The 41,242-nt window shown below is 33.9% G+C and carries 37 protein-coding genes; 24 read left to right on the top strand and 13 right to left on the bottom strand.

Annotated elements, in window-relative coordinates; translation table 11 throughout:
- On the bottom strand, positions 1-1,016 hold a 1,016-nt coding region (locus PF572_03155), incomplete at its 3' end, for an IS110 family transposase (protein MDA3840064.1).
- Positions 1,017-1,355: 339 nt separating this feature from the next.
- On the opposite strand from PF572_03155, the gene PF572_03150 reads away from it, so the two are divergent.
- The 17 genes from PF572_03150 to rpoC all read left to right on the top strand — a co-directional run bounded on the left by PF572_03150 (position 1,356) and on the right by rpoC (position 23,877).
- Positions 1,356-1,769 (top strand): transposase, encoded by a 414-nt coding sequence (locus PF572_03150; GenBank protein MDA3840063.1) that lies wholly within the window; start codon positions 1,356-1,358, stop codon positions 1,767-1,769.
- A 105-nt stretch (positions 1,770-1,874) separates the two neighbouring features.
- A complete protein-coding gene (locus PF572_03145) occupies positions 1,875-2,414 on the top strand; it encodes a nucleotidyltransferase domain-containing protein (GenBank protein MDA3840062.1) in 540 nt (179 codons plus the stop codon).
- 2 nt (positions 2,415-2,416) lie between these two features.
- Complete coding sequence (locus tag PF572_03140) at positions 2,417-2,839, top strand: hypothetical protein (GenBank protein ID MDA3840061.1); 423 nt, start codon at positions 2,417-2,419, stop codon at positions 2,837-2,839.
- Positions 2,840-3,240: 401 nt separating this feature from the next.
- The gene (locus PF572_03135; protein MDA3840060.1) at positions 3,241-3,915 is read left to right on the top strand and encodes a transposase; all 675 of its coding nucleotides are present in this window, start codon (positions 3,241-3,243) and stop codon (positions 3,913-3,915) included.
- Between the two features lie 108 nt (positions 3,916-4,023).
- Positions 4,024-4,842 carry a Bro-N domain-containing protein gene (locus PF572_03130; GenBank protein ID MDA3840059.1) on the top strand — a complete coding sequence of 273 codons (819 nt, stop codon included), beginning with the start codon at positions 4,024-4,026 and terminating at the stop codon, positions 4,840-4,842.
- Between the two features lie 205 nt (positions 4,843-5,047).
- On the top strand, positions 5,048-5,995 hold the full coding sequence (locus PF572_03125; GenBank protein ID MDA3840058.1) for an NGG1p interacting factor NIF3: 948 nt from the start codon (positions 5,048-5,050) through the stop codon (positions 5,993-5,995).
- Between the two features lie 279 nt (positions 5,996-6,274).
- Complete coding sequence (locus PF572_03120) at positions 6,275-8,161, top strand: ATP-binding protein (GenBank protein ID MDA3840057.1); 1,887 nt, start codon at positions 6,275-6,277, stop codon at positions 8,159-8,161.
- Between the two features lie 15 nt (positions 8,162-8,176).
- Complete coding sequence (locus PF572_03115; GenBank protein MDA3840056.1) at positions 8,177-9,025, top strand: response regulator; 849 nt, start codon at positions 8,177-8,179, stop codon at positions 9,023-9,025.
- Between the two features lie 295 nt (positions 9,026-9,320).
- A complete protein-coding gene (locus PF572_03110; protein MDA3840055.1) occupies positions 9,321-9,875 on the top strand; it encodes a hypothetical protein in 555 nt (184 codons plus the stop codon).
- 93 nt (positions 9,876-9,968) lie between these two features.
- Complete coding sequence (locus tag PF572_03105) at positions 9,969-10,931, top strand: hypothetical protein (GenBank protein MDA3840054.1); 963 nt, start codon at positions 9,969-9,971, stop codon at positions 10,929-10,931.
- A gap of 91 nt (positions 10,932-11,022) precedes the next feature.
- The gene (locus tag PF572_03100; GenBank protein MDA3840053.1) at positions 11,023-11,238 is read left to right on the top strand and encodes a hypothetical protein; all 216 of its coding nucleotides are present in this window, start codon (positions 11,023-11,025) and stop codon (positions 11,236-11,238) included.
- A 70-nt stretch (positions 11,239-11,308) separates the two neighbouring features.
- Positions 11,309-12,580, top strand: a complete 1,272-nt coding sequence (locus PF572_03095; protein MDA3840052.1) for a U32 family peptidase C-terminal domain-containing protein — start codon at positions 11,309-11,311, stop codon at positions 12,578-12,580.
- Between the two features lie 104 nt (positions 12,581-12,684).
- Positions 12,685-13,263: a Holliday junction branch migration protein RuvA gene (ruvA, locus tag PF572_03090; GenBank protein ID MDA3840051.1), complete on the top strand. Its 579-nt coding sequence runs from the start codon at positions 12,685-12,687 to the stop codon at positions 13,261-13,263.
- Between the two features lie 4 nt (positions 13,264-13,267).
- Entirely contained in the window at positions 13,268-14,245 is a 978-nt protein-coding gene (locus tag PF572_03085) for a peptidoglycan bridge formation glycyltransferase FemA/FemB family protein (protein MDA3840050.1), read from the top strand.
- A 191-nt stretch (positions 14,246-14,436) separates the two neighbouring features.
- On the top strand, positions 14,437-15,894 hold the full coding sequence (murE, locus tag PF572_03080) for a UDP-N-acetylmuramyl-tripeptide synthetase (protein MDA3840049.1): 1,458 nt from the start codon (positions 14,437-14,439) through the stop codon (positions 15,892-15,894).
- Positions 15,895-16,302: 408 nt separating this feature from the next.
- A complete protein-coding gene (locus PF572_03075; protein ID MDA3840048.1) occupies positions 16,303-19,821 on the top strand; it encodes a DNA-directed RNA polymerase subunit beta in 3,519 nt (1,172 codons plus the stop codon).
- Positions 19,822-19,947: 126 nt separating this feature from the next.
- Entirely contained in the window at positions 19,948-23,877 is a 3,930-nt protein-coding gene (rpoC, locus tag PF572_03070) for a DNA-directed RNA polymerase subunit beta' (protein ID MDA3840047.1), read from the top strand.
- 925 nt (positions 23,878-24,802) lie between these two features.
- Here rpoC and PF572_03065 read toward each other — a convergent pair.
- From PF572_03065 to PF572_03020, 10 genes are all read right to left on the bottom strand, one after another.
- Entirely contained in the window at positions 24,803-25,732 is a 930-nt protein-coding gene (locus PF572_03065) for a thiamine pyrophosphate-dependent enzyme (GenBank protein ID MDA3840046.1), read from the bottom strand.
- A gap of 164 nt (positions 25,733-25,896) precedes the next feature.
- Positions 25,897-26,130, bottom strand: a complete 234-nt coding sequence (locus PF572_03060) for a DUF2283 domain-containing protein (protein MDA3840045.1) — start codon at positions 26,128-26,130, stop codon at positions 25,897-25,899.
- Between the two features lie 134 nt (positions 26,131-26,264).
- Positions 26,265-26,477, bottom strand: a complete 213-nt coding sequence (locus tag PF572_03055) for a hypothetical protein (GenBank protein ID MDA3840044.1) — start codon at positions 26,475-26,477, stop codon at positions 26,265-26,267.
- A gap of 70 nt (positions 26,478-26,547) precedes the next feature.
- The gene (locus PF572_03050; protein ID MDA3840043.1) at positions 26,548-27,237 is read right to left on the bottom strand and encodes a pilin; all 690 of its coding nucleotides are present in this window, start codon (positions 27,235-27,237) and stop codon (positions 26,548-26,550) included.
- Positions 27,238-27,364: 127 nt separating this feature from the next.
- Positions 27,365-28,057 carry a pilin gene (locus tag PF572_03045; GenBank protein ID MDA3840042.1) on the bottom strand — a complete coding sequence of 231 codons (693 nt, stop codon included), beginning with the start codon at positions 28,055-28,057 and terminating at the stop codon, positions 27,365-27,367.
- A gap of 10 nt (positions 28,058-28,067) precedes the next feature.
- Positions 28,068-29,255, bottom strand: coding sequence for a pyruvate ferredoxin oxidoreductase (gene porA / locus PF572_03040; GenBank protein MDA3840041.1), 1,188 nt, complete (start codon positions 29,253-29,255; stop codon positions 28,068-28,070).
- A 27-nt stretch (positions 29,256-29,282) separates the two neighbouring features.
- Complete coding sequence (locus PF572_03035; protein ID MDA3840040.1) at positions 29,283-29,666, bottom strand: four helix bundle protein; 384 nt, start codon at positions 29,664-29,666, stop codon at positions 29,283-29,285.
- 35 nt (positions 29,667-29,701) lie between these two features.
- Positions 29,702-29,965 (bottom strand): 4Fe-4S binding protein, encoded by a 264-nt coding sequence (locus PF572_03030; protein MDA3840039.1) that lies wholly within the window; start codon positions 29,963-29,965, stop codon positions 29,702-29,704.
- A gap of 143 nt (positions 29,966-30,108) precedes the next feature.
- A complete protein-coding gene (locus PF572_03025; GenBank protein ID MDA3840038.1) occupies positions 30,109-30,651 on the bottom strand; it encodes a 2-oxoacid:acceptor oxidoreductase family protein in 543 nt (180 codons plus the stop codon).
- A 137-nt stretch (positions 30,652-30,788) separates the two neighbouring features.
- The gene (locus PF572_03020) at positions 30,789-31,526 is read right to left on the bottom strand and encodes a thioredoxin domain-containing protein (protein MDA3840037.1); all 738 of its coding nucleotides are present in this window, start codon (positions 31,524-31,526) and stop codon (positions 30,789-30,791) included.
- Positions 31,527-31,765: 239 nt separating this feature from the next.
- Between PF572_03020 and PF572_03015 the strand changes: the two genes are divergently transcribed.
- On the top strand, positions 31,766-32,530 hold the full coding sequence (locus PF572_03015) for an exodeoxyribonuclease III (GenBank protein ID MDA3840036.1): 765 nt from the start codon (positions 31,766-31,768) through the stop codon (positions 32,528-32,530).
- An 82-nt stretch (positions 32,531-32,612) separates the two neighbouring features.
- Here PF572_03015 and PF572_03010 read toward each other — a convergent pair whose 3' ends face one another.
- Positions 32,613-32,864, bottom strand: coding sequence for a hypothetical protein (locus PF572_03010; GenBank protein MDA3840035.1), 252 nt, complete (start codon positions 32,862-32,864; stop codon positions 32,613-32,615).
- Between the two features lie 198 nt (positions 32,865-33,062).
- Here PF572_03010 and PF572_03005 point away from each other — a divergent pair, with 198 nt between their 5' ends.
- The 3 genes from PF572_03005 (at position 33,063) to PF572_02995 (ending at position 37,419) form a co-directional block, all read left to right on the top strand.
- Positions 33,063-35,798 (top strand): class I tRNA ligase family protein, encoded by a 2,736-nt coding sequence (locus tag PF572_03005; GenBank protein MDA3840034.1) that lies wholly within the window; start codon positions 33,063-33,065, stop codon positions 35,796-35,798.
- 47 nt (positions 35,799-35,845) lie between these two features.
- Positions 35,846-36,187 carry a four helix bundle protein gene (locus tag PF572_03000; GenBank protein MDA3840033.1) on the top strand — a complete coding sequence of 114 codons (342 nt, stop codon included), beginning with the start codon at positions 35,846-35,848 and terminating at the stop codon, positions 36,185-36,187.
- Between the two features lie 77 nt (positions 36,188-36,264).
- Entirely contained in the window at positions 36,265-37,419 is a 1,155-nt protein-coding gene (locus tag PF572_02995; protein ID MDA3840032.1) for an MFS transporter, read from the top strand.
- A gap of 274 nt (positions 37,420-37,693) precedes the next feature.
- Here the strand turns inward: PF572_02995 and PF572_02990 are convergent, their stop codons facing one another.
- Positions 37,694-38,659, bottom strand: coding sequence for a thrombospondin type 3 repeat-containing protein (locus PF572_02990; protein ID MDA3840031.1), 966 nt, complete (start codon positions 38,657-38,659; stop codon positions 37,694-37,696).
- Positions 38,660-38,710: 51 nt separating this feature from the next.
- On the opposite strand from PF572_02990, the gene PF572_02985 reads away from it, so the two are divergent.
- The 3 genes from PF572_02985 to PF572_02975 form a co-directional block, all read left to right on the top strand.
- Positions 38,711-39,226, top strand: a complete 516-nt coding sequence (locus PF572_02985) for a hypothetical protein (GenBank protein ID MDA3840030.1) — start codon at positions 38,711-38,713, stop codon at positions 39,224-39,226.
- A 40-nt stretch (positions 39,227-39,266) separates the two neighbouring features.
- Positions 39,267-40,094 carry a 16S rRNA (adenine(1518)-N(6)/adenine(1519)-N(6))-dimethyltransferase RsmA gene (rsmA, locus tag PF572_02980; protein MDA3840029.1) on the top strand — a complete coding sequence of 276 codons (828 nt, stop codon included), beginning with the start codon at positions 39,267-39,269 and terminating at the stop codon, positions 40,092-40,094.
- A gap of 185 nt (positions 40,095-40,279) precedes the next feature.
- Positions 40,280-41,242: integrase core domain-containing protein (locus PF572_02975; GenBank protein MDA3840028.1), on the top strand; the 963-nt coding region annotated here is incomplete at its 3' end.

Here is a 41,242-nt window from a genome sequence, read left to right as displayed (position 1 = left end):
CTCCTGCCGATTTGAGCCAGGGCAATTGTTTTGATAGCTCTTCTGAGATCACTGTGCCCTCGGACACTTGATATATTCCTCTTCGTTTTCCCAGATTCATATTTTCTCGGAGCGATACCGGCATATTTAGCTAGTTGTCTTTCTGACTTAAATCTATCTATATCTTTCACATAAGCAATCAGTTTTGAAGCAGTGATAATTCCGCAACCAGGACAAGATATTAAATATTGATAATTATCCCTAGCCATAATTTTTAATTCCTCATCTATCTCTTTTGTCTGAGTAGAAATCATTTTTAATCTAGTGACTAATCTTTCAATATGTTTTTTTTCAATATCTGAAACACTTGGCAAATCATCTATGGATGTTTTCAATAACCATTCGGGTTTTTCGATTGTTGGTCTGGTTGTTTTTTTAAAATCACGAATACTTGGATACTTGGTCCAGAAATCAAGTGTTCTTTTTCCGAAGACATCTTTTTGATATATTGTCTTATAGCTAAGTCCCCAGGCTTCATATAATGCCCAATGTAGCTTGTTTTTCACTCTAGTTTGTTCATATATCAAATCTTCTCTTTCCTGGACTAGAACATTCACTCCCTTGGCAAATTCAGTATTTTTGGTTAAAGTGAAATCAGGTAGCTTGTCAGTTCTCTGAACCGAGACTATTGCTATCTCCATCGCATCCTGGGAATCTGATTTTTCAGGATGCGTTTGGTATCTACGGTTTCTCTTCACAAGCACGGGGTTCACAGTCTTAATTGGGATTCCTTGTTTATACAGGAAACGAGCGAGGGAAGAGCCATTACCACCTGAATCCTCCAAACCAACCATTGGTTCTAGAGAGTTGGCTTTGGATGTTCCCAATATATTTTGTAATGCTTTTTGAAAACCATTATTATTGTTTTCAAAAGTTAATTCACATAGCTTTTCGCAAGCAATATTGGTACCTACCAAAGTATGTGTCTCCTTGTGGGTATCAACACCGACAAAGAGAGTTGAAATTTTGTTTTGCATACCTTTTGAGATTAATTAATTAAATCATGTCGGCCCAAGCCTCGTAATTTAGTCTCAAATGACAATATATTTACATGAATGGTCACCGATATGAGAACAGGAAAAGGTAGCAATCTGACCAGGGCCTCAAAACGGCAAGGTCTAGTGCGCTTCACCTTCTCCTGTTCCTACTATATCTCAAAAAGATATTACTTTTATTAACATATCTACTTAAAAGTTAACATACGAGGTCTAGCTTTCATCCCTATGATCTCTCCATTCCGCTGGCGCTACAGTCGAGATGACAAGAGGAAGCTTTGCAGGTGTCCGACAGATGTATAGTTAATTTAAAAAATAAAAATGCCATCCAAAAGAATTAAATTTGAATCAGGGGAGTTCTTTCATATTTATAATCGCGGAACTGATAAGCGCGATATTTTTTCAGATGTTTATGACTATGAAAGGTTTGTTTTGAGTTTAAAAGAATTTAATAATATCGAGCCAGTATATAGTTTATATCTTAAAAGCATGAAAGACGCGCATTTTAGACGTCCGACGTCTAAGGCCTTAGACGTCGGACGTCTAAAAACTCCGTTAGTTGAAATTATCGCGTATAGTTTATTACCCAATCATTTTCACATATTAGTAAAACAAAAAGAGGATGGAGGTATTTCTGAGTTTATGAAAAGAATGGGTGGTGGATATACCAAATTTTATAACAGTAAACATGAAAGGTCAGGTGCTTGGCAGAAATGGGCATTTGAGAGGAATTAAATGTTTGGAATTAAAAAAGAATTAACAGGCGAAGAATTTAATTAGACTTGACATTTTGGTGTAATATTTTACACTAAAGAGTGTAATAGATGAATCATCAAATTTATGATAAATTTTAATTCAAAAATAACTAGGAAAGTATTGGCATATTTCTTCTTGAATGAAAAAAGCGAGATGTATCTAAATGAAATTGCTAGAAAATTTGATGTTGATAGAGCAAATCTTTCTAGAAAATTGACCGAATGGGTATCTTTGGGGATTGTTGTAAAAAATAAAAAAGGAAATTTGAGTTTATATAAGATAAATCAGAACTACCCAATGCTTAGTGAGATGAAAAAAATTATTGCAAAAAGTTTTGGAGTGGAGGATGCAATGAAAAAAGCCCTTTTGAAAATTAAAGGGCTAGAACAAGCTTTTATTTTTGGTTCTTATGCCAAGGGGTTCTTCGGACCGGAAAGTGACTTAGATCTTTTGTTGGTAGGTTCACACGATTTTTTGAAGACGCAGAAAATTATTTCGAAACTTCAAAAACAATTTGATCGAGAAATAAACACCATAGACATGACAAGAGAAGAATTTTTAAAAAGTAAGGATAGGGAATTAATTAAGAATATTTTTAAAGGAAAAAATATTAAACTAATATAGCCATGAACTTTTCAAGTGAATTTTTTCAAGAATTTGATTTTTCCAAAGAAACTATCAAGAAATATCTAGCTTCTGGCCATAAAGATTTGAGAATTGCCAGAGAGGCAAAAGAATCCGATGTTGTTTTTCAGTTTTCCTATAATGCTTTTATAGAGCTTGGTATTTCCATGATTGCTGTTAAGGGATATAAGATTAAAACAAGGATGGGTCATCATATTAGAATAATAAATAATCTAGCCATGATTCTGGAAGACGAGGATATTGACGGATATGGAAATAGCATGAGGAAGACGAGAAATACAGAGTTATATGACGGCGGAATTATTATTAGTGAGAAGCAATCGACAGCATATTTTAAATTTGTAGATAAAGTGTTCTTGAAATCGGAACAATTTTTTAATAAATATTTTGGAGGGATGCTCTAAATTAAGTTCCCCGCTGGCTCCGGGTTGTACCCGGAGTTAAATGCAAGCAGTCAATCAATGAGACTTCCGTGAAGGATTGATGAGAGTTTTTAAAATAACACGCAAAACACACCCCGTCGCTATCGCGCCACCCCTCTCGAGAGGGGAATAAAAAATAAGTAATTCAAAATTAGAAATTAAAAATTATTTCCCCGCTGGCTCCGGGTTGTACCCGGAGTTGTAATGCAAACCGTAAAAATAAGAATTAAATTTATATTATACACAAAACTCTGCACCTAGACTCCAGGTAAAATACAAAGACAACAAGATTGTAGCATTTCTGGATTCCCGCCTTCGCGGGAATGACTAATTGATTGTTTTTCAGGTGTCCGACACCTGCAGAGTTAATTTAAAAAATAAGAATGCCATCAAAAAGAATAAAATTTGAAACGGGAGAATATTACCATATTTATAATCGCGGAACTGATAAGCGCGATATTTTTTCAGATGTTTATGATTATGAAAGGTTTGTTTTGAGTTTAAAAGAATTTAATAATGTCGAGCCAGTATATAGTTTATATCTGAAAAACATGAAAGACGCGCATTTTAGACGTCCGACGTCTAAGGCCTTAGACGTCGGACGTCTAAAAACTCCGTTAATTGAGATTATCGCGTATAGTTTATTACCTAACCACTTCCACTTACTTGTAAAACAAAAAGAGGATGGAGGTATTTCTGAGTTTATGAAAAGAATGGGTGGTGGATATACCAAATTTTATAACAGTAAACATGAAAGGTCAGGTTCATTATTCCAAGGAAAATTCAAAGCAGTTCATGTGGACTCTCAAAACTATCTAGAATATTTATCAGCTTATATAAATGCCAATTCAGAAATTCATAAAATAGAAAAAGCTGAAAAATATCGCTGGAGTTCTTGTTCTTATTATTTAGGTGAAAAAGAATTAGAGATTCCAGTTAATAAACAAACCATCCTAAAAAACTTTCAATCAATTGACGAATATGAAAAATTTGTTCAAGATGTAGTTAGGAGCTCTACTGAGAGGAAAGATGATGTTAAAAAATATTATTTAGAATAAAATAAATAGGTGTTATTAGACGTTGGACGTCTAAGTTTTAGTACTTTACTTTCGTTTTTTGTTCGTGTATAATGTTAATATAACGAAACATTTTTAGTTTGATAGTCTATGAATAAAAATAAAATAGCAATTTTTAAGGGAAAAGAAGTTCGTAGAATTATTTATAATAATGAATGGTGGTTTGTTGTTGAAGATATCGTTTTGTCATTAATTGATTCAAAAGATCCTAAGCAGTATATACAAAAAATAAAACAGAGAGACTTGGAATTAGCTAAGGGGTGGGTACAAATTGTACATACCCTTGAAGTAAAAACTGAAGGAGGTAAACAAAAAATGAATTGTGCAAATACTGAAGGAATCTTCCGGATAATCCAATCTATTCCATCTCCAAAAGCAGAACCTTTTAAAAGATGGTTAGCCAGGGTTGGATACGAAAGAGTAAAAGAAATAGAAGACCCAGAATTGGCCACTAAAAGAACTAGAGCTCTATACAAAGCAAAAGGGTATTCTGATGACTGGATTGAAAAGAGAATGCGAGGAATTGCAATTCGTGAAGAACTCACAGACGAGTGGAAAAATAGGGGAGCAGAAAGAAATAAAGATTATGAAATTTTAACAGCGGAAATATCCAAAGCAACATTTGGAATAACACCATCTGAATACAGGAAACACAAGGGTTTGAAAAGAGAAAATTTGCGTGACCATATGGATGATTTTGAATTAATATTTTCAATGCTTGGTGAAAGGTCAACAACAGAAATTCATCGTAATGAAGATTCAAAGGGGGTGAGTAAATTAAAGTCAGATGCCAAGGCTGGTGGAGATATAGCGGGATCAGCTAGGAAGAAACTAGAAAAAAGACTCGGAAGGTCGATTGTGAAGAAAGATAATTTTTTAGAAAATAAAGAAGATAAAAAATTAAAATAGTTTATAAAGTATTTTTTGGTTTTTCTGTTCCGCTGGCTCCGGGTTGTACCCGGAGTTCCTAATGCAAGTTGTGAAAACAAAGATTGACTTAAAATTGTAAATTAACTTCTGCACTTAAACTCCAGGCAAAGCCGTGGAGTCAGCAGTAAGAAAAAATAAAATAAAAAACTTTTAACTTTATACTTTTAACTTTTAACTAATACATATGACAACAAAAGAAATTTACAATCTAGCTGTGAAGCTGGGCATTGAGAATGATTTAAGAGGAGAGGCTTATGTTAATAAAACATTGGCTAGGACGAAAAAGAAATATGAGAAAATGGACAAGGAGAAAAAAGAGTTTTTTGATGTGGAAAAATTAAACAATCCTTACTCTGACACTCGTGTTTTAGCTGACCACAAAAAAAAGAAAATTAAAAAGCTTTTGGTTGGGATTGACATGGAGACACCAGAACTTTTGCTTGCTGATAAATTAGGTGATATCGATTTGGTTATTGCACATCATCCAGAGGGTGTCGCTCTTTCTGATTTGTCTGATGTGATGTATTTGCAAGTAGATATTTTAGCGGGTTACGGTGTGCCGATAAATGTAGCCGAGGCTTTGATGAAGCAAAGAGTAAATGAAGTTAGTCGAGGGATATCTCCAGTTAATCACAACAGGGCAGTGGACTCAGCGAAGTTACTTAAGATGGACTATATGTGTACACATACGATTGCTGACAATCTTGGTGCTAATTTTTTGGTTAAACTTTTTGAAAAGAAAAAACCAGAATATGTTGATGAAATATTAAAGTTATTAAATGAGATTCCAGAATATAAAGAATCAAATAAACATTATGCTGGACCTCGTCTTTTTACTGGTGCTCCTGAAAATAGATGTGGCAAGATTGCTGTAACTGAATTTACTGGTGGAACAAGTGGTTCAAAAGAAATGTATGAAAAAATGTCTCAAGCAGGTGTGGGAACAATCATTTCGATGCATATGGGAGAAGACTATAGGAAAGAAGCAGAAAAATATCACATGAATGTTGTAATAGCAGGCCATATGGCCTCTGATTCTCTTGGGATGAATTTGTTTTTGGATGAAGTAGAGAAAAAGGGCGTTGAGGTTGTGACTACTTCTGGGTTGATACGGGTAAAGAGAGGGAAGTAGAGTATTTGTTTTAAATTTATTTATGATCTTTCGACTTCGTTAGCACTTCGCTCAAGATGACAAAGGAAGGATGTGGGTTGTTTATTCGACTACTCCGCCAGCTGGCGGATTCGCTTCCCGCAAATGACGGGACAGGCAAGATGACAAAAAAAGAAAATATTAAATTCTTATAGAAAAGGGTAACGTTACTGTAACGTTACCTTATTTCTTTTACACAATTTCCTAATTTTGGTATAATAATGATATAAAAAATATAACATTTAACACAGTCTTAGAATAATGAATGTTGAAATAAGGAGAAAATTAGATATTAACCTGTTTATAATAAAAGCCAGGTGGTTTTATATTATTGGCCTTTTTTTGCTTGCTTATTTTGCTTACAATAATGATAAACTAGTTAGTAGTTTTTCAATTTTATCTTTACTAGCAATATTTATCTTCTCACTTTTTGTAAATAAAATATTTTCTTCGTTTGCTAATAGAATTGAAAAAAAACCAGAAGTAATAAAGGTAAACATACTTAGTATAGTTCAGTTAGTAGTTGAAGTTGGAATTTTTGGTTACATCACCTATCTTATGGGTGATTTTGTTTTTATTCCTTTCCTTTTATTTTTCTTTTCAATCCTTTCAGCTTCTTTTATCTTTGGGATTGCTGGTTCTCTCGCTTTTTCTCTTTTTTCTGGATTTTTGATTATAATGATTTATTTTTTGCAAAGCCTCTCTTTTATCCCTGCTAAAGTAGACCTAGATTTATTCGATTTAAATGCCTTCGTTTCAAAGACGCTGTTGGTTTCATTTTTCTATTTAATGTTTTCTTTTTTGGCTGGTCTTGGTTCTCAAACTATTTTTTCAAAAGAAAAAGAATTGTCAGAAAAATCAGAAAAGCTTGATAGCGAAATAGAACTAAGAGCCAATAAAATGCAAGACTTTGATAAAACATCAAGCCTTCTTATGGATAGGGACAAGGAGCTTATTATAATGAATGATACAATTGATAAAAAATTAAAAGAACTTGAAGTAGCTCAAAAATCTCAAATCAGGGCATTTCGTGACTTGAAAGAAGCAGAGAAAAAAACGCAACTAGAAAAAGACAAAATTGAAGCTATTATCTCTAACTTTGTCGACCCAATTATGGTTCTTGATCCTGATGATAAAATAGTTTTGTTTAACCCATCTGCTGAGAATATTTTTGGTTTATCGAAAGATTCATTTGGGAAAAAGGTTTCTAAAAAAGGGAACTACTCAATGAAAAATATTAAAGAGTTAATTAAATATGAATACAGCGTAAAGATTGCAGAAGAGTTGAAGATTGATGACGATTCCATAGAAGAAATTGTTATTGATAATGGTGATGGAGAGCAAACTTATAAGGTGACAACTTCTGGAGTAATAGGTAAAAACAAAGAAAATCTTGGAACCATGAAGATATTTTATAACTTGACGCGTGAGAAGATGATTGATAAATTAAAGTCAGAATTTATATCTATTGCTGCCCATCAATTGCGTACGCCACTTTCTGCTATCAAGTGGTCAATTAAAATGATTTTGGATGGTGATGCCGGCGCTTTGAATGAGGAACAAGATGAGATTTTGACAAAAGGCTATGAAAGTAATGAGAGGATAATTATCTTGGTCAACGACATGTTAAATGTTTCTCGTATTGAAGAAGGTAGATTTGGTTATTCATTTGAAATGTCTAGTTTTTATGAGGTCTTTGATCAAGTCTCGACAAATCTAGCCCAAAGAATAAAAGAGGCTGACTTGAAGTTTAGTTTAAGCATCCCAGAAAAAGTTCCAAATATTTACATGGACAAAACAAAGATGACCATGGTTCTTCAAAATCTTTTAGAAAATGCTGTTAAATACACCCAGGCTCATGGTAAGCTTTCGCTGATATTAGAAGTAGAGGAGAAATTTATCAAAATTAAAGTAAAAGACAATGGGGTAGGTGTTCCAAAGGACGATCAAGAGAAGTTGTTTTCTAAATTTTTTAGAGCTTCAAATGTTGTCAGACTTCAAACAGAAGGGTCTGGACTTGGATTATTTATCGTTAAAAATGTAGTTGAAAAACATGGAGGTAAAATACTTTGTAATTCAGAAGAAGGGGTAGGAACGGAATTTATTGTGACATTGCCAATAACTAGTGAAATTAAAGATAATAATTAATTTATAATTAAATATATGGCAGAAAAAATTAAAATTCTTCTAATTGAGGATGAAGAAGCCTTGGTTGAAGTTCTTAGTACAAAACTCGATAAAGAGGGCTATGAGGTTAAAGTTGGATTCGATGGGGAGGAAGGTTATGACATGATAGCTGAATTTATGCCAGACATGATTTTGCTTGATATTGTAATGCCTAAAATGGATGGTTATGATGTGCTTGAAAAAATGAAAGAAAACAATATAAAAATTCCGGTAATTATTATTTCAAATTCTGGCCAACCAGTAGAGATTGAAAAAACAAAGCAATTGGGAGCTATTGACCATCTTATTAAAACGCAATTCAACCCTACGGACGTTATTACAATGATTCAAAGATATATTGATGGAAATAAAGAGATTGGACAAAACACTGGAGGAGGCGACAGTGAAACAGAAAAGATAGTTCCTGAAATTCAGTTACCAAAAATAGAAGATCCAAATGCCAACAAGCTAGGTATTAATGTTTTATTGGTTGAAGATGACAGTTTTCTTCGCGACATCTCCAGCAGGAAACTCACTAAAGAAGGATTCACTGTTTTTGAAGCAGTCGATGGAGAACAGGCAGTAATAGGTGCTTCTCAAGTAAATCCAGATATAATACTTCTTGATATAATTTTGCCAATATATGATGGTTTTCAAATTTTAGAGAAAATAAGAGCAAGTCCAGATCCAAAAGTAAGCAAAACTCCAATCATTATGCTTTCAAACCTAGGTCAGGACAATGATATCAAACGCGCAATGGATATGGGAGCTAATGACTATCTCGTCAAAGCCCATTTTACAACAGAAGAGATAGTTGGAAAGATTAAAAGCCACTTAGGGAAATAAGTTCACATAGCATGTAACACATAACATGTAACATAAAAAGGTATAGAATTAATTCTATACCTTTTTTATATGGGGAAATTTTAATTTTAAGAAGGCGAATATTAGATTTTTTATCTAGCTTATTATTGACAATAACGTAAAAAGATGATAAAAAGAGAATGATTTAAATATAGTGGTTCTTTTAATTAGTGAAAACTTAGCACGGATGGTCCGAAAAAAGTTTTAGACTGGCTCTAAAACTGCTAAGTTAACACATCTTTTGTCTTGCCGGTGGCGGTGAGAAAGGAGAAAGAAAATGAGTGAGAACGCAAAGCAAAACATAAGGCTCAATCTTGATGAAAACGGAATGATTGTTCTCGATCCTGGTCAGGAAATTGTGGTTAAAGGTCGGGGAGGTTGGCTTAATAGGCTTACTGGAACTCCTGATGGAGCTGATCTTTTGCATTACAATCCAGCCGACAATGGGATAAAAAAATTCTATGAGTATTCTACTCATGAAAATCCACATGGTGCCGGTATTGTTTTTCAGGAGCCAGATCTAGGGATTCCTCTTGACACCATTGGTGTTTCCGAAGAAGGGAAATTAATCGGGATGCTGGTTGTTAATGATTCCGGTGATGTGGTTGAGAGGTTTTCTATCACCAATGCAATGTTAAGGCTAAAAAAGGTAGTATTAGTTTCTTCCGAGGGGGAATTGTCGATCAATGGTGAGTTTAAGGGCTTTTTGTCTTTACTTTTTTCGCCAGATAAAAATCGTCTCTCAGGCTATGTGGGAATTTTTACTCCCAAAAAACCGGAAGTTGTGAAAGTAGCTGAGATGGAAAATTTGATTTTCTCAAGTTTTATGTAGTCGCTCCTTTATCTATTTTTTATGGCTGGTATGCAAGTACCAGCCTTTTTCTTGCCTAATAGTTTTTTTATTTATATAATAAGAATACAAAATATGAATGAAATTATAAATTTCTCTTCAGAAAAAAAAACCAACAAAGAGGGCGGAGCTTTAGATATTGTAACTAATCTAGAGTCTTTTTTAGCCGAAAATAAAATTGATGATATAAAAAAATTTCTTTCAGATCCGCTTTCGAGGGAGAGGCTTATTTATGACAGAGGGAGGAAAAATAAAAATCAATATTTATTCCTAGATTCTTTTAATTCTTTTTTGGAGGAATCTTCTGGATCAAATCTTGAGTCAATTGATGAACGAAGATTGCTAGAGATAATCCATCGGGAGAATATTCCTGAATCAGTATTGTCTGACTTGGTTTCTATCGCATATCACGCTCGAGACGAAAAACTTTTCTACAAACTTGTTGGAGTGGTTTTCGAAAACCAAGATATGCTAGAAGATAAAACTGTTTTGCATTATGTTAAACATCATCTTGCTTCCTGGAAAGGAGTAGTTGAGCAGAACAAAAAAGAAGCAATGTCTTTAAATGATGAAGTTGGAGAAGAGACTGATGATAGATCTTTGCAGGCAAAAGCTAAATATGGACGTATTTTTAATAGTGCCATAAAGATACCAGAGAAAGCAGTAATATTTAAAAAAGAAATAATACCAGAGCTTGAAGATGCTGGTAATAATAAAGATGCTATTCGAGCTAAGCAAGAGTTGGCACATTTGAATTTACAAAAAGCTCAGAATATCTGGAATAATTTATCAAAAAAAGACCAAAGTGAAATGATTGTTATAGATAAATTGGTGGAAGATGTTATTCAGACAAGTTTGGACACTTTTGGGACTCTTGAAAATCAAGCATACACAAACGCCGAAATTAGATCTTATGAATTGCTGGCAGATGCTTATGACTTTCGTTACAAGTACACCAATAATAAAAAAGATTATGAAGCATCAAAAATATATGAAAGTAAAGCTTCAAACAGAAAGGAAATATTAGGAATAAAATAATTTTAAATTAAAATGCAGATTCTTTCTTGGATGCTGTTTTTATTCGTTTAAAAGTTGATTTTTTAGCTTAAAAAAGCTAAAGTATTTGTATATGAATAATACAAAAAAAGAGAAATCTAGTTCAGATGATGATGCTACGAGACTAAGGGAGAGACTTTCTAATCCTGCATCAAGTCCAATTGATGATGTTGTTGGTATGATGCTTAAAAGTGACGCAAAATCATGTAAATTGGCCAGTGCTAGATTAAGTCAAATCGAAGAAAAAGACTCTTCGGCAAACTCAGGGCAGGCGGAAGGAAAAAAATAGTGATAAAAAATAGTTAGAATTATAAGACCTCCGATGTCTTTAAGGACATCTGAGGTCTAGAATATTGCAGATGAAGAAAATAAACAAAATTGAGCTACTCGCGCCGGCGGGGAATATTACAAAAATGAAAACGGCTTTTTTGTTTGGAGCAGATGCTGTTTATGCTGGAATTCCGGATTTTTCTTTGCGAGTTCGTATTAATGATTTTTCTCTTGATACTCTTAGAGAGGGACTTGAATATGCTCATTCCAAGGGAAAGAAAATGTATGTGACAGTTAATATTTTTGCACACAATGAACATGTTGAAAAACTTCCAAAATATATTCGTGAACTTAAAAAAATTGGAGTTGATGCTCTAATCGCATCGGACCCAGGTGTAATAGCTACTATAAAAAAAGTTTGGCCTAAAGCCGAAATTCATTTATCAACTCAGGCTAACTGTACTAACTGGCAATCAGCTAAATTTTGGTATGACCAAGGAATAAAAAGAGTTATATTAGGTAGAGAAGTGACACTTAAGGAGATTAAAGAAATTAAAAAGAGGGTGCCAAAAATTGAGTTAGAATATTTTGTTCACGGAGCTATGTGTATGGCCTATTCTGGGAGATGCTTTCTTTCAAAACATTTTGTAGACAAGTCCGCCAATCTAGGGGATTGTGTTCAGCCTTGTCGTTGGAACTTTTTTATTTCCGAGGAAAAGCGACCAGGGATGCCACTTGAAATAGTGGAAGAAGAGCATGGAACATATATTCTAAATTCGAAAGACTTGTGTTTAATAAAACATTTGGATAAATTAAAAGAAGCGGGAGTAGAAAGTTTCAAAATAGAAGGACGCGCTAAGAGTATTTATTACCTAGCAACTGTAGTTGGTGCATATAATAAGGCTATCAATATGCTGAATACTTCGACAAGCTCCACGCCAGAGGACGGGCAGGCAGCACGGGGGAAAAAGGAGATAAATAAACTATACAAAGAACTTTTTGATAAACTTGTTCACAGAGGATATACGACAGGATTTTTATTAGGCGAGAAAGCTGATGAGAATAGAGATAATTCTCATATCTTAGGTTCTTGGGAGTTTTGTGGAGAGGTTGTCGCCAGCAAAAAACATAAAACAAAGTACGAAACAGTTGTTAGGGTCCACAATTCTATGAAAATCGGATATTCTATTGAAATGCTGACTCCAGCCTATGAAATAGTAAAAATGAAAATCACTAAGTTGTTTGATATTAAAAAAGATGAATTTATTGAATCTGCTCATGGTGGACAGGGGACAGAGGTGATAATTGAAACAAAAGTGAAAATTCCACAAGGAAGTGTTGTGAGAAGGAAGTTGAATTAAATTTCTAATTTTGAATTTTGAATTTCGATTCAATTTCGAATGTTTAAAAATTAAGTAATTAGTTATTCAATCAAAATTCAAAATTAATAATTAAATATTCACACATGATTGCCTACTTAGAAGGAAAAATTTTAAACAAAGGAAAGGATTTTCTTATTATTAAAACAGGTGGCATTGGCTACAAGGTTTTTGTAAACACAGCCTTGATATCCGAGTTTGATATTGGACAAGAAGCAGAACTTTTTATTTACCACCACATTACCGAACAAAGTAGCCTTCTTTTCGGATTAAAAAATCCAGAAGAACAGGAATTCTTTGAAATGATTTTATCTGTTTCTGGTATTGGACCAAAAACAGCCCTTAATGTTCTGGCGGCTGCTAGTATTTATGAAATTAAAGATTCAATTTCACGAGGTGAGCCCGACTTATTAAATAAAGTTTCTGGTATTGGTCCAAAAACTGCAGAACGAGTAGTCCTTGAACTCAGAAATAAAATTGGTCATATAGAAATGTCAGCAAACTCAAAGAACGCTACTGGCGGCTTTGCTAGTGGTGATGAAATAGACGCTTTAATTAGTCTCGGCTACTCCATGACCCAGGCGAGAGATGCTTTAAGGAGTATTGATAAAGATATTAAAGATAGTGGAGAAAGAATTAAAGAAGCTTTAAAGAAAATAGGTTAAACCAATGAAAATAGTTAAGATTGAAAAAAAAGATTTAAATAAGCTTCTTGAAAAAGAAAAGCATTCTCAGTTTTTGCAATCTTGGGAATGGGGAGTATTTCAAGAAGATAGTGGAAATGAAATTTTTAGATTAGGTGTAGAGCTTGATGGCGTTTTTGTCGCTGTGGCCACACTTATTAAGAAATCGATTGGTCTAGGAAAGAATTATTTTTATTGTCCGAGAGGACCGATCATAAGTACACAACACACAACACACAACACACAACATGGAATAGAAGAGTTTTTATTTAATGAAATAAAAAATTTAGCTAAAAAAGAAGGATCAATATTTCTTCGGCTCGAGCCTTTAATAAATATTAATAATTCAACCCTAGACATTCGCAAGTCAATCGACCTTCAGCCAAAAAAAACTTTAATGTTGGATTTGTCTTTGTCCGAAGATGTCATTCTTAAAGGAATGCATCAAAAAACTCGCTACAACATTCGCCTTGCTCAAAAAAAGGGAGTTGAAATAGTTAAGGGGAGTGTTGACGACTTTGATAATTTTTGGAATCTCATGGGTAGCACCTCAGAAAGAGATGGTTTTAGGACTCACGGTAAAGAACACTACAGAAAACTTTTAAATCTTGATTTTGTTAAAATATATTTTGCAAAATATAATAATAAAATTGTAGCCACAGCCTTGTTTTCATTTTTTGGAGACACAGTTACATATATGCATGGTGCTTCTGCGAATGAACATAGAAACGTGATGGCGCCATTTCTTCTTCAGTGGGAGGCTGCTATGTTGGCCAAAGGTGAGGGATATAAATATTATGATTTTTATGGGATAGATGAAAAAAAATGGCCTGGAGTAACTCGTTTTAAGAAAGGGTTTGGTGGTTTTGAACTAGATTATCCAGGAACTCTAGACATGGTATTTAATTGGGTGTGGTATAATGTTTATCAAATAGCTAGAAAAGTGAGAAGGGGAATTAAATAGTTTCCAATTTACAGTTTTCAATTTTCAGTGAATTTACAATTAGCAATTTTCAAACAAGAATCTAAAAAATTTAATAAATATATTAAGAAATTGAAAATTTATTGAAAATTAATAATTAGAAATTGAAAATTATACAATACTATTTAAATAGACCCACTAGAAGTTAAATAAAATTTAATTAAAATAATAAAATGAAAACTATTAACCCATTATATATACTAAAAAAATTAATACCAAAACCTATTTTTAATGCTGTCCAACCAGCCTATCATTTTTTGTTTAGTTTTGTTTCCGCTCTGGTTTATGGGAAACCATCTGAAAAATTAATTGTCGTTGGTGTAACTGGCACGACTGGAAAAACCTCCAGTGTTTATTTAATGGCGAAGGTTCTGGAGGGAGCAGGTCTAAAAACTGGCTACACTTCTACAGCTATGTTTAACGACGGGAAAAAAGAGTGGTTGAATGATAAAAAGATGACAATGCTTGGAAGATTCTTTACGCAGAGAATGCTAGCGAGAATGGTGGCCAACAAATGTAAAGTAGCCATAGTGGAAACATCATCTGAGGGAATAAAGCAGTTTAGACATAAGTTTATTAATTATGATATTTTACTCGTGACAGGCCTCTATCCCGAGCATATTGAATCTCATGGAAGTTTTGAGGAATACAAAAAAGCGAAAGGAAAACTTTTTGCCCATCTTAAAACATGCAAACCTAAGTATATGGATGAAAACTACGATATAGTTAGAACAGATAGCGGTATTAAAAAAACAGAATTAGAAAAAGTTAAAAAAACAATTCTAGCCGACCTGGAAGATGAACACGTTGAATATTTCATGAGTTTTTGGGCCGAACAAAAAAGTGGGTATACTGGGGATGTAGAAAATATAAAACTCAGCAAAGAAATAAAAAAAGATATTAAAGTTTTTGAATATCGAGATGTTGAGATTGATAAAAATGGCACAAAATATATTGTTGAAGAAGAAAGCATTAGCCTGTCTTTGCTTGGAATAATGAGTGTAAAAAACTCTCTTAATGCTTTTCTATTGGCCAAGACCCTGAATTTAGATATTGAAAAAATAAAAAAATCATTAGCGGACATTGAGGGAATAGCTGGGAGGCTTGAGAAAATAGATGAAGGGCAAAATTTTACAGTTATTGTTGATTATGCTTTTGAACCAAGGGCTGTTGGAAAATTATATGAAACTGTAAAACTTATCCCTCACAATAAAATAATACATGTTTTGGGTTCAGCTGGGGGCGGGAGAGATGTTTCTCGTAGACCCATCCTTGGAAAGCTTGCTGGAGAAAATGCCGACATCATAATAGTTACAGATGAAGATCCCTACGATGATAACCCTGAAATAATAATAGACCAGGTTTTTGTTGGGGCAGAAAAGGCAGGGAAATTAGAAAATGATAGTTTATTTAAGATATTAGATAGAAGAGATGCAATAAAAAAAGCAATAAAACTAGCTCAAGAAAATGATATTCTATTGGTAACAGGGAAGGGAAGTGAGCAGGCAATAGTAAGAAAAAATGGAGAAAAAGAACCCTGGGACGATAGAGCTGTAATTAGAGGAATGTTGTCAGAAAATAAAGAAAGAACCGCTGTGGATAAAAATGGGATATCTTTTTTGGAAAATTAGTATTTTTACCTAATATTAAATAAATAAGTAGATATTGACTTTTTTGAAAAAATACTTGACATACAAGCTCATCTTTGTTATTATTTATTCACAAATCAAAAAAATATTTCAAAACAAAAACAGTAAGATGAAAACAATTTATTTGTTTTTTTCTTTTTTAAAATCCCCAAGCATTCTAAAAAAGTTTCATTTTTACTCCTCTAAAACGTGAAAAAATGTTTTTTTAGTAAAATTTAAAGTACTCATCCCGTCAAAGATTTATATCTTGACGGTACAAAATAACTCAAGCCAGTTTAAGGATTGAGATTTTTTGTTGTTAAAGAAAATTTAATATATTTCATAAGCTTAAAAGCCGGCAAAAACTTTGGTGGTGAAACTAAATAGTTTTTAGTTTATGAACAGTTTTTTATGTCAAAACAAGTACAAACAAGCAAAGAGACATTCATTGGGAACAGAAAGTATTTTAAAGAAAATTATAAACCCATTGAAGACGTTGATTTAATTGAGGTTCAAAAAAATTCATTTAATTGGTTTATTGAAGAAGGACTTGCTGATTTATTTGATGAAGTTTCTCCTATTACAGATTTTATTGGTAGAGATTTAGAATTATCATTTAATGAGTATTTTCTAGATGAACCGAAATTTACCGAGGTAGAATGTCGTGCTAAAAATTTAACTTTTGAAGCACCATTGAGAGTAAAAGTAAAACTTGAAAATAAAAGAACTAATGAGTCAAACACCCAGGAAATATTTTTGGGAGATTTTCCTTTGATGACAGAGAATGGAACTTTTATTGTTAATGGTATTGAAAGAGTTGTAGTGTCTCAGTTGATTAGAAGTTCAGGAGTTATATTTACTTCAGAATACAATAAAGGAAAAAAGACTTTTGGAGCTAAGGTTATTCCAAATAGAGGTGCTTGGCTAGAGATTGAAACGGATATAAATAAAGTAATTTGGGTTAGAATTGACAGAAAAAGAAAAGTTCCAGTAACTGCCCTTTTTAGAGCTTTTGGATTTGGTAGTGACGAAGAATTGATTGAATTGTTTAAGGATGTTGATAAGCCTTCAACAGAAGAAGAGCTTAATCATATCGATGCTACTATTGCAAAAGATATTTCAAAAAATGAAGCAGAAGGATTAAAAGAAGTATATAAAAGAATTAGACCAGGTGATTTAGCGACAACTGACAATGCTAGGCAGTTAATTCACTCTATGTTTTTTAGATTTGATAGATATGATTTTGATAGGGTTGGTCGATATAAGCTAAATAGAAAATTTGGGTTTGATATTCCAAACAATAAAGAAACAAGGATTCTAAGAAGAGAAGATCTGATAGCAACTATTAAAGAAGTAATTAATCTTAACTTGGGAACAGGTAAAGAAGATGATATTGATCACCTTGGCAATAGAAGAGTTAGAGCTATTGGTGAGCTTATTCAAAATAAATTTAGAGTTGGGTTAGCGAGAATGGAAAGAATTATTAAAGACAGAATGAGCACTCATGAAATTGCTACTTTAACTCCAAGCAAATTAGTCAATTCAAGACCACTTATTTCTGTGGTTAGAGAATTTTTTATGTCTTCTCAATTGTCTCAGTTCATGGACCAAACAAATCCGCTAGCTGAACTTGAGCACAAAAGAAGGCTTTCCGCTCTTGGTCCTGGAGGTTTAACCCGTGAGAGAGCTGGATTTGATGTTCGTGATGTGCACGCTACTCATTATGGTAGAATTTGTCCGATTGCGACTCCCGAAGGCCCAAATATTGGTCTTGTTGGACATCTTGCTAGCTATGCTATTCTAAACAAATATGGTTTTTTGGAAACTCCATTTAAAAAAGTTTTACATGACATTGCCAACGATCCAAAAATTACTGAAGGAAAAATAGCGCGTGAAGATATTTTAGAGATAAAAGGAAACGGTAAGGAAGGAAAAGTAATAGTAAAGAAAGGTGATACCATTACATCAAAGCAAGCAAATGAAATGGTTGGTAAATTAGGTGATAAGCTAGTTTCAATCGTGCCAGTTGTTACAGATGAGATTGTATTTATGGATGCCTTTGAAGAAGAAAAATATATTACAGCTACTTCAACAGTTCCAGTGGATGATGGTGGACACTTCTTGGTTACAAAATGCGAGGTTAGAAAGTTTGGACAACCCGGAACAGGCATCGTAACCAAGATTGATTATGTTGGGATTGCCGCTAATCAGATTATTTCAATTGCAACATCGCTTGTCCCTTTTATGGAACATAACGATGGACAAAGAGCTTTGATGGGAACAAACATGCAACGTCAAGCTGTTCCTCTTGTTATTGCTGATTCTCCTCTTGTTGGAACGGGTGCCGAGTCTCTAGCGGCTCGTGATTCTGGCCATATTGTAATAGCCAAAGAGGATGGAGAGATTTCAAAAGTAGATGGTTTAAATATTGAAGTAAGAAATAAAAAAGATAAGATTGAAAAACATAACCTAACAAAGTTCCTTCGTTCAAATGCTTCAACCTGTATCAATCAAAGACCAATAGTAAATGTAGGCGATAAGGTTATTAAAGGACAACCATTGTCAGATGGCCCAGCTATTGATAAGGGAGAACTTGCTCTAGGAAAAAATGTTCTTGTAGCATTTATGACATGGGAAGGGTTTAACTATGAGGATGCTATTATTCTTTCTGAGAAAATGGTTTCCAGAGATACTTATTCTTCTATCCACATTGAAAACTATACTATTGATGTTCGTGATACAAAATTAGGTCCAGAAGTTGTTACAAATGATATTCCAAATATTTCTGAAGAAAAACTTAAAGATCTAAGCGAAGAGGGTGTTATCAGAGTTGGAGCTGAGGTTTCTTCCGGTAACATTATGGTTGGTAAAATTACCCCTAAAGGTGAAACAGAACTATCAGCTGAAGAAAAATTACTTAGAGCTATTTTCGGAGAAAAAGCAAAAGACGTTAGGGATTCATCCTTGTATCTAGAACATGGTGAGCACGGAAAAGTTGTTGATATAAAAGTATTTTCTCGTGAAGATGGTGATAGATTGTCAGCTGGAGTTTTGAAATCAATACAAATCTCAGTTGCCAATTTAAGAAAGATTCAAGTTGGAGATAAGATGAGTGGAAGACATGGTAATAAAGGTGTAATTTCAAAAATTGTTGCAGTCGAAGACATGCCTTATCTAGAAGATGGTACTCCAGTTGATGTTATATTGTCACCGCTAGGTATTGTTTCTCGTATGAACCTTGGTCAAATTCTTGAAACTCATCTTGGATTTGCAGCTCACAAGCTTGGTTATAAAATAGCTACACCAGCGCTTGATGGAATTTCTGAAGAAGATATAAAATCTGAATTAAGAAAAGCGGGGCTACCTGAAGATGGTAAATCTGTTCTGTATGATGGAAAGAGCGGAGAGGTTTATGACCATAAGATAACAGTTGGTTACAAATATATGCTTAAACTAAATCATATGATTGAGGACAAGATTCACCAACGTTCAATTGGTCCTTACTCTTTGATTACTCAACAGCCTTTGGGTGGTAAGGCTCAATTTGGTGGACAAAGATTCGGAGAAATGGAAGTTTGGGCTCTACAAGCATACGGGACAGCTCATTTGTTACAAGAAATTCTAACAATCAAATCGGATGATGTTCCAGGAAGATCCAAGGCTTATGAGTCTATTATTAAAGGGGAACCAATCACAAAGATGAATGTTCCTGAGTCATTCAATGTTTTAGTAAGAGAACTTAAAGGGCTTGCTCTTGATGTTGAGTTACTCGGAGGAAGTGAAGTTCCAGAAGAGGAAACTTCGGAAAACTCTACTCCAGAGAGTGATCAGAAACCACAAGAGAAAGAGGAGACAGAAGTGAAGGAGGCCGAAGTAGAAGAGATATCTGTAAATAAAGATAAAGAAGAAACAAAAGATATCAAGAAATAATATTAATTAATAAATATACTTCACATATTCAAATACTCATGTGTGACTAAAGGGCAAATACGACAATATCCCGCTCACCACTTAGTGATTAGCGGGATGCCTCGCTCACACGCGAGTCAAAAAATTATGATAAATCCAATCAAAACAACAGACTTTGATGCTATCAAATTGAAGCTAGCGTCACCTGAGGATATCCTCGACTGGTCTCACGGTCAGATTTCAAAGCCTGAGACTATTAATTATAGAACACAAAAACCAGAAAAAGATGGACTCTTTTGCGAGAAGATTTTCGGTCCTTCAAAAGACTGGGAGTGTTATTGTGGAAAGTACAAAAAAATTCGGTATAAAGGAATAGTATGTGATAAGTGTGGTGTTGAAGTTACTAGAAGCATTGTTAGACGTGAAAGAATGGGACATATTAGTCTTCAGTCTCCAGCTACACATATTTGGTTCCTACGTGGTATTTCTTCAAAAATTGGTTTAATACTCGACCTTACCATGCAAGCCATGGAAAAAGTGGTTTATTTCGCTAGCTTTATAGTTACTGACGTTAATGAAGATTTGAAGAATGCTACTTTGGATCAGATTAAACAGGAATTCAAATCAAAGAAGAAATCTATCGATAGTGAGTTTAATAAACAGATTAGTGAAATTAAAGGAAAGAAAACCAAGCTTGTGGAAGCAGGAACTGAGAAGGTTGATGTAGAGAATGAGATAGAAAAAGAAATTATTTCTTTGGGCAAAATAAAAGATGAAAAGATGGAGAGTCTTAATGATGCTCTTGATCAAGCTCAGAAGGAATTGAAAGAATTAAAACCTCTTTTAATAATTTCTGAAAATTCTTATCAAAACTTAAGTTTGAAATACGGTCATATTTTTGAAGCAGGCATTGGCGCGGAAGCGATTAGAGAATTATTATCAAGAATTGATCTTAAAAAGACAGGGAAATTAGTATCCGATCAATTAGAGATATGCATTGACTCTAAAAGAGAGAAGTTAATGAGAAGACTGAAATTAATCAAGAGCCTTGAAGCAAACAATGTGAAGCCAGAATGGATGGTTCTGAAAGAGATTCCTGTAATTCCACCAGATTTGAGACCAATGGTTGCTCTTGATGGAGGAAGATTTGCTACATCTGATTTAAATGATTTATATAGAAGGGTAATTAATAGAAACAATCGTTTGAAACAATTGATAGACCTTAACGCACCAGAAGTTATTTGTAGAAACGAAAAAAGGATGTTGCAAGAGGCTGTTGATGCTTTGATTGATAATTCAAGCAGAGCAAGCAAAACTGTTACAGCTTCGACTGGACAAAAAAGACAGTTGAAATCTCTAGCAGACTCATTGAAAGGTAAGCAGGGTAGGTTTAGACAGAATTTACTTGGAAAAAGAATTGATTATTCTGGACGTTCTGTTATTGTAGTTAATCCTAAATTGAAATTAGACCAATGTGGTCTTCCAAAGATAATGGCTCTAGAATTATTTAAGCCTTATGTAATTTCAAAATTAATTAAAGAAGAAATAGTTCACAATGTTAGGTCAGCTTCTAGATATATTGATGCAGGACATAATGAGGTTTACGATATTTTGGAAAACATTACCAAAGATGCTTTTGTTCTCCTTAACCGTGCTCCCACCTTGCATAGGCTTGGAATCCAAGCTTTCAAGCCAACATTGATTGAAGGTAAAGCTATTCAGATTCACCCTCTAGTGTGTGCAGCATTTAATGCTGACTTTGATGGCGATCAAATGGCTGTTCATGTTCCACTTACCAAAGAAGCAAAAGACGAAGCTCGTGACATTATGCTTTCTACTCATAACTTATTAAAACCAGCGACTGGTGACCCTATTGTTGCTCCTGGTCAAGATATCGTTTGGGGAGCTTTTTACTTAACTCAAATTGACGAGACTGATGGAGATGATAAGAAGTACAAATATTTTGCGAATGAACTTGAAGTAAAACTAGCTTATCAAACTAGAAAAATTACCCTGCATGCTCCTATTAAAGTAAGAACAAAAGATAAGGGAATAATCATTGCTACAGCTGGTAGAGTGATGTACAACGAGATACTTCCTGAAAGATTACGTTTTGTTAACGAGGTTGTTGGAAAGGGTGGTCTTAGGGATGTTATCAAAAACTGTTTACGTTTTTACGGAGAAGAAAGAACTGTTAAATTGGTTGATGAATTAAAGAATATGGCTTTCGCAATTATTACAAAGAGTGGACTTTCTTGGGGGATGGACGATCTTCCTTACTTTGAAGAAAAAGACCATCTTATCAATGATGCTCAAGAAGAAGTTGAAAAAATTCAAGAACAGTTTGATGACGGACTTCTTACAAACTCTGAAAGATATTCAAAAGTTATTGAGATTTGGACAAATACAAAAGAAAAAGTTACAGCTATTTGTAAAAGAAACTTACCAACAGACGGCCCAGTGTATTCTATGATTGAATCTGGTGCTCGTGGTTCATGGGCTCAGCTAACGCAAATTCTAGGAATGAAAGGTCTTGTGACTTCACCTTCTGGAGATATTATTGAATTGCCAGTACGTGGAAACTTTAAAAGAGGTTTTGATGTATTGGAATACTTTATTTCTACTCATGGTGTACGTAAAGGTCTATCAGATACAGCGTTGCGTACTGCTAACGCTGGTTATCTGACCAGACGTTTAGTTGATGTAGCTCAAGATGTTATTATTTCTGAAGATGATTGTAAAGATACAGAAGGAGTTATATTGACCAAAAAAGAAAGTGATGAAATGAATTACGAGTTAAAGAAAAGAATTGTTGGTCGTTATCTAGCAGCTGATTTGGTTAATGCTAAGGGCAAGGTGCTTGTTAAAAAAGATGAACTTATTACAGAAGATATTATTGATGTTATTGCAGATGAAGATATTCAAGAAGCAAGGGTCAGATCAATTTTAAGTTGTAAGGTTGATAGAGGAGCATGTGCTAAATGTTATGGTTACGATCTTGGATATAACAAGCCAGTTAAGATTGGTGTGGCCGTTGGAACAATAGCCGCTCAATCTATTGGTGAGCCTGGAACACAGCTTACTATGAGAACTTTCCATACTGGTGGTGTTGCTGGTTCAGATGATATTACTCAAGGTTTACCTCGTGTTGAAGAAATTTTTGAGACAAGACCTCCTAAGAGAAAAGCCTTAATTGCCGATGTCGCTGGAACAATTTCTATTGAAGAGGCTTCAAGAACAATTGAAGATGAAAATGGAAAGGTAATTGTTTCAAGTGGACTAGGTAAAATTTTGAAAATTAACTACAAAGGAGAAGAAAATGATAAATTTTATTTCTCTGAGTTAATGGAAAAAAATAAAGAAGCTACTCCAAAGATTCTTGTTGAAGATGGAGAAAAAGCCAAGAAAGGTCAAGATTTGTTTAAGGTTGGTAGAAAAATTCAAAAGGCTGACGGAGCAGGGATTGTTACAATAGCAGAAAAGTATATAAAGATTAGTGGTGATGCAAAAAAAGTAAAAGAGTTTATTATTCCGAAAGGGATGGCTATCAAGGTCAAGGAAGGTGATTTAGTTACTATTGGTGATCAATTGACTGACGGAAGTCTTGATTTAAGACAACTTTTTACTTTGAGTGGAAGACTTGCAACTCAAAAATATATTATTAAGGAAATTCAAGAAGTTTATTCTTCTCAAGGACAACCGCTAAATGATAAACACGTTGAGATTATTGTTAGACAGATGTTTTCTAGGAGTTTTGTAAAAGATCCTAACAAGACAGATTTATTGCCAGGGGATATCGTTGAAAAATCAGTATTGAATAGAGCTAATTCAAAAGTAGCGAAGAAAGAAGATCAGGCTAAAGTTAATGAACTGTTACTTGGTATTACAAAAGCTTCACTGACTACAGACTCATTCCTTTCAGCAGCTTCATTCCAAGAAACAGCGAGAGTATTGATTGAAGCAGCAGTTAGTGGAAAGATTGATTATCTTGAAGGACTTAAAGAAAATATTATTATCGGAAGATTGATTCCAGCAGGAACAGGATATCACAAAAGAGAAGAAAGAAAGGTTTATTAAGAAAATCTAGAGATATATAAAAAATAAAGTCGTACATACCTGCCCGAAATGCCGTGAACGAATTGTTTTAACATAAAATTTTTTATTAAAATTACTGTTTTAGTGAAAAAGAGTAAGTTAAAATTGAGGCAGGCGGGTGTACGACTTTATTTTTATATATTGTGATTCCCATCTTGATTGGGCAGTGTGCCCTTGGGTTAATCAAAAAAAATACTCATTATAAATAATTTGTCATTCTGAGGAGCGTCAGCGACGTGAGAATCTCATCCTTATTAGCTTTTTTATAAGTACTTTTCACCCCAAGGGCATTTTGTCTTCGCCAGTTGGCGAATCGGGCATATAAAGTACCACCTGCCTGCCGGCAGGCAGGAAATCGTTCTCAGAAAAAATTTAGAATATTTTTATTACGACAATTCATTTATAGAAGCCGAAGGGTTTTGGTGTGGTTGGGAAAACAAATTCCTCAACCACAAAAAATCTCAAACTCACCGCCAGCTGGCGGTTCAAACATGAGCATTTTTTGGCGAATTTCGCAATAAATTTTATTATTCTAAATTTTTCAATGTTCTCAAAAGTGAAATTATATAAAAGTTGTTTAAATTCAAGCCTGTGAACATTGGGAAATTTTGGAAGAAAATGAAGTGTAGAAAGCTCCATAAAATATCCGCTGTTTGAGGAATGGAGTGACAACGAAATGACGAGTTCGGAATTTTGTTAGCTTTCATAGCGCAATGGTCCAAAATTTTCTCCGTGAACGTTTTTGCTCTACTTTTTTAAAAAAGTAGGTTAAAGAAATTATTAGCAAGAACTAATTATTGAAAAGTAATGTATTGATATTAGTAAAACCTAAGATAAGTCAAAACAACAGAATTTAAAAACCGATGAACGTAGATATCTACGTTCATCGGTTTTTTTTTGAGTGTGATTATTTCAATCCGTATTTCTCAATATTTTTATTCGCTAGTTCTTGAATATATTTAATTTGTTCCTTGCCTTGTTTTGTTTTGAAGAGGTGAGCGAATCTTCCTTGGGTTTTTAGATATTCTTCTACTTTTGGATTTTTATCTCCGACTTTCATGGCCTTAGTGAGTTCACCATTTTCATATTCAAGCAGGGGATAGAGACCTGTTTGGGCGGCTAGTTTCCCTATTTTTAGGGTTTGGTTTGGTTCTGTTTTCCAACCAGGAACGCAAGGGACTAGTATTTGGATGTAGGCTGGTCCCTCTACTTCAACGGCCTTTTTAACTTTCGCTTTGATATCTTCGAGATAGCCAACTGTTGATTGGGCTACATATTTTAGGCCATGGCCGAGAGCAATGGCTATCATATCCTTTTTTTGCTGATGGGAGCCAATAGCGTCAATGGTATTGCCTGAGCCGGATGGTGTGGTTGTAGTGCTTGCCGCCCACGGGGTCGCCCCAGAGGCTTGAATGCCGGTATTGGCGTAGGCTTCGTTGTCGTAGGCGACATAGAGAATGTCTTCACCACGTTCCCACATTCCTGAAATAAGACCAAAACCGATATCAAAAGTTCCACCATCACCACCTTGAGCGACGACTTTAACTTTCTTGGTTTTACCTTGTTGTTTTAGAGCAGCTTGTACTCCGGAAGCAACAGCAGCCGCGTTTTCAAACACTGAATGAATCCAAGGCATTCCCCAAGCGCTTTGTGGGTAGGGAGTAGTAGTTACCTCTAAACAACCGGTCGCGTTCGCGATGATGGTATCTGGCCCAAGAGTTTCAGCTACTGCCTTAGCAGCGATTAACTGACCACAACCAGCACAAGCACGGTGACCTGAATTAAGCATTTCGATATTATCTTTTTGTCGTGTTTTTTTGATTAATGTTTTTGACATAATATGGTGAATTTCGATTTTTGAATTTCGAATTTCGAATTAATTTTTAAGACTCATTTGTCATTCCGGGCTTGACCCGGAATCTAGAAAAAAGTTTAAAAGATTCTGGATTCCCAATCAAGTTGAGAATGACAAGGGAAGTGTGTTATTTAATAATGTACAATTTATGTTTTTAGTTCAAATAGATTGGCCGGCAATACTTTCTTTAATTTCTCCATGGCCTCGGCCTCGTTTTTATTGAATTGGCCGACAAAATTACTAGCTTCTAAAATTTCTATTAATATTGGTATTTTTGTTTTAGAAACATGTATTATAAAATTTCCAAGCTCAACAGTATGATCAATTGTTCCAGTTGATACTTCTATACAAGCAATATTTGTTTCAGCGTCGTAAATCATATTTGTAAATATTGTCATTCTGGAGCGAAAGCGCGCCCGAGCGAAGCGACAAAGTACTCTTGGGGTGATAGAATCTAACCCCACGAATGAGATTCTATCGCTTCGTTGTCGCTTCGCTCCAGAATGACATGGTTTTATTTAACAGGATAAAAAGTAACAATCTTTTTTTTACCCATCTCAATTTTATATAAAACTTTTATATTATTTTTCTCAGCACTAATCAATTCATTTTTTTCCCCAGTTCTTTCTGGGTTATTAACAACTTCCTCAATATCCTCCCGAGTATAAAAAACCTTATACTTATTTAGAATATCAAATTTTTGCTCTGAGTATTTTGAGAAAGTCATGTTTTTATATATTAATTATAGTTTACATTTTGACCCTGGGGACAACTTAGAGTTAGCGATCAAGGGATTTTTACATACAATCTCCAGGGTTGACGATAATACATCCATCAACATTGACCGCGGCTGGGGAAACATAAGTAGCTTTGCATTCCCATATTTGAGTTGTTCCAGACATATAGTCTTCTATGCATTTTGCATTTTGAAAAAATTGTGTGACAGCGCCACTATGACCAGCCACTGTACAATCGTATTTACTCAAATTTTTGCATCCAGTCCAATTTATATTGCCACTAAGACAGCAACCATTAATATTTTGAGTGCCTAGGGCATTGGGATCTACGGGTTGTGTAAACTTCACCTCAGGCGGTTGTATTTTCTGTATCTTGAAATTAACCAAATCAGGATTTACCATTGTTAATATTGTATAGGAAGTTAGTGCTAGAACTAGACCAGTTAAAGAGCCAAATATCATATCTCTCGCTTTCCCAACTTTTTCTCCACTTCCCCCAGCTGTTAACCAAGTAAAACCACCAAACATTAACATTATAGTAGCAACTATTCCAACTATGCTTATTGCGTAGTTGTAAAGGTTACTTATATATTGTCCAATTGGTTTAGTTGTTCCATTAAAATCCAAAGCTTCTTGACCAGGAATGTCTACTTGTAAATCCAAGGCAAATGAAATATTTATATTAACAAAAAATAAAAGCAAAAAACTAGATAAGAATATTATTAATTTTATTTTATTTCTTAATTTCATATGTTGAACTATTTAAATCAATTATTTTTTTACTTTTTATGGTTTTTAACGTCATTACGGTCCTTTATTTATTTTTAATGTTTTATATTTTGACTTTAGAAAAAATACAGATCTAATTTAAATATTATCATCCACCACTCGCTCCACCAGTATTATTTTCCATGTCAGCTTCCATGCGACCACTTAACTCATATTCATGGTTATTGTAAAAAACCTCACCGTCATTGCAGTTTGCTATAATTGTGCTTTTGTTGGTTCCAAGGTAAGTTCCATCGCAGTTTTCCTTTTCAAAAACAATAACACAGCTCCTTGTAACACAGGTCCCGGTATTCCCTAGAACAGTGCATCTATCACATGCACCAAGCCCAGAACTAGTATCTTCCGGAGTCTTTATTTTCTGGATCTTAAAATTAACCAAATCAGGATTTACCATTGTTAATAGTGTATATGAAGTTAGAGCAAGAACTAATCCAGTTAGGGAGCCAAATATTATATCTCTCGCTTTTCCAACCTTCTCTCCACTTCCTCCAGCTGTTAACCAAGTAAATCCTCCAAACAGTAACATAATAGTAGCGACGATTCCAACGATACTAATGGCATAATTGTAAATATTTTTAATATATTCTCCAATGGCAGTTGTCTTCCTGTCGAACTTGATAGTCTTTCCGCCATTGCTAACTGAAGCGCCTGTTGCTCCAGGAATCGAGACTTGAAGGTCAAGTGGCTTAACTTCTGCAAAAGCGGTATTAATGGTTCCAGAAAATACAATTAACAATCCAAAAAATAATGCAGCAAGAATAGTTTTACTTTTTAAACGCATATTATTTTGTTTATTTACCAATAAACTCAATTTTGCTGTTTTTCTTTTTTACATCAGCTACAATCTTTTTAATCATATCTTTTGTAATATCTCTTCCGCCAAGTCCGACTACAAAATTTTGGACTTTTGCTATTGTTTTGTTTTGAACGGCTGATTTTACTTCGAGGGTTAGGGGTCCTTCGGATCCTAGTGAAACTGCTTTTTCTAAAACAGCGACGTATTTTACTTTTTTGACTATTTTTAGAACTTCTTCTGCTGGGAATGGTCGGAATGTTTTTATTTTCAGGACACCAACATTCCCGGCCATTGAAAATTCTTTACTTTTTTCATCAACAACGTCTTTGATTGTCCCGACCACAGAGCCCATTGCAACTAAAAGTATTTTTGGATTTTTTGGACCATAATATTCAATAAGACCGTTGTTTACTTTACTTTGGTGTTCATCTTGTTTGGAAGCTTCACCTAAAACTTTTTTATATAGTTCGTATTCTTTTTTAATAGTTGTAAGCGAACTTTGCAAGTCATCATATAGCTCTTGTCTTATTTCCATGTAAGAGTGTGGGGGAGCGAATGCTCCAAAAGTTGTTGGATTCATGACATCAAGATGTTCTCCCTTGGCTGGCTTATAGTCTGGTAGGTATTTTTTAATTTCGGCTGTACTTGGAATAACAACTGGTTCATAAGAATGAGTTAAAACAAAACCGTCGATATTTACCATAACGGGTATTTTCACTTGTTCGGCAATTTTGTAGGCCATAATGTGTTGTTCGACCGCTTCTTGGTGATTTTCAGCAAAAAGCATTATCCAACCAGAATCTCTAACAGACATCGCATCTTGGTGATCATTCCAAATAGTAATTGGGGCAGAAACACCACGGTTAGCACAAGTGAGAACGATAGGGAGACGCATCCCAGCGATATTGTAGAGAACTTCGGTCATAAGAAGAATCCCTTGAGAACTTGTTGCTGTGTATGTTCTAACTCCTGTTGCTGAAGCTCCAGTAACGATTGAGGCAGCGGCGAACTCTGATTCAGCTCGAACGTATTCATAAGTAGCTTTCCCGTCTGCCTTTAATTTCGCCAAATCTTCAACAATGTGAGTTTGAGGGGTAATCGGGTAGGCTGAAATTACAGCTGGTTTTATGTTGTTTATTGTGTGAGAGACTGCTTGTGAACCCTCTAGTATTTTTCGTTGCATATATTGGCTAGAATTATGAATCATGAATTATGAATCATGAATTTCTTTTGATTTTTTTATTAATCCGTTTATTAGTTTATGTGAAATTATTGTTTTGTTCGCTATGCTTTGGAATAAATCATTTGTAATATATTCGACATCCCTGGCTATAATTAACTGATTTTGTACTTCAGTTAAGGATCCCTGCGAAATATAGTAAAATTTTGTTTTATCTTTATAAGAGCTCCTACTAAATCCCTCTGCAATATTTGAAGTTATAGAAATAGCGGCTCTTCTAATTTGCGATGTTAATCCGAACAATTCTTCTTTCGGAAATTTTTTTGTAATTTTATAAATTTCTAAAACTAATTCGTGAGATTTTTTCCATGAATTTAAATCAGTAAATGATTTTATTTTGGTTTCATTATTCATGATTCAAAATTCATTATTCAAACAGGATATGCCTGTTATTTCTTATCTAGTCCCATACTAATAGCTTTAACTGGACATTCTTCGGCACAAATTCCGCAACCTTTGCAATAATCATAATCAGTTACAGGCTTTTTTTTCCCATTAACGTCAGTCATTTTGACGCAATATTCTGGACAAACTCTTGAACAATTACCGCAACCTATACATTTGTCATAATCAGTTGTTGGGACATAGGTTCTCCAGCCACCAGTTTTGTTTTTTTTGGTAGATCCTGGGTCTACGCTTATTTTATGTTTCATAATATTTTTAAATTCTAAGCACTAAGTTCTAAACTCTAAACAAACATTAAATACAAAATTCAAAACTAGATTTTTTTGTATTTTTAATTTTGAATATTTGAATTTGTTTAGTATTTGTTATTTAGGATTTAGATTTTTTAAAATTAGTTTTTAAACGCTACTTCCACTGCTTTAATATTTTTTTCAACTAGTGATTTATCTTTCCCTTCAAACTTTTGTTTAATGGCTTTTTTTGCTGAAGCTAAGGAAAAAAGACCAGTGTCTTTTGCAATACTTCCAAGGATAACTGTATTAACAATATTCTTGCCAATTATATCAAGGGCAATTTTAGTCGCGTTAATAACAAAAACATTTTCATCAGGTAAATCAATGTCTATTTCACTTTTATTTTTTGCGGAATTAATGATTGCAATGGTGTTTTTGTCACATCCTTTTGTGACATTTGTTGTGTCTAGAAGGGTGGCATCTTGGATAATTAAAATATCTGGGCCGTAAACTTGCTCTCTGGTTCTGATTGGATGTTTATCTATCCTGACGTAAGATTCAATTGGAGCTCCAGTTCGTTCAACTCCGAAAGAGGGGAATGCTTGAGATTCTTTTCCTTCATAAAAAGCAGAAATTGCTATTAATTCAGCAGCAGTAACAACACCTTGTCCTCCGCGACCATGTATTCGTATTTGTTTCATAAGATAAATTTTAATAGTATTTAATTTTGTGAAAATTTTGAATCTTGAATAATGAATCAGGAATTATGAATTTTTTATTGAGAAAATTGTGTTTTAATTTCCCTTCATAATTCATTATTCATGCTTCATAATTCTAGTCAATTATTTAATAATATATTTTCAATAATATCGTTTAACATATCTTCGGGCATGTCTCCATCTGCTCTATAACCGTTTATAAACCAAGTCGGGGTTCCTTTGATACCTAGGTTTAATCCATCATTAAAATCATTCTGAATTGGACCTAAATATCTATTTGCTTCAAGGCACTCAGAGAGCTTGTCACTGTTTGCTCCAATGTCTATCATGAGGGAAAAAATTTCTGGTTTTGTAGAAACTCCTTGGTTCTCGTAAAGGGAGTCATGGGCTTTCCAAAAAAGTCCTTGTTCGCCTGCGCATCGAGCAGCTTGAGCCAAGTCTGATGAATATTCAGCAATAACAGGGAAGTCTCGGTGAACAATCTTTAAATCACTATAATATTTCATTCGAATTTTTCTTGTTTTTTCAAAGAAACTTTTGCAGTTAGGACAGGCATAATCAGAAAATTCTACCATAGTAATTTTTGGGTTATTTGCTCCAAAAGAATAAGAATTTGTTCCTTCTATTTCAGCACGTGAATAGATTTTTATATCCTGGCTATTTTCGCCTAGAACCCCTTGTTCTTGGTATATACCGACCTGTTTGAATACAAAAATACTTGAAGCAACTAAAAAAATAAAAACCAGCGAAATGATTGATAATAAAAGAACCCCCCACCATTTTTTGTACCATTTTTTATGATGGTTTATTATTTCTCTATGCTCTTGAGCATTATTTGAGATGAATTTTTCCTCCATTGATATATAGTGCAATATGATTTATTATAATACTATAATTTAACTAAATTATAACATTTTATTGGCTTACTAACAAATAAATAAAAATATTAAATTCTAAGCACTAAACTCAAAATTCTAAATAAATAAAAAATTCAAAAATAAAAATTTTAAACGATTTAGGTAATTATAATTTTGAATTTGTTTAGGATTTGATGCTTAGAATTTAGAGTTTTTTTAATTAATCATTTTTAAATTATATGAAATTAATCTCTTGGAATGTAAATGGAGTGAGAGCGATATTGAAAAAGAATTTCAATTCTTTCTTAATTTCTGAAAAACCAGATGTTCTAGGTATTCAGGAAATAAAAATTTCTGAGTCTGCTCTTGAAAAAGAGAATATTAGCATTCCTGGTTATGATGTTTATTGGAACTCAGCTGAACGCCCAGGATATAGTGGAACAGCAACTTTGGTTCGTGAAGGCTTAAAGCCCCTCTCTGTTAAAAGAGGAATGGGAATAAAAGAATTCGACAGTGAAGGTCGTTTGCAAGTTTTGGAATTTGAAAAATTTTATTTTCTTAATATTTATTTTCCAAATGCCAATGGAGAATTATCTCGTCTTCCATATAAAGAGGGATTCAATGAGGAGTTTATAAAATTTGTAAAAAAATTAGAAAAGAAAAAACCAGTTTTAGCTTGTGGAGATTATAATGTCGCACATATGGAAATTGATTTAGCGAGGCCAAAAGAAAATGTTGGTAGTCCAGGTTTTACAGAAGAAGAGCGGTATTGGATGACGCAGTTTGTAAAAAAAGACATGGTCGATACATTCAGGTATTTCAATGGTGATAAAATCCAATATTCATGGTGGAGTTATAGGGGAGGGGCGAGAATGCGAAATGTTGGCTGGAGGATTGATTATTTTTTAGCTAGCAAAAGTTTTATTTCAAAAATAAAGAATGCCTATATTCTTGATAGAGTGTTGGGTTCAGATCATTGTCCAGTTGGGGTTGAATTGAGGTAATCTATATTTTAAAAGCCGACTTATTATGTAAGTCGGCTTTATTTAATCCATAAATCACCAGCCTCAGCTAGCGTGTGCTTTTTTATTGAGCTACTGCTAATCTCACCCTTTTTTCTGATTTGACTAAATTCTTTTTCATTTTTTGTATCTCTTGCATAGACATATTGGCACAAATACATTTTGGAGGACCTTCTAAATTTTCAGGATATCCAGTCTCGATAGAGCTACATTCTGAGCATTTATAATCTGCTAACATCGTTCTGTATTTTTCTCCTGTTTTTGGATCAAGATAATTATCATCATAAATACTAATTTGCACCCATTTTCCTGCCATAATCTCTCCTTCGTTGTAGTAGTTGTTTATTATAAAGAGCCTTATATTGCTAACTTAACATGAATTAAATATAAAAACAAGATTAATAATTTGTAATACAAATAAACAGCATATTTATAAATACCGCTTTTTAGTATTTGCAAAATCATCTAATTTGGGCTAATATAAAGAAAGAATTATTTAATAAAAAATATGAAAATAGAATATAATCACAAGAAAATTGAGGAAAAATGGAAGGATATTTGGGAAGAATCAGGTGTATATAGGGTAAGTGATGAAAGTGATAAGCCAAAATATTTTATCTTAGATATGTTTCCGTATCCATCTGGAGAGGGGCTACATGTTGGTCATCCGAAGGGATATATTGCGACTGACATTTTTGCTCGGATGAAAATGATGCAAGGATTTAATGTATTGCACCCAATGGGATGGGATGCTTTTGGTTTGCCAGCAGAGAATTATGCTATTAAAAATAAAGTTCATCCAAGAGCTGCTACGGAGAAAAATATTGAAACATTCAAAAGACAGCTCGGGACGCTTGGGCTAACTTATGATTGGGAGAGAGAGATTAGTACAATTGATCCAGATTTTTACAAATGGACTCAGTGGATATTTTTGCAAATGTTTAAAAAAGGACTAGCTTATGAGTCCCATGAGCCAATTAATTGGTGTCCAAGTTGTAAAACCGGGCTTGCCAATGAGGATTTGGAGAATGGTCTTTGTGAGAGATGCGAGTCTGAAATTGAACGAAAGCCAATGAGGCAATGGGTTTTGAAAATAACTGACTATGCTGACAGATTGCTTGATGATATTGATAAACTTGAAGATTGGGATGAGTCTATAAAAGAGCAACAAAGAAATTGGATTGGTCGCTCCGAGGGAGCTGAAGTGGAATTTCGAATAAAGTCACCTAAAGACCTCCAAGGTCCTTTGGGGACCTCGGAGGTCTCTTCATTAAAGGTTTTTACAACTAGGCCAGACACTCTTTTTGGTGCAACCTATATGGTTGTGGCACCTGAACATTCTTTGATTGAAAAAAATAAAGAAATTATTGAGAACTATGATGAGATAGCTGATTATATTAAAAAGGCTTTGAATAAATCAGAACTTGAAAGAGGGGAATTGCAAAAAGAAAAGACAGGAGTGAAAATTGAAGGACTTACTGCTGTTAATCCTGTAAATGGAGCTGAAATTCCTGTTTTTGTAGCTGATTATGTTTTGGCTGGTTATGGAACTGGAGCTATTATGGCAGTTCCTGCTCATGACGAGCGTGATTGGGAGTTTGCGAAGAAATATGGGCTTGAAATAATTGAGGTTGTAGAGCCAGAATTTTTGGTTAAATTAAAATATCCGCAAGCTCTAATTAGTGAAAGTGATATCAATTATTTAAAGGAATCATTCAAGGTAAACATTGAAAACGATGAAATAGAAATTAGAGGAAATAGTATTGAAAAATTCGATGAGTTTAAAGAGAAGTTGAATATTACAAATTTTGAATGCGATAGTGTCTTTGAAGAACTAGATGGTATGGGTGGATATTATTTACCTTGGACTAAAAAAGGTAAAAGTGTAAATTCCTATTTTCTTAATGGTCTTGAAACTGATGCGGCGAAATCAAAAATGATTACTTGGCTCGAAGAAAAAAATATTGGAGAAAAGTCTATTAATTATAAATTAGTTGATTGGGTATTTTCAAGACAAAGATATTGGGGTGAACCTATTCCTTTGGTTCATTGCGAAAAATGTGGAGTGGTACCGGTTCCCGAAAAAGACTTGCCAGTATTGTTGCCTGATGTAGAAAATTATGAGCCAACTGGAACTGGGGAATCTCCATTGGCTGGGATTGATGATTGGGTAAATACGACTTGTCCAAAGTGCGCAGGCAAGGCAAAACGAGAAACTAACACCATGCCTCAATGGGCGGGTTCTAGTTGGTATTATTTACGTTATATTGATCCAAAAAATAGTGAAGCACTTGTAGACAAAGACAAAGAGGCTTATTGGTCTCCAGTTGATTTTTATGTTGGAGGGGCGGAACATGCCACGAGGCATTTAATTTATGCCCGTTTTTGGCATAAGTTTTTGTTTGATATTGGTGCGGTTGGGTATGATGAACCTTTTAAAAGATTGCAATATGTTGGCCTTATTCAGGGTGAAGACAATAGAAAGATGAGTAAAAGATGGGGAAATGTTATTAACCCAGATGAAATAGTTGATAAATATGGAGCAGACTCGTTACGAGTTTATGAGATGTTTATGGGCCCATTTTCGCAGGCAGTGGCTTGGAGTACAAATGGCCTTGTTGGTGCTAGAAAGTTTTTGGAAAAAGTTGTAGATTATTTTAATGTATATTTTGAACACAAGAAAGAGACTGAAGAATTGTTATCAAGTGAAAGCATTAAAAAAGCTTTGGCTTACAACAAGAGATTAGCCTTACTTCATAAAACCATAAAAAAAGTAGAAGAGGATGTTGAAAATTTTAAATTTAATACGGCAATAGCTCAAATGATGATCTTATTGAATGAACTCAGAAGAGAGGTTGATTATACGTCAGTGGGTTTTACTTTTTTTCAAGAAGAACATATGAAAAGCATTGTAAAGATTTTAGCTCCATTTGCCCCTCATCTAGCCGAGGAAATTTGGTCCTCCTTCGCTGAAGCTTCGGACGATAAATCTGATAAAATTAATAGCTTTGTTATTGAACAAAAGTGGCCAAAATATAATCCAGAATTAATAATAGATAAAAAGTTTAATTTAGTTCTACAGGTGAACGGCAAAGTTCGTGATATGATTGAAGTGGATGCTGATATTTCAGAAGAGGAAGCCAAGAAATTAGCTAGAGAAAATGAGAAGGTTTTGAAGTGGATAGCGGATAAGGAAGTTGTAAAAGTTATTTTTGTTAAGGGGAAATTGGTGAATATGGTTGTAAAATAATTTTTAATTTTTGAAATAATTTTTAATTTATTAATGTGTAAACTAGTATGAACTATGATTTAGAGGAAAGGGCAGCTAAGTTTGGAGAAGAAATTATTTTATTTTGTAGAAATTTAAAAAGAGACGATATTGTCAGACCTTTAATTAATCAGTTGGTAAGGTTTGCGACTAGCGTTGGCGCCAACTACATGGAGGCGAATCAAGCTAGCTCAAAAAAAGATTTTAGAAACAAGATTAAAATAAGTCAAAAAGAATCTAATGAATCAAAACATTGGATAAGAATGATATCAGTAGCTGTTCCAGAAGCTAAAGAGATTTGCAGAAAGCATTGGCAAGAAGCGCATGAATTGACGTTAATATTTGCAAAAATATCAAAAAGTAGTAGTTAGTTATTTTTTTAAAAATTAGAAATTGAAAAATTATTTCAAAAATTAAAAATTATAAAATTTAAAAATTCTCTTTGATAATGTTTAAAACAAATTATCTTCATCAAAGACTCTCGCCAGGATTTCTAGCACTTTTTTCTGGTAGACTTATTCAATTTGTGGCGAATGGTCTTCTTGGATTATTCTTGCCAATATTTTTTTTGGAGAAATTAAATTACAGGATTGAACTTGTATTTCTTTATTATTTGATTAGCGCTATTGCCTATTTTATTCTACTTCCTTTTGGAGTTCAGTATTTAAATAAGATTGGTCTTAATAATTCGCTAAGAATAAGTATAGTTTTTTGGGCTTTCTATTATATATCTCTCTACTTCATTGATAATAATATTTTCCTTTATCTCTCTCTGTCACTAATTATTTTAACTATTCTAAAAATATTATTTTGGGTTCCTTATAGCGTTGATATTGCAGAATTTACACATAAAAAAGAAAGAGGGAAAGAAATAAGCATCCTGTGGGGGGCGAGGACTGTTTTGGGAGTTATTATGCCAGTTGTTGCAGGATTTTTATTAATAAAATTTTCTTTTAATCATGTATTTATTTTAGCAATTATTATTTATTCTTTGGCTCTTATTCCATATATTAAATTACCTAAAGTAGAGGAAAGTTATTCTTGGGGGTATTGGCAAACCTTTAAAAAATGTTTTGCTCCAGAAACCAGAAAATTATTTATTGCCAATATGGCTAATGGCGCAGAAGGGGGAGTCGGCGCAATAATCTGGCCAATATTTATTTTCCAGCTTCTTAGTGGAGACTTTTTAAAGGTTGGGATTATTTCATCTCTTATAGTTTTTGTAACAGTTATATTGCAATTAACTGTTGGTAAATATACAGATCTTTTTAATAAAAGAAAAATGTTAAAATTTGGTTCAATCTTTTACGCCACAGGGTGGATAGCGAAAATTTTTGTTTTAACGGCTGGTCAAATTTTTGTAGTTGGAACTTATCACAGCTTAGCTCAAATTTTTAAAGATACTCCTTTTAATGCTCTTAACTATGAAGTATTGGCTGATCATGGACATTATGTTGATGAGTATACAGTTGTAAAAGAAATAGCAATCCAAGCAGGAAAAATTCTGATACTACTTTTCGCAATAATAGTCGCTCTTAATTTTGGACTAAATTGGACTTTTGCTTTGGCGGCTATGGCTAGTTTGTTTATAAATGTTTTGTAGCCTACGAATTACGAATAATTACAAATATACAAATAAGTAATGTCATTCTAAGGAACGAAGTGACGTGAGAATCTCGTTCGTGGAGTGAGATTCTCACGATCGCTTAAGCTCACTCAGAATGACAGACAAGAAAAAACGCTAAAAAATATTTTCAGTGTTTTTTTAAAGTTTGATTTAAACCTTAGTACTTATTATTTTAATAAGCAGAAGATTCAGGATAAAACCAGAGTGACTTTTTTTATTCGTATATTTGTAATTATTCGTAATTCGTAGGCTAAAGGTTTGTCATTAACCATTCTCCGTCTTCCTGTTTCTCAACATTAAAATAAACATCATGATTTTCGCCATTGAAATAAACGGTATTTTTGTATGTTAGTTTGGTGCTAGACGAGGAGTCAAGAGATGCGCCAGAGAGAAGATTCCCAAGAAGTAAAATACTTTCATCGGGCATATTGTTTAGAGAATATTCTAGAGACATGCTCATTTCTGGAATAAATAGTGATTTGGTTTTTGAAACATTTTTTGCTCGAATTGCATTTGCAATATCATCTATTACATTTCTCCCGTTTGTTTTTTTTATGGGTGGGGAAATAACAGGGGGGTTAATCTCCAGTACTATTGTTTCAGGAATTTGTCCAATATTTATTTTTTCTAAATCTCGAATCGTTATGCCAAGCCCAAATTGGCGCATTATTTCAAAAGCTATTTTTGGACGAGAAAGGTAATATTTTTTTTGACTTACTGGGTCAACATACCAAGCCTCGCCATTTTTCTCAGTTTGGATAAATATTTTACCTAGATTATTTTTAGTGAATTCTAAATCAATATTTAGAGGATCTGTTCCCATTGGATTAAATAAGGCAATGATTTCTGTCTCATCCCAGTGACCATCGTTATCCGAATCTCTATTATGAATATCTGTTCCAATGGCTATTTCTAAATTATCAGAAAGACCATCCCCGTCAGAGTCTAGTTCATTACTTTTAATAATCCCTGTGGGGATTTTTTCTAAATCAGTATTTGTAATGCCAACTCCTAGATTTTTTAGAATATTAAAAGCGTCAGTAGGTCTTCCTAAAAAATACCTATTAAAATTAGATGGGGGAATATACCAAGCTTCACCATTTTCTTCCACACTCAAAAGAATTCTTCCTTTTAATTTCTCTCCTAAATAAATTTGAGCGAAAGTGGGGCTAGCGAATAGTAAGAATAGTGAAAAATAGATTAAAGTTTTCTTCATATTTATATATTTTAGCATATCTGTTATAATTATAATATAAATATAAATTTTATGAAAAAAATATCATTAGCTTTGTCTGTATTTTTAGTTGTAATAATTGTTGCTGTTTATTTTGTTTTTTGGCCAAAGGCTAGATTTGAATTAGCGAAGGAAGTAGTTGCTGGCGGAGGTTTTCCTACACAGGTTGGATTGACAGGAATAGCCACAATAGATTGCTTCCTTTCTTGCCCAACACCCTCTGGGCCAACTTGTTGTGCTGGTGGGACTCTCTGCACGGTAAAAACCCCAGAATTGCCTTCTTGTCCTTTATACTCAGATGTTTCAGGTGCTCCATCTGGTGGAACGGCTAGTAATATTTTATTAACAAAATCAAATATGGCTGCTGCTGGAGTTGCCTCGGGGGGGCAATTAATTGCTGCCGGTAATACACCAACACAAATGGATCAAGGTCCTTTAGCGGGCCAGGGTGGTTGTGTCGGGGCAGGTTGTATTACGATTAACAACAAAAACATTTTCCAAAAATATTATGAAATAATAAAATACGGCATTGCCAGTTTTAAAGATTAATTTTGTGGAATTGTTAGAGGAGACTAGAAAAATTTGTAAATTGTACGATATAAATCCTGCCCGGTCAAAGGGGCAGAATTTTTTGGTTAATGAGGATGTTTACGATAAAATTATTGAAAGTGCCGACTTGGATAAAAATGATATTGTTCTGGAGGTAGGTCCAGGACTTGGTTTCTTGACTGAAAGATTAGCTAACAAAGTAAAAAATGTTTTGGCAGTTGAACTAGATGATAAATTGGCAGAATTGCTAAAAACAAGATTATTGACTGACAAAATAAAAAATGTAGAAATAATAAATCAAGACATTATAGAGGTTTTATCAGGAAATTTTAGAGGTCCGACCTCTAAGGCCTTAGAGGTCGGACCTCTAAGTCGCTTAGATGAATATAAAATAGTCGCAAATCTGCCATATAACATTAGTTCAATATTTCTGCGAACAGTTTTTGGATTAAAAAATAAACCAAAATCATTGACTCTGATGTTGCAAAAAGAAGTAGCTGAAAGGATAGTGGCAAAGGCTGGGAAGATGAGTCTTCTCGCAGTGTCTGTTCAGCTTTATGCAGATGCCAAAATTATTACAAATGTTCCAGGGGATGATTTTTGGCCAGCCCCTGATGTAGAGAGTGCGGTAATACAATTAAATCTAAGAGAGGAGAATCTGGGGATAAATGAAAAAGATTTTTTCAGACTAGTGAAATTTGGCTTTTCTGCCAAAAGAAAAATGCTTAAGAATAATTTATCAGTTGGCTACAGCATTGACCAAAAAGAAGCTGAAGAAAAAATAGTGAAGGCAGGCTTTAGTGCAAAAATCAGAGCACAAGAGTTATCGGTGGAGGATTGGAAGGATTTGTTGAAAGAGTTTAATTAGTTCTTATTGACGCATTGTTGTTTTCTCGACAGTTCTGGCTCTCGCAATAACAAAATAATTTGTCTAAGTTCACTTACATATTGGAATCCAAATAGGCTAAATATATGCAACAAGGGTTCAAATTTGGGCATTGCAAAGGTTTCTCAAAGTTATATAATTATGGATTAAGACATTATCCTAATAATATGATTACTAAGGAAGCCGAAGAAAGGCTCAAAATACTAAAGTTCTGGAAGAAATATGGTCTCCAGGCGACAACTGATGCTTACGACGTCAAACAATCAACTCTCTATCTCTGGTGGAGTATCTACAAAAAAAGTGAATATAGGTTAGTTAGTCTAGAACCGGGGAAACAGAAGAGAAAGAATAATAATAAGAGAGAAATACATCCGCTGATATTAATAGAGTTAAAAAGGTTAAGACTAGTTGAATGTCCCAATATGGGCAAAGCTAAAGTGAAAAAGAATTTAGATATATTCTGTAGAGAGAATAATCTAGAAATCTATTCTGAATCTAAGATAGGAAGAATAATTAAGGAAAAGAAAATATATCACCACCGACAAAAGGTTTATCACAATGGTAGAACTAAAGCTCTAAAAAAGAACAAAAAACTAAGGAAACCAGCTGATTTAGCTATTACTAATCCAGGTGATTTAGTTGAAGTAGATGTAGTGGTTAGGTTTATTGGATTAATGAAGAGATATATTGTAACTGCTGTTGATGTTCATTCTAGATACTCATTTGCTCTTTGTTATACCAAACATGATAGTATCTCAGCCAGGGATTTTATCCAAAAACTAGAAAAAGTATTCCCATACAAAATCAAAGCAATCCAAACGGATAACGGAAGTGAATTTCATAAATATTTTATGCAATATTTGGAAGAACAAAAGATAATTCACTACTGGAACTACAAAGGACAGCCATACAGAAACGGACATGTTGAAAAGTTTAATAGAACTATCCAGGAAGAGTTCATAGATCAAAATGAAATTTGGTTTGATGATGTGGCTGAATTCAATGAAAAAATGTTAGAATGGATATTGTGGTACAACACCAAGAGATACCACTGGAGCCTTAACTTAATGTCTCCTGTGGATTACTTGCTAAATAATAATATGGTTTCCAATATGAGGTGGACTAGCACA

Source organism: Patescibacteria group bacterium (assembly GCA_027858235.1).
Classification (GTDB): Bacteria; Patescibacteriota; Patescibacteriia; order Patescibacteriales; family BM507; genus BM507.
This window is presented reverse-complemented; position numbering and strand designations above follow the sequence as displayed.

Coding starts and splice junctions, on each gene's coding strand:
- PF572_03150 (MDA3840063.1), top strand. CDS start 1,356: ATGCCATCCAAAAGAATTAAATTTGAATCAGGGGAGTTCTTTCATATT.
- PF572_03145 (MDA3840062.1), top strand. CDS start 1,875: ATGATAAATTTTAATTCAAAAATAACTAGGAAAGTATTGGCATATTTC.
- PF572_03140 (MDA3840061.1), top strand. CDS start 2,417: ATGAACTTTTCAAGTGAATTTTTTCAAGAATTTGATTTTTCCAAAGAA.
- PF572_03135 (MDA3840060.1), top strand. CDS start 3,241: ATGCCATCAAAAAGAATAAAATTTGAAACGGGAGAATATTACCATATT.
- PF572_03130 (MDA3840059.1), top strand. CDS start 4,024: ATGAATAAAAATAAAATAGCAATTTTTAAGGGAAAAGAAGTTCGTAGA.
- PF572_03125 (MDA3840058.1), top strand. CDS start 5,048: ATGACAACAAAAGAAATTTACAATCTAGCTGTGAAGCTGGGCATTGAG.
- PF572_03120 (MDA3840057.1), top strand. CDS start 6,275: ATGAATGTTGAAATAAGGAGAAAATTAGATATTAACCTGTTTATAATA.
- PF572_03115 (MDA3840056.1), top strand. CDS start 8,177: ATGGCAGAAAAAATTAAAATTCTTCTAATTGAGGATGAAGAAGCCTTG.
- PF572_03110 (MDA3840055.1), top strand. CDS start 9,321: ATGAGTGAGAACGCAAAGCAAAACATAAGGCTCAATCTTGATGAAAAC.
- PF572_03105 (MDA3840054.1), top strand. CDS start 9,969: ATGAATGAAATTATAAATTTCTCTTCAGAAAAAAAAACCAACAAAGAG.
- PF572_03100 (MDA3840053.1), top strand. CDS start 11,023: ATGAATAATACAAAAAAAGAGAAATCTAGTTCAGATGATGATGCTACG.
- PF572_03095 (MDA3840052.1), top strand. CDS start 11,309: ATGAAGAAAATAAACAAAATTGAGCTACTCGCGCCGGCGGGGAATATT.
- ruvA (MDA3840051.1), top strand. CDS start 12,685: ATGATTGCCTACTTAGAAGGAAAAATTTTAAACAAAGGAAAGGATTTT.
- PF572_03085 (MDA3840050.1), top strand. CDS start 13,268: ATGAAAATAGTTAAGATTGAAAAAAAAGATTTAAATAAGCTTCTTGAA.
- murE (MDA3840049.1), top strand. CDS start 14,437: ATGAAAACTATTAACCCATTATATATACTAAAAAAATTAATACCAAAA.
- PF572_03075 (MDA3840048.1), top strand. CDS start 16,303: ATGTCAAAACAAGTACAAACAAGCAAAGAGACATTCATTGGGAACAGA.
- rpoC (MDA3840047.1), top strand. CDS start 19,948: ATGATAAATCCAATCAAAACAACAGACTTTGATGCTATCAAATTGAAG.
- PF572_03065 (MDA3840046.1), bottom strand. CDS start 25,732: ATGTCAAAAACATTAATCAAAAAAACACGACAAAAAGATAATATCGAA.
- PF572_03060 (MDA3840045.1), bottom strand. CDS start 26,130: ATGATTTACGACGCTGAAACAAATATTGCTTGTATAGAAGTATCAACT.
- PF572_03055 (MDA3840044.1), bottom strand. CDS start 26,477: ATGACTTTCTCAAAATACTCAGAGCAAAAATTTGATATTCTAAATAAG.
- PF572_03050 (MDA3840043.1), bottom strand. CDS start 27,237: ATGAAATTAAGAAATAAAATAAAATTAATAATATTCTTATCTAGTTTT.
- PF572_03045 (MDA3840042.1), bottom strand. CDS start 28,057: ATGCGTTTAAAAAGTAAAACTATTCTTGCTGCATTATTTTTTGGATTG.
- porA (MDA3840041.1), bottom strand. CDS start 29,255: ATGCAACGAAAAATACTAGAGGGTTCACAAGCAGTCTCTCACACAATA.
- PF572_03035 (MDA3840040.1), bottom strand. CDS start 29,666: ATGAATAATGAAACCAAAATAAAATCATTTACTGATTTAAATTCATGG.
- PF572_03030 (MDA3840039.1), bottom strand. CDS start 29,965: ATGAAACATAAAATAAGCGTAGACCCAGGATCTACCAAAAAAAACAAA.
- PF572_03025 (MDA3840038.1), bottom strand. CDS start 30,651: ATGAAACAAATACGAATACATGGTCGCGGAGGACAAGGTGTTGTTACT.
- PF572_03020 (MDA3840037.1), bottom strand. CDS start 31,526: ATGGAGGAAAAATTCATCTCAAATAATGCTCAAGAGCATAGAGAAATA.
- PF572_03015 (MDA3840036.1), top strand. CDS start 31,766: ATGAAATTAATCTCTTGGAATGTAAATGGAGTGAGAGCGATATTGAAA.
- PF572_03010 (MDA3840035.1), bottom strand. CDS start 32,864: ATGGCAGGAAAATGGGTGCAAATTAGTATTTATGATGATAATTATCTT.
- PF572_03000 (MDA3840033.1), top strand. CDS start 35,846: ATGAACTATGATTTAGAGGAAAGGGCAGCTAAGTTTGGAGAAGAAATT.
- PF572_02995 (MDA3840032.1), top strand. CDS start 36,265: ATGTTTAAAACAAATTATCTTCATCAAAGACTCTCGCCAGGATTTCTA.
- PF572_02990 (MDA3840031.1), bottom strand. CDS start 38,659: ATGAAGAAAACTTTAATCTATTTTTCACTATTCTTACTATTCGCTAGC.
- PF572_02985 (MDA3840030.1), top strand. CDS start 38,711: ATGAAAAAAATATCATTAGCTTTGTCTGTATTTTTAGTTGTAATAATT.